General features: G+C 59.8%; 47 protein-coding genes and 1 other RNA gene (1 of these 48 running past the window's edge). 33 read left to right on the top strand and 15 right to left on the bottom strand.

The features are described from left to right. Positions 1 to 2,743, top strand: the 3' portion of a protein-coding gene (gene dnaE / locus AC1ATL_RS07650; RefSeq protein ID WP_476569769.1) for a DNA polymerase III subunit alpha. 848 nt of this gene lie to the left of the window's left edge; only the last 2,743 of its 3,591 coding nucleotides appear in the window; its start codon lies off the left edge, out of view; it ends in the stop codon at positions 2,741 to 2,743. 116 nt (positions 2,744 to 2,859) lie between these two features. On the opposite strand, the gene AC1ATL_RS07645 is transcribed toward dnaE, so the two are convergent. After that, positions 2,860 to 4,266, bottom strand: a complete 1,407-nt coding sequence (locus tag AC1ATL_RS07645) for an MFS transporter (RefSeq protein WP_476569768.1) — start codon at positions 4,264 to 4,266, stop codon at positions 2,860 to 2,862. Positions 4,267 to 4,535: 269 nt separating this feature from the next. On the opposite strand from AC1ATL_RS07645, the gene hisD reads away from it, so the two are divergent. The 7 genes from hisD to glnA all read left to right on the top strand — a co-directional run bounded on the left by hisD (position 4,536) and on the right by glnA (position 11,657). Continuing rightward, the gene (hisD, locus tag AC1ATL_RS07640) at positions 4,536 to 5,918 is read left to right on the top strand and encodes a histidinol dehydrogenase (RefSeq protein WP_172620202.1); all 1,383 of its coding nucleotides are present in this window, start codon (positions 4,536 to 4,538) and stop codon (positions 5,916 to 5,918) included. Further along, a complete protein-coding gene (locus AC1ATL_RS07635) occupies positions 5,915 to 7,099 on the top strand; it encodes a histidinol-phosphate transaminase (protein WP_476569767.1) in 1,185 nt (394 codons plus the stop codon). The genes hisD and AC1ATL_RS07635 overlap by 4 nt, the downstream gene beginning before the upstream one ends. 50 nt (positions 7,100 to 7,149) lie before the next feature. Next, positions 7,150 to 7,749, top strand: a complete 600-nt coding sequence (gene hisB / locus AC1ATL_RS07630; protein WP_026646224.1) for an imidazoleglycerol-phosphate dehydratase HisB — start codon at positions 7,150 to 7,152, stop codon at positions 7,747 to 7,749. Further along, entirely contained in the window at positions 7,749 to 8,525 is a 777-nt protein-coding gene (locus AC1ATL_RS07625; RefSeq protein ID WP_476569766.1) for a hypothetical protein, read from the top strand. Before hisB ends, AC1ATL_RS07625 begins: the two co-directional genes overlap by 1 nt. Positions 8,526 to 8,581: 56 nt before the next feature. Continuing rightward, positions 8,582 to 9,229 (top strand): imidazole glycerol phosphate synthase subunit HisH, encoded by a 648-nt coding sequence (gene hisH / locus AC1ATL_RS07620; RefSeq protein WP_476569765.1) that lies wholly within the window; start codon positions 8,582 to 8,584, stop codon positions 9,227 to 9,229. Positions 9,230 to 9,331: 102 nt separating this feature from the next. Next, positions 9,332 to 10,057: a bifunctional 1-(5-phosphoribosyl)-5-((5-phosphoribosylamino)methylideneamino)imidazole-4-carboxamide isomerase/phosphoribosylanthranilate isomerase PriA gene (gene priA / locus AC1ATL_RS07615; RefSeq protein WP_476569764.1), complete on the top strand. Its 726-nt coding sequence runs from the start codon at positions 9,332 to 9,334 to the stop codon at positions 10,055 to 10,057. A gap of 262 nt (positions 10,058 to 10,319) precedes the next feature. Next, on the top strand, positions 10,320 to 11,657 hold the full coding sequence (glnA, locus tag AC1ATL_RS07610; protein WP_026646220.1) for a type I glutamate--ammonia ligase: 1,338 nt from the start codon (positions 10,320 to 10,322) through the stop codon (positions 11,655 to 11,657). Between the two features lie 77 nt (positions 11,658 to 11,734). On the opposite strand, the gene AC1ATL_RS07605 is transcribed toward glnA, so the two are convergent. After that, a complete protein-coding gene (locus tag AC1ATL_RS07605) occupies positions 11,735 to 12,721 on the bottom strand; it encodes a hemagglutinin (RefSeq protein ID WP_476569808.1) in 987 nt (328 codons plus the stop codon). A gap of 130 nt (positions 12,722 to 12,851) precedes the next feature. Here AC1ATL_RS07605 and AC1ATL_RS07600 point away from each other — a divergent pair, with 130 nt between their 5' ends. After that, positions 12,852 to 14,090, top strand: coding sequence for an MFS transporter (locus AC1ATL_RS07600; RefSeq protein WP_432624756.1), 1,239 nt, complete (start codon positions 12,852 to 12,854; stop codon positions 14,088 to 14,090). Between the two features lie 74 nt (positions 14,091 to 14,164). Here the strand turns inward: AC1ATL_RS07600 and AC1ATL_RS07595 are convergent, their stop codons facing one another. Continuing rightward, positions 14,165 to 14,908 carry a hypothetical protein gene (locus AC1ATL_RS07595; RefSeq protein ID WP_476569763.1) on the bottom strand — a complete coding sequence of 248 codons (744 nt, stop codon included), beginning with the start codon at positions 14,906 to 14,908 and terminating at the stop codon, positions 14,165 to 14,167. Positions 14,909 to 14,973: 65 nt separating this feature from the next. Further along, complete coding sequence (locus AC1ATL_RS07590; protein WP_151913115.1) at positions 14,974 to 15,657, bottom strand: hypothetical protein; 684 nt, start codon at positions 15,655 to 15,657, stop codon at positions 14,974 to 14,976. 594 nt (positions 15,658 to 16,251) lie between these two features. Between AC1ATL_RS07590 and AC1ATL_RS07585 the strand changes: the two genes are divergently transcribed. The 6 genes from AC1ATL_RS07585 (at position 16,252) to AC1ATL_RS07560 (ending at position 21,230) form a co-directional block, all read left to right on the top strand. Beyond that, entirely contained in the window at positions 16,252 to 16,908 is a 657-nt protein-coding gene (locus AC1ATL_RS07585; RefSeq protein WP_421390328.1) for a response regulator transcription factor, read from the top strand. A gap of 236 nt (positions 16,909 to 17,144) precedes the next feature. After that, positions 17,145 to 17,399: a hypothetical protein gene (locus AC1ATL_RS07580; RefSeq protein ID WP_476569762.1), complete on the top strand. Its 255-nt coding sequence runs from the start codon at positions 17,145 to 17,147 to the stop codon at positions 17,397 to 17,399. A gap of 202 nt (positions 17,400 to 17,601) precedes the next feature. Next, positions 17,602 to 18,294: a hypothetical protein gene (locus AC1ATL_RS07575; RefSeq protein WP_476569761.1), complete on the top strand. Its 693-nt coding sequence runs from the start codon at positions 17,602 to 17,604 to the stop codon at positions 18,292 to 18,294. 22 nt (positions 18,295 to 18,316) lie between these two features. Continuing rightward, the gene (locus tag AC1ATL_RS07570) at positions 18,317 to 18,958 is read left to right on the top strand and encodes an ATP-binding cassette domain-containing protein (RefSeq protein WP_034984655.1); all 642 of its coding nucleotides are present in this window, start codon (positions 18,317 to 18,319) and stop codon (positions 18,956 to 18,958) included. 22 nt (positions 18,959 to 18,980) lie between these two features. Further along, positions 18,981 to 20,072, top strand: coding sequence for a hypothetical protein (locus AC1ATL_RS07565; protein WP_476569760.1), 1,092 nt, complete (start codon positions 18,981 to 18,983; stop codon positions 20,070 to 20,072). Positions 20,073 to 20,153: 81 nt separating this feature from the next. Then, a complete protein-coding gene (locus tag AC1ATL_RS07560; RefSeq protein ID WP_476569759.1) occupies positions 20,154 to 21,230 on the top strand; it encodes a hypothetical protein in 1,077 nt (358 codons plus the stop codon). Between the two features lie 45 nt (positions 21,231 to 21,275). Here AC1ATL_RS07560 and AC1ATL_RS07555 read toward each other — a convergent pair whose 3' ends face one another. Together AC1ATL_RS07555 and AC1ATL_RS07550 are read right to left on the bottom strand one after the other, a co-directional pair. Continuing rightward, on the bottom strand, positions 21,276 to 25,385 hold the full coding sequence (locus tag AC1ATL_RS07555; RefSeq protein WP_476569758.1) for a DUF3418 domain-containing protein: 4,110 nt from the start codon (positions 25,383 to 25,385) through the stop codon (positions 21,276 to 21,278). Continuing rightward, positions 25,382 to 25,993 (bottom strand): class I SAM-dependent methyltransferase, encoded by a 612-nt coding sequence (locus AC1ATL_RS07550; RefSeq protein ID WP_432623661.1) that lies wholly within the window; start codon positions 25,991 to 25,993, stop codon positions 25,382 to 25,384. The genes AC1ATL_RS07555 and AC1ATL_RS07550 overlap by 4 nt, the downstream gene beginning before the upstream one ends. Positions 25,994 to 26,172: 179 nt before the next feature. Here AC1ATL_RS07550 and hflX point away from each other — a divergent pair, with 179 nt between their 5' ends. The 3 genes from hflX (at position 26,173) to AC1ATL_RS07535 (ending at position 30,176) form a co-directional block, all read left to right on the top strand. Beyond that, positions 26,173 to 27,633: a GTPase HflX gene (hflX, locus tag AC1ATL_RS07545; RefSeq protein WP_432623669.1), complete on the top strand. Its 1,461-nt coding sequence runs from the start codon at positions 26,173 to 26,175 to the stop codon at positions 27,631 to 27,633. A 261-nt stretch (positions 27,634 to 27,894) separates the two neighbouring features. Beyond that, the gene (locus tag AC1ATL_RS07540; protein WP_432623659.1) at positions 27,895 to 28,857 is read left to right on the top strand and encodes an L-lactate dehydrogenase; all 963 of its coding nucleotides are present in this window, start codon (positions 27,895 to 27,897) and stop codon (positions 28,855 to 28,857) included. A gap of 377 nt (positions 28,858 to 29,234) precedes the next feature. Continuing rightward, positions 29,235 to 30,176, top strand: coding sequence for a cation diffusion facilitator family transporter (locus AC1ATL_RS07535; RefSeq protein WP_476569757.1), 942 nt, complete (start codon positions 29,235 to 29,237; stop codon positions 30,174 to 30,176). 165 nt (positions 30,177 to 30,341) lie between these two features. Here AC1ATL_RS07535 and lexA read toward each other — a convergent pair whose 3' ends face one another. After that, positions 30,342 to 31,055 (bottom strand): transcriptional repressor LexA, encoded by a 714-nt coding sequence (gene lexA / locus AC1ATL_RS07530; protein ID WP_432623655.1) that lies wholly within the window; start codon positions 31,053 to 31,055, stop codon positions 30,342 to 30,344. 15 nt (positions 31,056 to 31,070) lie between these two features. Here lexA and AC1ATL_RS07525 point away from each other — a divergent pair, with 15 nt between their 5' ends. Further along, the gene (locus AC1ATL_RS07525) at positions 31,071 to 31,508 is read left to right on the top strand and encodes a LysM peptidoglycan-binding domain-containing protein (RefSeq protein WP_432623653.1); all 438 of its coding nucleotides are present in this window, start codon (positions 31,071 to 31,073) and stop codon (positions 31,506 to 31,508) included. A 46-nt stretch (positions 31,509 to 31,554) separates the two neighbouring features. Then, complete coding sequence (gene nrdR, locus AC1ATL_RS07520) at positions 31,555 to 32,019, top strand: transcriptional regulator NrdR (RefSeq protein ID WP_432623651.1); 465 nt, start codon at positions 31,555 to 31,557, stop codon at positions 32,017 to 32,019. A 114-nt stretch (positions 32,020 to 32,133) separates the two neighbouring features. Here the strand turns inward: nrdR and serA are convergent, their stop codons facing one another. Together serA and AC1ATL_RS07510 are read right to left on the bottom strand one after the other, a co-directional pair. After that, positions 32,134 to 33,333, bottom strand: coding sequence for a phosphoglycerate dehydrogenase (gene serA, locus AC1ATL_RS07515; RefSeq protein WP_476569754.1), 1,200 nt, complete (start codon positions 33,331 to 33,333; stop codon positions 32,134 to 32,136). 10 nt (positions 33,334 to 33,343) lie between these two features. After that, entirely contained in the window at positions 33,344 to 35,623 is a 2,280-nt protein-coding gene (locus tag AC1ATL_RS07510) for a HelD family protein (RefSeq protein WP_432623647.1), read from the bottom strand. A gap of 250 nt (positions 35,624 to 35,873) precedes the next feature. Between AC1ATL_RS07510 and mraZ the strand changes: the two genes are divergently transcribed. From mraZ to AC1ATL_RS07450, 12 genes are all read left to right on the top strand, one after another. After that, entirely contained in the window at positions 35,874 to 36,389 is a 516-nt protein-coding gene (mraZ, locus tag AC1ATL_RS07505; protein ID WP_476569752.1) for a division/cell wall cluster transcriptional repressor MraZ, read from the top strand. Further along, the gene (rsmH, locus tag AC1ATL_RS07500) at positions 36,389 to 37,420 is read left to right on the top strand and encodes a 16S rRNA (cytosine(1402)-N(4))-methyltransferase RsmH (protein ID WP_476569750.1); all 1,032 of its coding nucleotides are present in this window, start codon (positions 36,389 to 36,391) and stop codon (positions 37,418 to 37,420) included. Before mraZ ends, rsmH begins: the two co-directional genes overlap by 1 nt. A gap of 1 nt (position 37,421) precedes the next feature. Next, positions 37,422 to 37,883 (top strand): cell division protein FtsL, encoded by a 462-nt coding sequence (ftsL, locus tag AC1ATL_RS07495; RefSeq protein WP_476569748.1) that lies wholly within the window; start codon positions 37,422 to 37,424, stop codon positions 37,881 to 37,883. After that, positions 37,880 to 39,682 (top strand): peptidoglycan D,D-transpeptidase FtsI family protein, encoded by a 1,803-nt coding sequence (locus tag AC1ATL_RS07490; RefSeq protein WP_476569746.1) that lies wholly within the window; start codon positions 37,880 to 37,882, stop codon positions 39,680 to 39,682. Before ftsL ends, AC1ATL_RS07490 begins: the two co-directional genes overlap by 4 nt. Positions 39,683 to 39,718: 36 nt before the next feature. After that, positions 39,719 to 40,597, top strand: coding sequence for a UDP-N-acetylmuramyl peptide synthase (locus AC1ATL_RS07485; RefSeq protein ID WP_476569744.1), 879 nt, complete (start codon positions 39,719 to 39,721; stop codon positions 40,595 to 40,597). A 79-nt stretch (positions 40,598 to 40,676) separates the two neighbouring features. Continuing rightward, positions 40,677 to 42,146, top strand: coding sequence for a UDP-N-acetylmuramoyl-tripeptide--D-alanyl-D-alanine ligase (locus AC1ATL_RS07480; RefSeq protein WP_476569807.1), 1,470 nt, complete (start codon positions 40,677 to 40,679; stop codon positions 42,144 to 42,146). A gap of 58 nt (positions 42,147 to 42,204) precedes the next feature. After that, positions 42,205 to 43,302 (top strand): phospho-N-acetylmuramoyl-pentapeptide-transferase, encoded by a 1,098-nt coding sequence (gene mraY, locus AC1ATL_RS07475; RefSeq protein ID WP_432623635.1) that lies wholly within the window; start codon positions 42,205 to 42,207, stop codon positions 43,300 to 43,302. A 77-nt stretch (positions 43,303 to 43,379) separates the two neighbouring features. Further along, positions 43,380 to 44,819 (top strand): UDP-N-acetylmuramoyl-L-alanine--D-glutamate ligase, encoded by a 1,440-nt coding sequence (gene murD / locus AC1ATL_RS07470; protein WP_476569741.1) that lies wholly within the window; start codon positions 43,380 to 43,382, stop codon positions 44,817 to 44,819. After that, complete coding sequence (locus AC1ATL_RS07465; RefSeq protein WP_476569739.1) at positions 44,806 to 46,050, top strand: peptidoglycan glycosyltransferase FtsW; 1,245 nt, start codon at positions 44,806 to 44,808, stop codon at positions 46,048 to 46,050. The genes murD and AC1ATL_RS07465 overlap by 14 nt, the downstream gene beginning before the upstream one ends. Before the next feature lie 126 nt (positions 46,051 to 46,176). After that, entirely contained in the window at positions 46,177 to 47,358 is a 1,182-nt protein-coding gene (locus AC1ATL_RS07460; RefSeq protein ID WP_476569737.1) for a UDP-N-acetylglucosamine--N-acetylmuramyl-(pentapeptide) pyrophosphoryl-undecaprenol N-acetylglucosamine transferase, read from the top strand. A gap of 42 nt (positions 47,359 to 47,400) precedes the next feature. Further along, positions 47,401 to 49,002: a UDP-N-acetylmuramate--L-alanine ligase gene (gene murC / locus AC1ATL_RS07455; protein WP_476569806.1), complete on the top strand. Its 1,602-nt coding sequence runs from the start codon at positions 47,401 to 47,403 to the stop codon at positions 49,000 to 49,002. Continuing rightward, positions 49,002 to 50,039 (top strand): cell division protein FtsQ/DivIB, encoded by a 1,038-nt coding sequence (locus AC1ATL_RS07450; protein ID WP_476569735.1) that lies wholly within the window; start codon positions 49,002 to 49,004, stop codon positions 50,037 to 50,039. Before murC ends, AC1ATL_RS07450 begins: the two co-directional genes overlap by 1 nt. 90 nt (positions 50,040 to 50,129) lie before the next feature. Here the strand turns inward: AC1ATL_RS07450 and AC1ATL_RS07445 are convergent, their stop codons facing one another. The 6 genes from AC1ATL_RS07445 to AC1ATL_RS07420 all read right to left on the bottom strand — a co-directional run bounded on the left by AC1ATL_RS07445 (position 50,130) and on the right by AC1ATL_RS07420 (position 55,745). Continuing rightward, on the bottom strand, positions 50,130 to 50,534 hold the full coding sequence (locus tag AC1ATL_RS07445) for a pyridoxamine 5'-phosphate oxidase family protein (protein ID WP_476569733.1): 405 nt from the start codon (positions 50,532 to 50,534) through the stop codon (positions 50,130 to 50,132). Positions 50,535 to 50,694: 160 nt separating this feature from the next. Beyond that, positions 50,695 to 51,091, bottom strand: a transfer-messenger RNA (tmRNA) gene (gene ssrA, locus AC1ATL_RS07440). Positions 51,092 to 51,302: 211 nt separating this feature from the next. Then, entirely contained in the window at positions 51,303 to 52,199 is an 897-nt protein-coding gene (locus AC1ATL_RS07435; RefSeq protein ID WP_476569731.1) for a carbohydrate kinase family protein, read from the bottom strand. 28 nt (positions 52,200 to 52,227) lie between these two features. After that, positions 52,228 to 53,430 carry an ROK family transcriptional regulator gene (locus tag AC1ATL_RS07430; RefSeq protein WP_476569729.1) on the bottom strand — a complete coding sequence of 401 codons (1,203 nt, stop codon included), beginning with the start codon at positions 53,428 to 53,430 and terminating at the stop codon, positions 52,228 to 52,230. Between the two features lie 182 nt (positions 53,431 to 53,612). Beyond that, entirely contained in the window at positions 53,613 to 54,134 is a 522-nt protein-coding gene (locus AC1ATL_RS07425) for an NUDIX hydrolase (protein ID WP_476569727.1), read from the bottom strand. 9 nt (positions 54,135 to 54,143) lie between these two features. Next, the gene (locus AC1ATL_RS07420; protein WP_476569725.1) at positions 54,144 to 55,745 is read right to left on the bottom strand and encodes an aminopeptidase P family protein; all 1,602 of its coding nucleotides are present in this window, start codon (positions 55,743 to 55,745) and stop codon (positions 54,144 to 54,146) included. Positions 55,746 to 55,900: 155 nt separating this feature from the next. Between AC1ATL_RS07420 and AC1ATL_RS07415 the strand changes: the two genes are divergently transcribed. Continuing rightward, on the top strand, positions 55,901 to 57,499 hold the full coding sequence (locus AC1ATL_RS07415; protein ID WP_476569723.1) for a bifunctional folylpolyglutamate synthase/dihydrofolate synthase: 1,599 nt from the start codon (positions 55,901 to 55,903) through the stop codon (positions 57,497 to 57,499). Positions 57,500 to 57,671 lie beyond the last annotated feature (172 nt).

Below are 57,671 nucleotides of genomic sequence, written 5' to 3'. Positions count from 1 at the left end.
CAAGGACCTTCCCGAAGCGTGCGACAACACGTTGGAGATCGCCGAACGCTGCAACGTCATGTTCGACGACCATGAGGACGGCGCGTTCATGCCACGTTTCGATTGCCCGGAAGGATGGGATGAGACGTCCCTGTTCCTCAAGAAGGTCGAGGAAGGCCTGGAACGACGTTACGACGGTCATCCACCGATCGAAGTGCTGCGTCAGGCCGACTACGAATGCGGCGTGATCTGCCAGATGCAGTTCTGCGGCTACTTCCTCGTCGTCGCCGACTACATCAACTGGGCGAAAGCGCACGGCGTGATGGTGGGACCCGGCCGTGGATCCGCCGCAGGCGCCATGGTGGCGTATGCCATGGGCATCACCGAACTCGACCCGCTCAAACACGGTCTGATCTTCGAACGATTCCTCAACCCGGAACGTGTCTCCTTGCCTGATATCGACGTCGATTTCGACCCGGATGGCCGCGGCCGCGTGCTCGATTATGTGGGCGAGAAATACGGCCGTGACAAAGTGGCGCAGTGCGTGATCTACGGCACCATCAAAACCAAGCAGGCGCTGAAGGATTCCGCCCGCATCATGGGATACGACTTCTCGGTGGGCGAGAAGATCACCAAGGCGCTGCCACCCGCGCAGACCGGCGGTAAGGATATTCCGCTGCACGACATCTTCGATCCAAGCGCGAAACGATACGCCGAGGCGCGCGAATTCCGCGAACTGTACGACTCCGACCCGGATGCGAAACGCATCACGGACGAGGCGATGGGCATCGAAGGCCTGATACGACAGACCGGTGTGCACGCCTGCGCCACCATCATGGGTAGCGAGCCGATCACCAACACGTCGCCATTGCTGGAACGCACCGACGGCACCATCACCACCACGCTCGAATACCACACGTGCGAAACGCTTGGCCTGGTCAAAATGGATTTCCTTGGCCTGTCCAACTTGACGGTGATCCGAGACACCCTGAACAACATCGAGGCCAACGGCAAGGAACGCATCGACCACACGAAGATCCCGCTGGACGACCGCGCCACCTACGACCTGCTGTCCCGAGGCGACACGCTGGGCGTGTTCCAGCTCGATTCCGACGGCATGCGCTCGCTGCTGAAAACATTGAAGCCGAACAACTTCAACGACATCTCCGCACTGATCGCGCTATACCGTCCAGGCCCGATGGATATGGACTCGCACACCAACTATGCGAAGCGCAAGAACGGCTTGCAGGAGATCACGCCAATTCACCCCGAAGTGGCCGAGCCGCTCAAGGAGGTGCTGGACGAGACCTACGGTCTGATCGTCTACCAGGAGCAGGTGCAGTCCGCAGCACGAATCCTCGCAGGCTATTCGCTGGGCAAGGCCGATGTGCTGCGTCGAGCGATGGGCAAGAAGAAGCCGGAAGTGCTGGCCAAGGAACAGATCCCGTTCTTCGCCGGCATGAGGGAGCACGGATATTCCAAAGAGGCCGCACAGGCCGTGTGGGACATCCTCGTGCCGTTCTCCGGTTACGCGTTCAACAAGGCGCATTCCGCCGCATACGGCTTGATCTCCTATTGGACCGCATACCTGAAGACCCACTACCCGGTGGAGTTCATGGCCGCCCTGCTGCAGGGCGCCAGCACGAACAAGGACAAGACCGCGTTGTATCTGGGCGAGGCACGGCGTATGGGCATCCAGGTGCTGTCGCCGGACGTGAACGAATCGGTGTACGAATATTCGGCCGTCGGCGATGTCGTTCGATTCGGCCTCGGTGCAATCCGCAACGTCGGCAAGAACGCCGTGGATGCGATCATCGCGGAACGTGAGAACGGCCACGGCAAGTATGTGAACTTCACCGACTTCATCAAGCGCGTGCCATTGGAGGCGCTGAACCGGCGTCTGGTGGAATCGTTGATCAAGGCGGGCGCGTTCGATTCGATCGATCCGAACCGCAGGGCCCTGTTCACCATCCATGAGACGGCCATCAATTCCGTGGTCGGGCTGAAACGCAAGCAGGCGGAAGGCCAGTTCGACCTGTTCGCGGACTTGGACGATTCCAGCGAGGACGATTCCGCGATGGGCGACGCCATGGTCCAGGTGCCCGATGTGGAGGAGTGGGATAAGAAGACCAAACTGAACTTCGAACGCGAGATGCTTGGTCTGTATGTATCCGACCATCCGTTGAGCGGCATGCAGTCGGTGCTGGTGTCGTTGCGCGAAATGTCCATCGCGCATCTGATCGACCGTGCGGGAAGCATGCCGGATGGACAGCAGGTGACGATCGCGGGACTCATCACGAACGTGGACCGACGTGTGTCGAAGAAAGGAAACCCCTGGGCAATCGTCACCGTCGAGGATCTGGAAAGCTCCATCCAATGCATGTTCTTTGGCAAAGTGTATGAGGCCGCGGCGCCCGAACTGGCAGTCGATACCGTGGTACAGATACGCGGCCAGGTGGAGAAACGCGACGAGACGGTGAGCATGCGCGCCACCGAATTCACCGTGCCGACACTGGAGGCACAGGATGAACGTCCGCTGACGATCGTTCTGCCGCCGATTGCGCTTGACCAGTCGCATGCGCGGCGTTTGGGCGAGATTCTGGCCAGCCATCCCGGACCATGCGAGGTGAAACTGGCGCTGATGGATGACAAGGGCAATGCCAAGGTGCTGACGTTCGGAGACCGCTTCCGCGTTAGGCGTGACACGTCCCTGTTCGCCGAAATCAAGATCCTGTTCGGCCCCAGCTCGTTGCCGCTGTCCTGACCAGCCGGACGCTCAGCGGAAAGCAGTGGCAAAGTGACGAAACGGGCCGTGGAAATCCGGAATCGATGGATTTCCACGGCCCGTTCCATATCTCACGATCGCGCACGATACTGCAATCAGACCGACTGCTCTTCCGCCTGAGTTTCTTCGATGATATTGCCTTCGGCGTCAATCTTCGGAGCGCCGTCGGCAATGCACTTGGCCACCACGTTCTTGGACATGGCCGCGGAAGCGGACAACGATACCGCCATCAGCACCGAACAGACGATGCCGATGATCCAAGCCGGCGTGAATGACAAAGCTTTGTCGAACGCAAGACCGGACACAATCGCGCCGATGATGCCGCCAAGCGCGGTGGCGGACACCGCGAAACCGGTCAGCTTGCCGACGTCTCGGCGGCCGTATTCGTGCGTGATCATGATCGACGGGCCAATCGTGGCGGTACAGGTTCCGATGCCGTAGAAAACCGCGGCGAGAATCGGGCCCCAATCCGTGGTCGGGAAACACAGGAACAGGCAGGCGAGCAAGCAGGACGCGGATCCGACGAGCACGCCGCCGTACATGCCGAAACGGTCGAAAATCCAGCCAAGAGCCACCTTTGCCACCAGTACGACGCCCATGTACAACGACATGATGGTTCCGGCCCACACCACGCTGTGGCCTCCCGTCACCACCTCGGTGCCGTTGTTGTTGACGGACGTCATGTTGGACACCATGTTTACGGAGACCGCGCCGTTGATGACACCGACGAACAAGAATCCCAACACCAGCAGCCAGAAGCCGGCGTGCCTGCGCAGCACCTTCCAGCCGACCGCGACGTTCACCTCGGACAGCGAATGGCCGCTTTTGCGTTCGGCCTCCTTGATCTCCTCGTCGCTCAGTTCGGCGCCCAGCGGCAGCAGTCCCTTCTCGCTCGGCTTGGTGCGGAAGAAGATCACCGGAATCGGCAGCGCCGCCACCAGACAGATGACGCCGAGCGCCACATAGGCGGTGCGCCAGCCGTAGTTGGCGATGATGGCGCTGGCCACGGGGGAGAGGATCATGCCTCCGAAACCGGAACCGCACAGCGCCGCGGAAACGGCGAGTCCACGCTTGAGATTGAACCAGTTGGTCACCACCACGGAGATGAACAGACGTACGCCGGATGTGATCAGCGTGCCGGAGACCGCGGCGAGCAGGTAGATATGCCAGGGAGCGGTGGCTGCGGAATAGCCGAACAGCAGCACTGCGGAAAGTATCACCAGACAGGATGCGATCTGACGCGCGCCCAGCCGGTCGATCAGAGTGCCCATGAACAGTGTGGCGACGATCGAAATCAGAGACGCGAGCGAAGTGCCGGTGTTGTACTGGCCGATGGTCATGTGTAGATCCGAGACGATATGCGCCTGGAACAGCGACGAACAGTTGACGAACGTCGTATAGCAGGTGGCCATCATCAGGAAACCGCCGATGACTATCCACCATCCGTAGAAGAATTTCGGTTTTGCTGCCGTCTTTGGAATTTCCGGCGATTGCTGTGACATGGGCGGTGTCCTCCTTGGCCATCGTGGTTGCCTGATTGGCAGCAACCTAACACCGTCATGTAACGGCTGTCATGTAACACATCGGGGTGTGGACACCCTATTCCCGGGGTGCGGGTGGAAGGTGGGTATGGGCGCGCGCAGCCGCGTGACGCCACGTGCGAAACCCTCGATATTCCGCAGCGTCTCACAATGCGGTTGAATGTGAGACGTCAGGGCGTTCTCGTGACTTGACGTTGTTACCATGGTGCGTTATGAGCGAAGAAAACTATATGCGAATCATTGACCTGCGAGGCAAGAAGCTGACCCGAGCCGAAATGCTGGAAGCCATGCCCCGCGCTGAGATGGGCACCAACGAGGCCACCGAACTCGTGCAGCCGATTCTTGACGACGTGAAGGCCCGCGGCGCTGCGGCCTTGCGTGATTTCGCGGAGAAGTTCGACCATATTCGCCCTGAGAACCTGCGTGTGCCGGCCGAGGCCATGAAGGCCGCGCTCGACGAGCTTGATCCGGAAGTGCGCGCCGCCATCGAGGAGTCCGTGCGCCGTTGCCGCGCCGTCTCCGCGTCCCAGGTGCCCGCGCCGTTCCACACCGATCTGGCCGAAGGCGCACGTGTCGCCGAACGTTGGATTCCGGTGCAGCGCGTCGGACTGTACGTGCCTGGCGGCAAGGCCGTCTACCCGAGCTCCGTCATCATGAACGTGGTGCCGGCCCAGGCCGCGGGCGTCGAATCCCTGGCGATCGCGACCCCGCCGAGCCGCAACAACTCCGACGGTCTGCCGGACAAGACCATCCTCGCCACCTGCGCCATCCTCGGCGTGGATGAGGTGTACGCGGTCGGCGGCGCGCAGGCCATCGCCATGTTCGCTTACGGCGCCAAGGGCTCCGAACCGCAGGACGGCGAGATCCTGTGCGACCCGGTCGACAAGATCACCGGCCCGGGCAACATCTTCGTCGCCACCGCCAAGCGCATGGTGTCCGGCATCGTCGGCATCGACGCGGTCGCCGGCCCGACCGAAATCGCCATCATCGCCGACAAGGGTGCTAACCCGAGCTGGCTCGCCGCTGATCTGATCGGCCAGGCCGAGCATGACGAGCTCGCCGGTTCCGTGCTCATCACCGACAGTGAGGAGCTTGCCGACAAGGTCCAGGAAAGCCTCCGATACCGTGTGCCGCGTACCGAGCATGCAGAACGAGTCAACACGTCGCTGCGTGGTCGCCAGTCCGGCATCATCCTCACGGACGGCATCGAACAGTCCATCGACGCGGCCAACGCATACGCCGCCGAACACCTCGAAGTGCAGACCGCCGATCCGGATGCGGTCATCGCCAAGATTCGCAACGCAGGCGCCATCTTCCGTGGCCCGTACTCCCCGGTCCCGCTGGGCGATTACATGTCCGGCTCCAACCACGTGCTGCCGACCTCTGGAACCGCCCGTTTTGCCGCCGGCCTCGGCGTGCACACCTTCATGAAGCCCGTCGAAGTCATCGAATATGACGAGCAGGGCCTGAAGACACTCGCCGCTCGCGTGAATGCCTTCGCGGTTTCCGAAGATTTGCCGGCACATGGCGAGTGCGTGCTGAGCCGCTTCATCGACGACCCGTACGACAAGGCGACCATCAAGGAACAGGAAGAGCAGGCTGGGCTTCGATGAGCGCAACTTCCGCAGCTGAAAACAACGCGATTCCGGCATATCTGCCGCTTCGCAACGATTTGATCGGCGAGGAGCCGTACGGTGCGCCGCAGCTCGACGTGCCGGTATGCCTCAACGTCAACGAGAACCCGTACGCGCCGGAACCGGCGGTGGTGGAAACCATCGCCCAGCGTGTCAAGGAGATCGCGCCGACGCTCAACCGGTATCCGGACCGCGAGCACATCGAACTGCGCAAGGCGTTCTCGAAGTATTTGGAACGCGAATCCGGCGTGAAACTGAACGTCGACCAGCTGTGGGGCGCCAACGGTTCCAACGAGATCATGCTGCAGCTGTTCCAGGCCTTCGGCGGTCCGGGACGAACCGCCCTCGGTTGTGATCCGACGTACTCCATGTATCCGGAGTATGCGCGCGACACGTTCACCACCTGGAAGCTCGCGCATCGCAACGCCGACTTCACTCTTGACGTGGATGCCACCATCAGGGCCATCGAAGAGGTCAAGCCGGCCATGATCGTGCTCACCAGCCCGAACAACCCGACCGGCACCCCACTCAAGCCCGAGGACCTCAAGCGTGTTCTGGAAGCCGCGCGAAACGCCGAAGTGGCGGGCGCGGCCGAAGGCGTTCACCCGGTGGTCGTGGTGGACGAGGCCTACATCGAATTCCGCGATCCGGGCACACCCACCGCGCTGGAGCTCATCGGCGAATACGAGAACCTCGCCGTGAGCCGCACCATGAGCAAGGCCTTCGCCTTCGCCGGAGCGCGCGTCGGCTATCTGGCCGCCAACAAGGGCATCATCGACTGCGTGCGCATCGTCCGCATGCCGTACCATCTGTCCGCGGTCACCCAGGCCGCCGCCCTCGCCGCGTTCGAACACACCGACGAGCAGCTGAGCCGCGTGAACCACCTGCGTGAGACCCGCAACGCCACCGTCACCTGGCTCAAGCAGCAGACCTACAAGGGTCAGCCGCTGGAAGTGGCCGAAACGCAATCGAACTTCATCCTCTTCGGCGGCCACTTCGATGACCGCGACCGCATCTTCGACGAACTGCTCAAGCGGGGCGTGCTCATCCGCGTGGTCGGTCCGGAAGGCTGGATGCGCGTGTGCATGGGCACTGACGAGGAGATGGCGCGATTCCGCGAGGCACTCGTCGAAACGCTGCGTATCGTGGAAAAAGGCTGAAACAAGCCGACGCAACAGAATCGCAATCATCGTAAAAAGGAGTCGCAATCATGGCACGCACCGCAACCATCGTTCGTGAAACCAGCGAATCCAAGGTGGAGCTGAGCCTCAACCTCGACGGCACGGGCAAAACCGACATCGACACGTCCGTGCCCTTCTACAACCATATGATGACGGCGCTCGGCAAGCATTCGCTGATCGACCTGAGAATCAAGGCCACCGGAGACACTGACATCGACGCGCACCACACCGTGGAGGACATCGCCATCGTGTTCGGCGAAGCGTTGAAGCAGGCCCTCGGGGACAAGCGTGGCATCCGCCGTTTCGCCGATGCTACCGTGCCGCTTGACGAGGCGCTCGCCAAGGCCGTCGTGGACATCTCCGGACGCCCGTACTGCGTGTGCACCGGTGAGCCGGAAGGTTTCGAATACTGCATGATCGGCGGGCACTTCACCGGCTCGCTCGTTCGGCATGTCATGGAATCCATCGCCATGCACGCCGGCATCTGCCTGCATCTGCACGTGATCTCCGGACGCGATCCGCACCATATTGCCGAAGCCGAGTTCAAGGCCTTGGCGCGTGCGCTGCGCTTCGCCATCGAACCGGATCCGCGCGTTGATGGCATTCCGAGCACGAAAGGCGCCCTGTGATGTCCGACGACAAGGACGATTTGGACGATTTTCCGAACGATTCCGCGGACGGCTTCGGCAAAGCCGGCGACGATGGCATGCATTTCAGCGAGGAAGAGCTGGAAGCGGCCATGGCCGGTTTCGAGAAGGAGTTCCAGGACGAGGAGGCGGCCAAACAGGCCGATAACAAGTCCGGAACGCAGGATACGCCCGATGCTTCGAATTTCGACGCTTCGTCCGATTCGGACGCTTCGGACGAGGTACGGGAGACCGATGCGGTGCTTTCCGAAGCTGAGACGTCGCTTTCGTTCGATGACGAGCTGCAGGGACTTCTGGGCAATCGCGCGAAATCCGCGGTGATCATCACCCGGGTCACGTCAGCCCAACTGCTTGCAGCCTTCTGCCAGCTGTCCGACATCTCCGCTCAATGCGTCGGCTCGCCGCAAGGCGCGGTCGCCGTGTTGCGCAACCTCGATGGCGACGGGCCGGAATCGGCCATCAAGGATCTGACCATCGTGGTCTCCGGCATGCCGGCGATTCTTGCGGTCAATCGAGCCGACAAGCTCGAGGCGACCATGTACATGCAGGGCAAGGCCGGGCAGACCTTCGCCCCGCCGGTGCTGTTCGCATCCGTCGCATCGTTCGTCGAGGATCTCATGCTTGGCATCACCGATATGGAGGGTGTGCGCGCATCCGGAACCGAAATCATCGATTCCGCAAGCCTGAGTCGAGACGATGCCATGCGGATCCTGGCCGAGCATACGAAATTCGGTCGCGGATCGTCGCGCATCGAATAAGCTTTTCGCCGTGGCCGTCACCGTGCTTCGGCGAACATACAAGAAGGAGGACTTCCATGACTTCCGTGGTGGTGTTCGATTACGGTTTCGGCAATGTGCGCTCCATGGTGCGCGCGTTGGCCAATCTCGGTCTTGATGTGACCCTCACATCCGACCATCATCAGGCGTTGGAGGCCGACGGACTTGTGGTGCCGGGCGTCGGCGCGTTCGGGGCCTGCATGGAGGGTCTGAAGAAGGTCGGGGGAGACACGGTCATCAAGGATCGTCTGCGTGCCGGGCGCCCGGTGCTGGGCGTGTGCGTCGGCGAACAGATCATGTTCGAACGTGGCATGGAGCATGGCGACGGCACACCCGGCCTTGGTCTGATCAAGGGCAGCGTCGAACTGCTCGACGCCGATGTGGTGCCGCATATGGGTTGGGATACCGTCGAGGCGCCGGAAGACTCCGTGCTGCTCAAAGGCGTTGAGGATGAGCGGTTCTACTTCGTGCACTCCTTCGCCGCGATGGGCGCCACATCTGCCGATACGTCCGCCGATCAGATCGATTTCGGCGACGCGCAGGAGCATGTGACGTGGTGCACGTACGGACGCAGCCGTTTTGTCGCCGCATACGAACGCGGCCCGCTGTTCGCCACGCAGTTCCATCCGGAGAAATCCGCCGAAGCCGGCGCCCAGCTGCTGCGCAACTGGGTCGCGACGTTCTGACCGCATGATGACGGACGCCGCAATCCGCAAAACAAACCGTAGAATCGCAAGAATCGTCGGACGGACGAAAAACCGTCCGGCATATGGAACGAAAGGTAAGACATGTCTTTGACGCTGCTTCCCGCCGTCGATGTCCGTGATGGCAAGGCTGTGCGCCTGCGTCAGGGCGAATCCGGCTCCGAAACCGATTATGGTTCCCCGCTGGAGGCCGCCCGCACGTGGATGGAATCGGGTGCCGAATGGATTCACCTGGTCGATCTCGACGCCGCGTTCGGCACCGGGAACAACCGTGACCAGCTGCGCGCCATCGTCAAGGAGCTGGGCGACAAGGTCAACATCGAGATGTCCGGCGGCGTGCGCGACGATGCATCGCTGGACGCGGCTTTGGAAGCTGGCGCGGCCCGTGTGAACATTGGCACCGCGGCTCTGGAGAATCCCGACTGGACCGCCTCCGTCATCAAAAAGTATGGTGACCGCGTGGCCGTCGGCCTCGACGTGCGCGGACACACCCTTGCTGCCCGTGGCTGGGTGAAGGAAGGCGGCGACCTGTTCGAGACCATGAAGTTCCTTGATTCCGTCGGCTGCTCCCGTTACGTGGTCACCGACGTGGCCCGCGACGGCATGATGAGCGGTCCGAACATCGAGCTGCTGCGCGAAGTGGCCTCCCGTACCGATGCGAAGGTCACCGCGTCCGGCGGCATCTCCAAGCTCGATGATCTGCGGAACATCAAGGAGCTCGCCGAGTTGGGCGTGGACTCCGCGATTCTCGGCAAGTCGCTGTACGCGCGCGCCTTCACGCTGGAGGAAGCGCTCGAAGTCGCACGCTGATAGCGTGTGATGTATTCCGATCGCCGCAAATGTGTCACGATTCGGTTTTTAGACCGAAATTTCGAATCGTGACACAGTCGATTCCATATTAATACCCCCTAACTCTCAAAATCCATGCGAAAACGGCGTGGAGAGGAAGGTAAGGGGGTATTTCTATATCGGCTGATGTGTCACGATTCGAAATTTCGCCTTGAAAACGGAATCGTGCGACACGACGCGTGTTAACGATGTTCGTAACATGCGCATGGAACGATTGGGCACTATGGATAAACAGCAAGAGTTTGCTTTGCGCACGGTCGAGGAACGCGACGTGCGTTTCATTCGTCTATGGTTCACGGATGTGTTGGGAACGCTGAAGTCCGTGGCCATCGCCCCGGCGGAATTGGAAGCGGCATTCGAGGAAGGTCTCGGATTCGACGGTTCCGCGGTGGAAGGCCTTACCCGTGTGTCCGAAGACGACATGATCGTCAAACCCGATCCGTCGACGTTCCAGATTCTTCCCTGGCGAGGTGGCCCGCAAGGCACCGCGCGTATGTTCTGCGACGTGCTCACGCCTGATGGCGAACCGTCCTTGGGTGATCCGCGCCACGTGCTCAAGCAGGCGCTGGCCAAAGCCAAGGAGAAGGGCTTCACCTTCTACGTGCATCCGGAGATCGAATTCTATCTGTTCGAAAAGCAGGACGATTGGGCGCAGACTCCGAAGCCGATCGATGAGGGCGGCTACTTCGACCATGTGCCGCGCAGCCCCGGCATGGACTTCCGCCGTGCCACCGTCAACATGCTCGAACAGATGGGCATTTCGGTGGAGTACTCGCATCACGAGGCGGGGCCAGGCCAGAACGAGATCGATCTGCGGTATGCGGATGCGCTCACCACGGCCGACAACATCATGACGTTCCGCACCGTCGTCAAGGAGATTTCGCTGGAGCGAGGCATCCATGCCAGCTTCATGCCGAAACCTCTCGCCGACGCTCCGGGCTCCGGCATGCACACGCACCTGAGCCTGTTCGAAGGCGACGCCAATGCATTCTACGAGGCCGGACAGGAATTCAACATGTCCGTCACCGCGCGGCAGTTCGCGGCCGGCATCCTGCATCACGCGGCTGAGATCTGCGCTGTCACCGATCAGTACGTCAACTCCTACAAGCGTCTGTGGGGCGGTGCCGAAGCGCCGAGCTACATCTGCTGGGGTCACAACAATCGTTCCGCGTTGCTGCGTATCCCGCAGTACAAGCCGGGCAAGGGCAATTCCGCACGTATGGAATTCCGTGCGCTCGACCCGGTCGCTAACCCGTATCTCGCGTATTCCGTGCTGCTCGCCGCCGGTCTCGATGGTATCGACAAGCAGATGCAGCTGGGCGAGCCCACCAGCGACGACGTGTGGGAGCTTACCGACGCCGAACGTCAGGCCATGGGCATCCAGCCGCTGCCGGAATCGCTTGATGAGGCGCTGAAGATCATGGAGAAGTCCGATTTCGTCGCGAGTGTCCTCGGCGAGCACGCGTTCGAATACTTCCTGCGCAACAAGCGTCAGGAATGGAACGAGTATCGTCGACAGGTCACGCCGTTCGAGCTGAAGAAGTATCTGCCGAAGCTGTGATCGCGCAATCGATATGATGAAGGGCCGTTGTCCGGAACATCAATCCGGATGACGGCCCTTCGTTTGCTTTCGGGATATCAGCCGCGCGGATTGCCGAACATCGAATTGTAGATGATCACAAAATTGCGATTGCCGTACGTCGAACACTCGTCGCCCTCGCCGGCGCCGGCCTTCAGCGCGGCCTCGTTCGGCTGGTAGGGCGTGTAGATGTACAGCAGCGCGGTCGCCTTGTTCTCGATGTAGACGTCGCTGCCGCCGCAGCCTGCGTTCGGATTGTATCGTACGTAGTTGAGAGCGCCGGCATGGTACGCGTATTGCGATTCGTGGCGCACGTAGTACTGGTATCGCTTCGCCGCCCCGTACACCTGGCTGAAGAATCCGGCGTATTTCGCATCGCAGTTCGCGTCGTCCGGACAGCTCAGGCCCATTGCTGATTTGAATTGAAAATCGCTTGGATCGGTGGAGGTGAGCAGGTGCTGCTCCTTCTGCAGTACGGTGAGCAGCACCTTCTGGCTGATGCCGCATGCGTTGCCCGCCTTGTAGATAATCGCGGCGGCGCTTTCGTTCTCCTTGCCCTCGTAGGTCCGGCAGTATTCGTCCGCCGCCTGCGATTGCGTGGTGAACGTCATGGTCTTCAGACACTTGGCTCCGGTGCATGCCGCGCCCTGCTGATCGAGGATGGTCTGCACCTGCCGCTCGCTCAGTGCGTTGCCGTTGAAGAACGCGCCGTCGGATATGATGTTGCCCGGGTTGAAATCGTACAGCGATTGCATCTCGCTCTGTGCCGCCTTCGCCTCGCTGATCTGCACGCGCCAGCCGACGAAGCGGATCAGGCCTGCGATGATGGCTATCGCCGCGACCGTCGCCACCAGTGTCGTGGCGATCATGCCGATGCGTTGTTTGAGACTCGCCTTGTTCCATGTTTTACGCAGTTTTCTGCGAAGATTCTTTGGAATAAGGGATTTGCGATTGCCTGTCTTACGATTGCTGTTTTTGCGGTTGCTGGACTGGCTTCCGCCGGTTTTGCCTCCGCTGTTTCCGCTCCGATTGGTTTTGCGTGTCATCTTGCGTGTCATCGGTACCGTATTGTATCGCGCGCGGTTTATCCTTTCCTGAAGAAAGTAAATCGTCAATCGATTGACGTAAGCGATGCCAAGCAAATCGAAATATCGGGAAACGAATAACGGAATGCGAATGGAAGCGGAGAGCGGAAAAGTGCGGATCGACAAGGAACGGTTCTTCAATCTGCCGGTGGTGATGCTCATCGCGTCAAGCTTCATGCTCGGCATGAGCGAATTCATCATGGTCGGCATCCTGCCCGACATCGCCGCCGATCTGAAGGTGTCGGAGGTGACGGTCGGCAATCTGGTGTCCCTGTTCGCCTTCGTGTACGCGCCCGTCACGCCGCTCGGATCCGCGCTGTCGGCAAGGTTCCCGCGATTCGCCACGCATCTGACGCTGATCGGTGTGTTCCTCGCGGGCAATATCCTGTGTGCGTTCGCGCCGAACTATGCGGTGCTGGTGGTGGCGCGCATCATGATCGCCCTGGTGTCCGGAACGTTGGTGGCCGTGGCCATGACATACGCGCCCGACGTGACCGCCGACAGATTCCGTACGAAATTCATCGCATGGGTGTTTTCCGGATTCTCCATCGCATCCGTGGTCGGCGTGCCGGTTGGCACGTGGGTGGCTAACACGTTCGGCTGGCGTTGGGCGTTTCATATGATCAACGTGCTCACCATCGTGCTCATCTTTGGCATGATCGTGACGCTGCCACGAAACAGCCACATCGTGAAGATCGGATTCCTGCCGCAGTTCCGCCTGTTCTTCGACCGGCGCATCCAGCTCGGCGTGCTCACCGTGGTGTGCGGCGCGGCCGCAAGCTACGTCTTTTACACGTATCTGACGCCGATCATGCGCGACGAAGTGCATGTGCCGGAACAGTACCTGAGCGTCGGACTGGTGATCTTCGGTGCGGCCTGCCTATGGAGCAATCTGTATGGCGGCAAGTTGGCCGACCACGGCAGGGGAGTGGAACCGCTGACGCACATCCGTCCCATCTACTGCGCCCATGCGGTGCTCATGGCATCGCTCGTCGTGGCGCATTGGGTGCCGGTGTACGGTGCGTTGCTGCTCGTGGTGCTGGGCATGTTCATGTACCTGCAGAATTCCGCTTCCCAAGTGCTGTATATGGACGTCGCCTCGCAGTCGCACCCTGGCTCGTTGAACCTAGCCGCGTCGCTTAATTCCATGTCGTTCAACATCGGCATCGCAATCGGGTCGGCGGTCGGTGGCCTGGTCAACGGACATTTCGGGCTGACGTGGCTTGGTCCGGTAGGCGCGCTGTTCCTGCTATGCGCGATTGCCGCCACCACGATGCTGCGTCCGTTCGTGGCGCAGGAACTCAAGTTCTATGCCACCCAACGCGCATGACGTTTCCGTTCCGCACGAGTCCAAATCATGCAGGGTTTACGGTCGTCTGCCGATGCATGACGGGAACGCGGCGGTCAGCCGAGCGGCTTCCACTGATCGGTATCATTGACGTCTCCGAACGACGCGCCGTTCGCCACCCAGCAGCTCTGCATTTCGGCATTCGAGAAATCCACAGTGGTGGGTTGGTTTTTGGCGTGCGCGTCCAGATCCTTCTTGTACGCTTCCTTATCGTAGCTTTTCGGCACGATACCGGCCTTATGCAGGCAATCGACCATGGCTTGGTCGGCATCGGAAAGCATGCCGGGATTGCCGATCTGCATCTGGTATACACCGGTCACCGCAATGACTTCAGTGTTATAGCATTTGTTCTCATCCTCGTTGAACTTCTTGCGCTGTTGGTCGCTCATGCCGGTGGTATCCCGCATGGCGATCATGTACAGGCCATTGGAGAACTGCCTGAGCACCGGTGTCGTATACCCATAGCTGGTCACGCACTGCTTGTAATTCGACCAGGCAAGCTCGTAATCCGGTTTCGATACGCTTCCCGACTTTCTGGAACGCTTCAGAATCGTTTTCTGTGCGTCACTCATGGGATATTTGGTATCGGGTTTGGCGTCCAAATCAAGAAGGAAATCGATGTAATCCGGTATCGAATTCGCGATTTTGGTCTTGGAAGCGTCACTGCCGGCACTTTCGGTCTGCTGTTGCGTATCCTGCCGATCGCCGCCCGTCCCGCAACCCGTGCAGCCGATAAGCATGGCGAGGAAGCATACGATGGCTACGCTTCCTCGCCATGTACCCATATTCAGTTGCATCATCGCCATCTCCTTTCTCGTGATAGACGAGCCTTGATGGGGTTTCGTTGTTTGTTTTTTGTATTGCCTTAGCTGGAAGTTTTCGCAGGTCTCCACACCTTATCGCTTTCCATAGTGGTGATGCCGAGCGCGGCCAGACAGCTTTGGACTTTGGGATCCGAGTAATTCAGCTCAGTGTGCTCGTCCTGCAAGCGGTTTTTCTCGTCTTGCTCGAACAGTTTCTTCGTATAGCCTTTCGGTGCCACATTCTCCCTCTTCAAGCAATTGACGGCCGCTTGATTGACATCGTTGATCATTTGCGGATTGCCCAATTGGAGGGCATATGTGTCATTGACGTAGATCACTTCCGTGTTGAAACAAACGCCATCGTCCTTGTTGAATTTGTTTCGCTGTTCGTCGGTCATGCCCTCGGCGTTTATTCTGGCGACGAAATACAGGCCATTGGGATAACGGTCAAGTACTGGGGTTGAATACCCTTTGTCGACCACGCATTGTTTGTAATGGGACCAAGCGAGTTCGTAATCGGTAGAGGACACGCCTCCAGCCGCTTCCGAACGTTTGAGAATCTCCCGTTGGGCTTTGGTCATCGGATACGTCGCGCGAGGATCGTCATTGTCTTTGATCACCGATGCTATATATTGCTTGATCGGTTCGGAAGAAGTAGTTCCACCGCCTTCGGGAGATGATGCCGTATCGGAGACTTGTCTTGAGCATCCGGACAAAAGTGATACTACCGTCAGACCGATGGCCATGCAGCGGCAACTCATTGAAAAGTTTGTCATATACCTCTGCTTTGTTTGTATCTTTGACAATCTAGGAGAGCCTCACGAGTATTGGTAGTATTCTACGTAATCATATCTGGTATCAGTTGAGTTGCCCTTAACGCTTGCGGTGCATGTGCGACCTTTACCAACATAAACCCTCTGATAATTTTGTGAACTATCTTGTTGCGCGTAGCAGTACTGGTCGTGGTAATCAGTGTACGTTTTTACGTACGAGCTTTTTGGCTGCACGCTCCATTCAACATGATAAGTGCCTTCGCTATACGAGCCTCCGCTGACAGGGTATTGGCATGTGGCACTCGCTACGGCAGTGGTGCCAAAGCAGATGCCGACAGCCAGTACTGATGCGGAGATCGTTTTCACCAATTTATTCTGTTTCATCCAGGACATCATCGTCCACCTTTCATCATCATATCGAACCGCCTTGGCCCGGTGATTCATATGATATGAGTTGTTTTACGGGGTTATTGCGAACGATGTACTCAATATGAGTAAGGGGCGGTGATGAAATGATGTATTGTATTGCGGTAGGGGGATGTTTCTCAGGGGAAGGAGCGTTGTACCATGACGGGGAAAACGGTTGGTGGTCCGAAGATATTGCTTGTTGACGATGACAAAATTGTCATCGAGGCGCTGACTGACCTATTCAAGCGGATTCTTCCGGCGGTGGGTATCGTCGATTCGGCTACCAGCGGCGTTGAGGCTTTGGAATTGTTTGCATCAAATGCCGACCAATATGCTCTTGTGCTGCTTGATATGTCGTTGGAAGGCATGCAAGGCCCGGAAGTCTGCCGTCGCATGCGGTTGATGGACTGTTCCACGCCGATTCTCGGCATGACCAGCTTCAGTCTGAACCGGTATCGCGTGCCGCTGGCGGCGGCTGGCGCGCAGGGGCTTGTCGGTAAAGGTGACGAGACGCAGCTCGAACAAGCCGTCTCCCGTGTCCTTTCAGGATGTTTCCTGCCCGGTTTTGAAACTCCGATGGCGGCTTATGCGAAGCTGAAATGCGATACTCAAGCGGAGTCCACGCTCACCAACACGCAAGAAACCATCATGAACCTGTGCACGAACGAATATCTGACGGATGGCGAGATAGCCGAACGACTCGGCATATCCATCGCCACCGTGCGCAAGCACATGCAGAACATCGTCAAACGACTGAACTGCCGTACGCAACGGCAAGCCATCATCACATGGTTGAAACATGGGAACGAGCGCTGACATGACCGGAAAGAACAAAGAGCTCCGGTGGCCGGATATGCCGCGAATCAAACATCCGTTCCGTGTTGCGGCCATCATGACGTGCGAACTTCTGATGGTTTATGAGGCGGTGTGCCACCCCGGTTCGCCAATGGCATTGATGTTTACCGCCATACAGATTATGCTGACCGGTCTCGCATATTTCTGGCCCCGTGCGTGCGCGTCCGTATGCCTATCATAAGGATGTGATCGGCCGGTTGATTGGCGAGGTGTACGCGAACATTTCGCGTCATGCATCTTCCGGAGGCAAGTACGAGGTGTCGGTTCTGGTGAAGACGCATTCCTTGGAAATCACCGAAGTGAATGATATGGGTGCCCGGCATTCCGGCAGCCTGCCCGGCGGCCATGGCCTCAGACAGTTCGCGGCTGAAATCGAGCATATCGGAGGAAGTCTTTCCACCGATTGCGAGAACGGCATATGGATGTTCCACGCGCGCATTCCGTTTGACTGATGGCTTTCCGGCGCGGAGAACGGGGTAAATGCAAAGAGCCGGTGGATGATGCTGGGGAACACCTGGTTTCACATACCCATATTGGGTATGCCGCGCATGGAGGCAAGTCTTGGGGGTGTAGAATAGGGGCAAAGCGGGCCATGGCGGCCTGACGGCTGCGTCATTTGTGAGGGGGTTGATGACGATGTCGAGGAAAACGGGCATGCGTGGCAAAGCTATTGCCGTCATATGCTGTCTCGCTTTGCTTGTCGGCTGCACGGGCTGCGGGGCACTGAAAGAAGACTCGCGACGGGAGCGTCAATCCCAGCAGGGTCAATCATCGCAACAGGGTGAACGAATCGCGTCGTCGCTGAAGGATTATGCGCGATCGTTGTTGGATTCCGACGGCGGCAAAATATCCGATCAGCAGAAGTCCGCGCTGGAGAAGGCCGCTTCAGGCGGAAAAGTCAGCCAGGCCGACTACGAACGCGCATGGGCGGATTACAAGCAGTGCATCATAGACAAAGGCTATGCCGAGCCGACGTTCGACAAGTACGACAACGGCATTTACGCTCTGCCCTCGTACAACACCGATGACGCCAGCAAAGAGGCGATCCGCAAACTCAATGACGATCTGACATCCTGCAGTATGCTGCATGTCACGGATATCAACACCGTGTACAGGCTCCAGTTGGGCAATCCGAAGCTGCTGCTCGACGACAAGGGGGTTGCGGCCGACTGCCTGCGCAAGGAAGGCATAAAGCCCAAAGACTACACCGCCGATAAGCTGGAGAAGGATTTGGAATCCGGAGAAAGCGCAGGACTGCACGATAACAGGAAGGCGCTGACCTGCTTGGTGACGGCCGGAGTGAACGTGACCGCCTCGGATGAGACGGTCTGGTATCCGCTGAAGTAGTCTGATGTGCGAAGGGGCTCATATGCGAGTGGTTGTGGAAGGGCTGGCCCACCGGTTCCCGGGGACAGACCTGCTGTTCGAGCATCTTGATTTCGTGGCGGAACCTGGCTCCACCATCGCGGTATGCGGACCATCCGGTTGTGGTAAATCGACATTGCTGTCGATTCTCGCCGGTTGGGAGAAACCATATGCCGGAACCGTAACCCGTGAAGGCGTGAACCGTGTGGGATGGGTGTTTCAAAACCCGTACGGTGTGGCGGAACGCACCGCGCTCGACCACGTGGTGTTCCCGCTGCTCGCCAAAGGCATGCGGCGCAAGGAAGCGGAGCTCAAAGCCTTGGAAGCCATGGGGCTGTTCGACCTCGAATACGCGGCCGACCGCCGGTTCTCCGACCTCTCCGGCGGCGAGGCGCAACGTCTCATGCTGGCACGCGCCGTCTGCTCCAAACCCGACATGCTGCTCGTGGACGAGCCGACCGCTCAATTGGATACGCGCACCGCGCATTCCGTCAGCCATGTGCTGAACAACCTTTCCGGCCAAGGCATGATCGTGCTCGTGGCCACACACGATCCCGACACCCGCGACGCCTGCGACCGTGTGCTCGACCTCGCCGACTACGCGCCAGGCGGCAGCAAATCGCAGGAACCGGAATTGGAAGAATAGACGAATAGAAAGGCATCGACTCATGGGAAAGAAGCAACGGGGCACTAAAGTCATGAACAACGGTGCCAGACGCGGACGACTCGCATGGGCTTGGAGCCTGCTCGCCGTGGCAACCGCCATATGCGTGTCCGTGGGAGCATGCGCGCTGCTCCTGCCAGACCGCGCGCCGGCATTGCTCGGCTCGGCAGGGGAGACGACCACCGCGCCAGCCAGCGTGCAGGAATACTCCGGTAGCCAGCAAGTGACGGTTGTGCCCACCATCTCCACCGAACGTAATCTTCTCGGCAACGCCAACGGCACCGTCACCGCCGACTGGTCCGCAGACGGACTCGCCTCCGGCAAAGGCGCATACAAAGTCAACGACCGCGTGGTCGTGGCCTTGAACACCGCCACACCCCTATACCGTGACCTCAAAACCGGAGACAAGGGCGACGACGTGCTCGCACTGAACAACGAGCTGAGCCGACTCGGATACAACAGCTTGGCCGGTTCCGACACCTACTGGTGGGCCACATCCGACGGCTGGCGGCAACTCATGAACGACAATGGCAACCCCTCCGACGGCACGCTTGCGCTTGCCGACACCATGTGGATCCCTGAAAACGCAGTCGTAGTCGACGAGTGGACGGCCACCACCGGTTCCATGGTGACGGGCGGTACGGCAATCGGAAAAATACCGGGAGCGTTGACGAAACTCACCGTGAAAAACGGCGCGGCGGTAGGACAGGATCGCACCATAAGCATGTATGGCGTCAATGGAATATTGCCGGCCGATAGCACGGAAATCACCGACGCCGAATTCCTGCGTAATGTGTCGGCAAACGAAACGTTCCAGTCCATGGACATGCAGACCAAAAAGGCCGGTCTCGATGCCACCGTGGCATTGAAAGAACCATTGCAGGTGCTGCGTGTGCCGGCGGGAGCGGTGTTTGGCATCGACGGCAGCAGCGGCTGCATCGTACCAAAATCCCACAATGCGTCCAATACGCCGGTGAAGGTGACCATCGTGGGCAGCGAGCTGGGCGTGAGTCTGGTGCAGACGCAGGATGCCGACGTGTCCGCGATCGCCAACGTCGAAATCGGCAGCGGGCTCAACGGGCTGGTTTGCAAATAGTCGGCGGACGAATCGCAAGAAACCGTTGAGCTTCGCCAAACAGTGTGAAAACCGCATGAAACCGCCAATAAGGGAGCGTATATGAGACTTGGATCGGTGCTTTCCGAAGCGCTGCGCAACATCGGTTCGGGCGTGAGCCGCGCGTTCGCCATGTTCCTCGCAGTACTGCTCTCCGGAACGCTGCTGGGCGGATATGAGGCGATGACCGTGATTGACTTGGAATCGCAGGCCGTGCAGCGCATCAACGCGTACGCTGACGTCAACGCCATCGTCGGTGGAACGGTGGATGGCACCGCATGCGACCGGTTGTCCGACGCCGGCGATGGAATGACGGGCACCTTGGCTGGTGCGATGCGTGCCGGCGAACAGGTCGTGCCACTCGCGACACCCGGCAAGGACATCTCATCGTATGACGTGACGCCTGGTATGATCCGGCTGATCGCCGGCAATGCCAAGGCCGACGTGTCCGGCGTATGGGTGCCGCGCGACGTGGCCAAGGACTTCGGGCTCGCCGTGGGCAGCGCATTGCAGACACGCGAAGGCACCACACGTGTGGCTGGTGTGTTCGACTGGCCGAACGATGGGCGTGACACGCGTTTCGCCTACGCGTTCATCGTGCCGTTGTCGGCGAGCGCTTCGACGTTTGACGAATGCTGGGTCAAGCAGTGGCCGGCTGATGGGCAGACGGAGAATCTGCTGTATGCCACGTTGGTGGCGGGTTCCGGCTCGTCGAATGCGGGTGTGACGCAGGTGAATAAGGGGTTTGATGCGCATTATGACGCGCGTGCGTCGTATGTGAATCGTTCGACGCGGTGGATGCCGTGGGTGGGGTTGGCGATTGGCGTGTTGGTTGGTGTGTTTGGTGTGCGCCGGCGTAGGTTGGAGTATGCGGGTGCATTGCATTCGGGGCAGTCGAAGGGTGCGCAGTTGCTGGGTATTGGTGTGGAGACCGGTGTTTGGGCCGGGCTGGCTACGTTTGCTTCGTGTGCGTTGTTGCTGGCGTATGCGGTGCGGATGAGCCGGTCCGATTGGGTGGCGGTGTTGGCGGCTGCGGTGCGTACGCCGTTGGCTGTGTTCGCCGGTGTCATGGTGGCGAGTCTATTGGTGGGGTTGTTGATTCGTGAATCGCAGTTGTTCCGTTTCTTCAAGAAGCGTTGACGGGTTTGAAGAAACGGAACAATCCGTTGGGGTTTTGGCTGGTGTCTAGGCGATCGCCTTTTTGATGCGTTGCAGGCTGATCGGTTTCGGCGTGCCGAGTTCCTGTGCCCACAGGGACACGTAGAATTCCTCCAGCATCCAACGTACGGTTTCCGCCTGCTTCATCAGCGTTTCGTGGCGTGGGCCGGCTGGTTCACGTTGTGCTTTCGCCACGGCCTTGTCGGCAAGTTGTTTGGCTTCGTCGGCTTCCCAAGCCCATCGCACGTCGCGGTTCTTGTCGTTTTTCGCCTTGGTGAGGCGCAGCAGGTCGGCGTGCAGGTATCGTTCGATGGACGGCAATGCCTCTGGCGGCGTCTTGCCGATGAAACCGGGGTATACGAGTGTGGCGATGTGCTCGCGGATCGACTGCAGCACGCTCAGCAGTGGCAGGTCCGCTTTGCCGGATACGGCTTTGTCGACTTCCGCATACCGTTTCAGTATGGCGATCACGTCATGCGCCACCGCGTACACGGTGTCCTCGTACACTTCGCGCACATCGAGCACTGCGTCGGCGAGCGCTTCGTCGTCGGGCAGCTGGTCGATGTTGGGCAGGAGCCGTTTGACGGCTGCCAGCTGCAGGTCTTCGGTGAGCTCCTTCGTGGACTTGTAGGGGGCAGAGGCGAGCATGAGCGCTTCCGTGCCGAGCCAGCGTGAGGAGATGCGTTCACCGGGCAGGCGCAGCGTGTCGAGCGCGCCTTGCCAGAGCATGGTGGCGCGTGCTTCGGTGGTCGCTCCCGCTTTGTTGAGCAGGTTGGCTTGTTCGACGAACTTGCCTTGGTCTCCTGCGTTTCGGGCTTGTTTTTCGACCATGTGGCGTGCGGAGGCTTTGGCTTGTTCGGCGAATCTGCGTTGCAGTTCGACGAGTGATTTGCCGGTGCCGAGCGTTTTGACGGATCCTCGCGCGTGTCGTCGGCCGTGCTGGTTCTTGCGGTTGGGCGGCAGCTGCTGTTCCACGGCGAAGGTCATGCGCAGGTATGGCGCGAGCTTGTTCCATAGTTCGCCGGTGAGGACTTCCGGGTGGATTTGCGCGCCGACGATACTGATGGCCGCCTGCGTGAACACGTGCGGCAGGTCGGGCCATGCGGCCATGCCATCCTCGTTTTCGGGGGCGATGTTAGGCTTCTGCTGGCTGCCGGAGCCCGGCAGGTCGGGATAGCGTTCGTCGATCCAGGCGCGGATTTTGCGTGCCGTGTCCGGAGCGGGCACGAACTGCACGCGCAACGTTTTCGGCAGCGACTTGATCATGCCGACGATTAGCTCGTCCAACAATCCCGGCACATTCCACGAGAACTGTTCCGGAGTCAGTCGAGACAATGCTTTCAACGGCACATGCACGGTGACGCCGTCGTTTGGGTCGTGCGGGTCGTAGATGTAGCTCAACCTTAGATCGATGGGGGAGCCGTCGGTGCCGAGCGTATGCCAATGGTCGGGATAGTCGTCCAGGGACACCGAATCGGAGCCGGCGAGACGCTCCACCTTGTCCGGATTGAAATCCAGCAGATCGGGCTGCTCGTCGTGCTTCGTCTTCCACCATTTCGCCAAATCGGCCACGCTGGTGACGGTGTTGGGGATGATGGCGTTGTAGAAGTCGAACAGATCCTCGTCACCGACGGTCTGCGCCACCTGGCGGGTGCGGCTCGCATCATCGGCTGCATCCTCGAGGATGTCCCGGTTCCTGGTGACGAAATCATCATAGGAGAACCGTTGCTGGATGTCGCCCTCCACCAGACCCTGCCGGATGAGGAAATCGCGCGCCTCAAGCGGATTGATGCGCCCCCACTGCACGGTGCGGTCCTGCACGATCGGCAGGCCGTACAGGAGCACCTTCGCGCTCGCCACGGCCGAGCCGCGCGAACCGGACCAGTGCGGATCCGCGTACGTGGTACGGGTGAGTGCTCCGGCGAGCGGCTCCGCCCATGCGGGATCAATCTGCGCGGAATACCGCGCCCACAGTCGACTTGTCTCCACCAGTTCGGTGCTCATCACCCATTGCGGTGTCGATTTGGCTACGGCGGAGGCGGGGAACAGGGCGAAATGCGTGCCGCGCGCGCCCTGATAGTCGTTCTTCGCCATCTTCTGCGCGCGTTTCATCGCACGAGCGCGTGCCGCACCCTTCAAACCAGCGAAATCGGATGCCTTCGGCTCGCGCGTGACCTGCATGCCCATCATGGACAGCAGGCCGGAAAGCATGGACGTGTGGATGCCCTGCGCGTCCCATGAGCAGCACAGTGAATGCGCTGCCTGCTGGTTAAGCGGCAGCTGGCGGATCTCCAACGGTGGACGGGACACGGGAATCGGCTCGCCAAGCTTGAATTTGAACTCCTGGCACATTTCGCGCAGCTGGGCGACCAAATCCTTCCATTGGCGCATGCGCAGCCAACTCAAGTACTCGGTCTTGCAGATGCGGCGCAGCGCGGAATTGCTCGGCTCGCCATCCGCTTGGAACACGCGGTCCCACAGGTTCAACGCGGTCAGAAAGTCACTGGTCGGGTCCGCATACCGGTTGTGGATCCGATCCGCCTCCTCACGGTTCTCGTCGGGACGTTCGCGCGGATCCTGCAGGCTGAGGAACGCGACTACTACCAGCACCGCCGCCAGAGTGTTCGGCGTGGTCGACTTCGCGGCTTCGATGACCATGCGTCCCAGACGCACGTCGATCGGTATACGCGCCAGCATGCGGCCGGTATGCGTCAACACCACCTCGCCGTGTCTGCGCGCCACCGCCTTCAATTCGGTCAGCTCGTTGAAGCCATCCGACACGGCCTTCATGTCCGGAGGGTCGATGAAACCGAAATCCGTCACATCCTTCGCGGTGCGCGCCACGCCCACCGACAGCATGTGCAGGACGACCGCGCCCAGGGACGTGCGCAGGATCTCAGGCTCCGTGAATTCGGGACGTGTCTCGAAATCCTCACGTGAATACAGACGGATCGCGATGCCGTCGGCGATACGGCCGCAGCGGCCCGAACGCTGGTTCGCGCTCGCCTGGCTGATCGGCTCGATCGGCAGACGCTGCACCTTCGCCGTCTTCGAATAGCGGGAGATGCGTGCCGTGCCTGGATCGACCACATAGCGGATGCCCGGCACCGTCAGCGACGTTTCGGCCACGTTCGTGGCGATCACGATGCGCTGATGCGTGTGCGGTTCGAACACCTTATGCTGCTCCTTCGAGGACAGCCTGGCGAACAGGGGCACGATCTCGATCGCATCGGGACGGCGCATATCCGCCGCGCGCGGACCATAGTGGCGGCGCAACGCGTTCTCGAAATCATGGATGTCGCGCTCGCCGGAGGCGAACACGAGAATATCGCGCGGTCCACGCTCATGGCTCGAATGGATCACCAGTTCGGCGCAGGCGCGCGCCACCGCGGTGGGCATGTCCACGTTCGTGTCGCGCGAATCGCGGCCATCCCTGCCATCGGGCACGGCCGACAGCGCCTCGTAGTCGGCGTCTCCCGGCATCGCGCCCGTTTCGAAACCCGGCACGGAACGCATCAGCGCCGGCGCGGTGCCCAACGGCTCATACACGATCTGCACCGGATACGTGCGTCCCGACACCTCGATTACCGGCACCTTCGTGTGCAGCGCGTGTTCGAAATGCTCCTGGAACTTCACCGAATCGATCGTCGCGGACGTGATGACCAGCTTCAGATCGCGCCGTTTCGGCAGCAATGCCGTCAGATAGCCAAGCAGGAAATCGATGTTCAGACTGCGCTCATGCGCCTCGTCGATGATGATCGTGTCGTACTGCATGAGCTTCGGATCGCGTTGGATCTGCGCCAGCAGAATACCGTCCGTCACCACGCGCAGACGCGTCTTCGGCGAGCTTTCGTCGGTGAACCGAACCTGATAGCCGACCTCTTCGCCCAGCTTTACGCCCATCTCACTTGCGATGCGTTCGGCGACGGTGCGCGCGGCGAGCCGACGCGGCTGCGTGTGCACGATCTGCCTGCCATGCGAGCCACGGCCCAGCTCAAGCAGAATCTTCGGCAGCTGCGTGGTCTTGCCGGAACCCGTCTGCCCGGAGACGATCACCACCTGGCTTGACTTGACGGCTTCCGCGATCTCGTCGCGTGCCGCGGAAACCGGCAGTTCGGAAGGATATTCGAATCTCATGCCCTCACAACCTCGATGACGCGGAAGCCCTTCGAGCTCGCGTACTTGCCTACCTCATATCCGTCGCCCAGTTGCGCGGCCAGCCAAGGAATCAACGAATCGGAACCCAGATTCTTCTGCACCACCAGATAGGCGGATCCGCCCACGTTCAACCGCGGCAGCCACGTCATGAGCAGCTCGTGCAGCACCTCCTTGCCGACGCGGATCGGAGGATTCGACCAGATCAGGTCGAACGTGACATCGTCCGGAATCTGTTCGGCCGTGACCGCGTGGATATTTTCCATACCGTTCAACTCGGCATTGCGGCGGGTCAATTCCAACGCACGCTCGTTCACGTCCAAAGCCCAGATGTCCGCCTTCGGGGATTCGAAACCCAACGTCAACGCGATGGGACCCCAGCCACAGCCCAAATCAAGGAACGTGCCCTTTTCAGGCGGCTCCGGCGCCTGACGCAGCAGCACCGACGTGCCCAAATCGACGCGATTGCCGGAAAACACGCCGTTCGACACCTCCACATCCGCTTCATTGCCACGCAATGTGACGTGCAGTTTCCTGCGAACATCCTTCGATCGCGGTTCCGCCGCGAAATACTGCTCGGCCTGCGCCATGCTCTCTCCTTGCCAACATTCGTTCCGGCATCCGCGTGGAAAACGCGCCGCAATCGCACGCACACGTCCACGTGGCGAAAACGGTGATGCCCATGTCTCTAGACAATGATGATAATAAAGACACCATAGTTCAACCGTGAGAGGTGCCATTGAGCCAAGACAACGATATCGAGCAGAGCATGACCGCAGGCGAAGTCGGGGGAGTGCTCGCCGACCAATCCGAAGTGCTGCTTGATACCGACGGCGGGGAGCGTATCCGGGAGGCCCACGACGAGCAATGGCAGGAGCGCGAGTCCCGCAACGCGCTGAAGCACGTCGCCGGTCTCGGCGAGATCCAAGACGTCACCGAAGTCGAATACCGCAAGGTCAGACTCGAACGCGTGGTGCTCGTCGGCGTATGGTCCAGCCGAGAGACCACGCAGGGCGCCGCCGAGGAATCGCTCAGGGAGCTCGCCGCACTCGCCGAAACCGCGGGCGCCGTGGTGTGCGACGGTCTGTTGCAGCATCGCATCAAGCCGGATGCGGCCACCTACGTCGGCTCCGGCAAGGCGCGCGAACTGGCCGGCATCGTGGCGCAGAACGAGGCCGACACCATCATCGTCGACGATGATTTGCCGCCGAGCCAGCGTCGCGCGCTGGAGGATGCCACCAAAGTGAAGGTCGTCGATCGTACCGCCGTCATCCTTGACATCTTCGCCCAGCATGCCACCTCGCGGGAAGGCAAGGCGCAGGTCGAGCTGGCGCAGCTCGAATACATGCTGCCGCGACTGCGCGGTTGGGGCGGATCGCTGTCTCGTCAGGCGGGCGGCCGTGCGGCGGGCGACGCCGGCATCGGCTCCCGTGGTCCGGGTGAGACGAAGATCGAGATGGACCGTCGCGTGATCCGCAGCAGGATTGCGAAACTGCGCCGGCAGATCGCCGACATGGCGCCGGCCCGCGACGTCAAACGCGGAGCCCGACGTCGGTTCGGACTGCCGACGGTGGCCGTGGTCGGCTACACGAACGCGGGCAAATCGTCATTGACCAACCGGCTGACCGGTTCCACGGAATTGGTGGAGAACGCGCTCTTCGCGACCTTGGACACCGCCGTGCGCCGGGCGAAGGCCAAGGATGGACGACTGTACGCGTACGTGGACACCGTCGGCTTCGTGCGCCGGTTACCCACGCAATTGATCGAGGCGTTCAAATCCACGCTGGAGGAGGTCGCCGACGCGGATCTCATCGTGCATGTGGTCGACGGATCGCATCCCGACCCGTTCTCGCAGATCGACGCGGTGGACGACGTGCTTGCCGACATAGACGGCGTCGAGACGATTCCCACGATTGTGGTGTTCAACAAGGCCGACCGTATGGACGAGGCTGTGCGTGAGCGTATCGGGGCTCTGATGCCGGAGGCGCATATCGTGTCCGCGTTCTCAGGGGAAGGCATCGACGCGTTGCGCGAGCATGTCGAATCGATGCTGCCGACGCCGAACGTGCATGTCGAGGCGTTGCTGCCGTATGCGGCCGGGGCGCTCATGTCGCGCGTGCGCGAATATGGCAAGGTGATCAACGTCGAATACCGCGATGACGGCATGATGCTCGAGGCGGAGGTCGACGACCAGCTGGCCGCGAAGATCGTGGAGCAGGCCATCGGGTGAGTCTCCCGCCTGGACCTTCTCTGAGGATTGCCATCGGGAATTTCTGCAAACAATGCAACAGACTGCAAATGTTGGAATCCAACGGGCACAGCGTATGTGAGCGCTCACAAAAGTTGTGATGCAAATCACGTTTCATCGTTTGTGATTCATATGAATCCATGGCGAAACGTCATGCTGTATGGATAAAGTAAAGGTGAAATCGATAAGAGAAATACCTGCCACACGCGGGAAGTTCTTCTTGCTCAAAGAGAGGTAAAGCACATGGTGGATTCACCTATCAAGCCCACGAAGCTCGCTATCATCGGTGCCGGCGCAGTCGGCTCCACTCTCGCTTTCGCTGCTGCTCAGCGTGGCGTCGCACGTGAGATCGTGCTCGAAGACATCGCCAAGGAACGCGTCGAGGCCGAAGTCCTCGACATGCAGCACGGCTCCAGCTTCTATCCGACCGTGACCATCGACGGCTCCGACGATCCGGAGATCTGCCGCGACGCCGACATGATCGTCATCACCGCAGGCCCGCGCCAGAAGCCGGGACAGTCCCGCCTCGAGCTGGTCGGCGCCACCATCAACATCCTCAAGGCCATCATTCCGGGTCTTGTCAAGGTTGCCCCGAACGCCATCTACATGCTTATCACCAACCCGGTCGACATCGCGACCCATGTCGCCCAGAAGATCTCCGGTCTGCCGGCGAACCAGGTCTTCGGTTCCGGCACCAATCTGGATTCCGCTCGTCTGCGCTTCCTGATCGCCCAGCAGACCGGCGTCAACGTCAAGAACGTTCACGCCTACATCGCCGGCGAACACGGTGATTCCGAGGTTCCGCTGTGGGCTTCCGCCACCATCGGTGGCGTCCCGATGTGCGACTGGACCCCGCTGCCGGGCCACGATCCGCTGGACGCCGACGTGCGTGAGCAGATTCACCAGGAAGTCAAGAACGCCGCATACAAGATCATCAACGGCAAGGGCGCCACCAACTACGCCATCGGCATGTCCGGAGTGGACATCATCGAAGCTGTCATGCGCGATTCCAACCGCATTCTGCCGGTCAGCTCCATGCTGCACGACTTCCACGGCATCTCCGACGTGTGCATGTCCGTGCCGACCCTGCTCAACCGCTCCGGTGTCAACACCGCCATCAACACCCCGGTGTCCGACCGCGAGCTCGCCGCTCTGAAGCGCTCCGCGGAGACCCTGAGGGAGACCGCCGCCCAGTTCGGCTTCTGATGCAAAACGCGGCAACGGAGTGTCAGCTGCGTTGCCCAGAACTCGACGTACCTTCGTACGCCTTCGTTCTGGGCGTCTTGCTGACACACGCGTTGCCGCGTTTTTCTTATTTCTGTTTGCGGCAACGGAGCGGTTCCTGCGTTGCCCAGAACTCGACGTACCTTCGTACGCCTTCGTTCTGGGCGTCTTGCTGACACACGCGTTGCCGCGTTTTTGTTGTGATGATTGACAGCAGGCCGATGAGTCGTTAAACTGTCAACGGACTTCGGAAACCCCAGCCTTCGGGCTGGGGTTTCCTGCGTTTTAAGCCGAATGAAAATGGTATTGAGAAGCGGTTTCAATAACTGCGGATCGGGCCGCGGACGAAAGGGAATCCCATGGCGCATAATCATGCCGGTGTGGACGCCGCGATGGCGAAAGGTGGAGCCGAACATCAAAAAAGACTCATGATGTCGTTGGGGCTGACCTCCACGGTGTTCGTCGCCGAAGTGGCCAGCGCCGTCATCACCGGATCGCTGGCGTTGCTGGTCGATGCAGGTCACATGCTCACCGACATGTCGGTGCTGGTCGCCTCCACCGTTACGGCGGTGCTGATGCAACGCAAGCCGAGCAGCAGACGTACCTGGGGGTGGGCGCGTCTTGAGGTACTTACCGCTGCGGTGGGGGCGCTCGTGCTGCTCATCGTCGGCATCTACGCGCTCGTCGAAGCGGGCATGCGTCTCTTCGGTGGAGCGGGTGACGAAGTGCATGATGTCCGGCTGCTGCTTTTCATGGGCATTCTCGGCCTCGCCGCGAACATAGGATCCATTTTCATCCTCGCTGGTCAAAGCGAAGACAACATGAACATGAAGGCCGCTTTTCTTGAGGTCATGAACGATGCTTTGGGCTCCGTGGCGGTGATCGTATCTGCCATCGTGCTGATTTCGACGGGATGGGCCGGTTTTGACGCGGTCGCCGGTGGCATCATCGCGTTGATGATGATTCCACGCGCATTCGTACTGCTTCGCAATGCCGTGCGTGTGCTGTTGGAGGAGACCCCGCAGGATCTGGACTTGGACAAGGTGCGCGAACATCTTGAACGGGTGCCGCATGTGGTCGCGGTGCATGACCTGCACGCCATCACCGTTTCCACGGGCATGCCCGTCGTCATGGCCCATGTGGTGGTGGAGCGCGGACTCACCATGGATGATGCCGCGGATATTCTCAACCAGTTGCAGAGCTGTCTGCGTGAGCATTTCCCGGTGTCGGTGCCCCACACCACCTTCCAGCTGGAGCCGGAAGGGTATGATTCAGACAGCAGAAAAGGTCTTCATTTGTGATTTTGCGCGGTGCGCTTGGATGGCTCCCTGCGGTGTCGGTATATCGAAAACTGTTTCGGAAATGCAATCGTCGAGCAGACTGATTCCGACAGGGCGGTTTTGATTCCATGGGGAAATCCTGATTCCCATACCGACCTGTCTTGTGCGACGAATCCGTCTCGTGCCTCAAATCTTGCGCAACACGGTGACGACCTTGCCCATGATCTCCGCATGGGTGCCGTCGATGGGGGAGTATGCCGGATTGTGCGGAATGAGCCAGACGTGGCCATGATCCTTGCGGAATGTTTTGACGGTGGCTTCATCGTCCAGCAGGGCGGCGACGATATCGCCGTTTTCCGCGCTGTTCTGCTCGCGGACGACGACGAAATCACCATCGCAGATGGCCGCGTCGATCATGGAATCGCCATGCACTTCCAGCATGAACAGATTGCCGGTCCCCGTCAGGCGTTCCGGAAGCCGCATCACGTCGTCGATATGCTGTTCGGCCGTGATGGGAACGCCTGCGGCGATGCGCCCTACCAGAGGGACATCATGTGACGCCATGATGGAGCCGTTTTCGTCTTCCCGGGACGGGAAGGGGATGACTTGGGCGATTCCGCCATTGGAAGGCTCATCGTCGTATTCCACCACCTCGATGGCCCTGCCTTTATTGGCGTTCATGTGAATGAAGCCTTTTTCGTCAAGGACCTGAAGCTGATGCTTGACGGATGAGGGGCTTTTCAATCCCGCGGCTTCGCCGATTTCGCGGAATGAGGGAGCGAAGCCCTGTGTGGCCAGATGCGTTTTGATGGCATCGAGCACTTTGCGCTGACGGTCGGTCAACGTGTTCTCATCCGGACGTTCCGCTGCTGTTCTGGGCGTGAATGGGATGGTGCTCACAGTGGGCTCCTTTCGATGTGTTCTCAGAAGCATAGCGCGAAACGCCGTGAAAATCAAACATCTGTTCGAGGTGTGTTTGCAATATTCGAACATTTGTGCCATACTTTGGACAAGCGTTCGATAGAACATGTGTTCGAAAGGGGTGTTGTGATGGGCGAGGCGATGGGACATGGGTGGATGAAAAGCGCATTCCGTATGGTCGTTCTGGCGTCCATTGCGTTCTGGTGCGCCGTGGAGGCAGTTCCCATTCTTCAGACGCGGCCGGCTTCGGAACCCGCTTCGGTCACCGTATACACCGTTCAACCGGGGGATACATTGTGGAAGTACGCTTCGGGAATCACGCATGAAGGCGGCAATGTCGGAGATGCAGTGGATGAGCTGATGCGTTTGAACGATTTGGATACGGCATCTCTGCATGCCGGACAGCGGCTTATCGTCCCTGATGGGGCATAGGCCCGTGGTCGGGCTTATTTCAAGGGCTCGGGCTATTGTGTAAGACATGCACTGCCCGTTTTGCCAGAATCCAGACACCAAGGTTGTCGATACGCGTATCAGCGATGACGGCCATTCCATCCGCCGTAGGCGCGAATGCCCGAAATGCTCCAAACGGTTCACCACTTTGGAGACGACCATGCTATTGGTGGTGAAGCGTTCCGGAAACGTCGAGCAATTCGATCGCAACAAGGTGATTGCCGGCGTGCGCAAAGCATGCCAAGGCCGTCCCATCAACGAGGATGACCTGAAGATGCTGGGGCAGAAAGTGGAGGAGGACCTTCGTTCCCGCGGACTGGCGCAGGTCAAATCGGAAGAGGTCGGGAAAGCCATTCTGAAGCCGCTGCGCGACCTTGATATGGTAGCGTACCTGCGTTTCGCGAGCGTCTATCAGAATTTCGAGAATCTGGATGATTTCCAGCGTGCCATCGATGAATTGAATGGCACGGAATCGAGCGATACGGACGAATGATGATGACTCACATGGGCGTGTGATGTCGATATCTCTTATGAATCTTATGAAGAAGTCCTCCGACCGATAAGGCCGGAGGACTTCTTCATAAGAGAACTGTGCATCGCGGGCTCGTCAGCTGATCACGCGCATGCGAATCGTGCCCTCGATGGATGCGAGCTGATCAAGCGCCTTCTGGTCCGGACGCTGGGCCACGTCGGTGACCACATATCCGAGCTCGCCCTCGGTGCCAAGGGCCTGCGCCGCGATGTTGATGCCATCCTCACCCAGCACCCGGTTGACGCGCGCCAGCACGCCGGGCAGATTGGCGTGCAGATGGGCGATGCGGAAGTTCGACTTGATGTCGGACAATGTGATCTGTGGCAGATTCACCGACAGCATGGTGGATCCCTTGAACCAGTAGTCCTCAAGACGCTGGGATACGAACTGTCCGATGGACTTCTGCGCCTCAAGGGTGGAACCGCCGATATGCGGAGTGAGGATCATGTTGTCTTCGTTCGCGAGGTCGGTGAGGAACTCGTCGCCGGTCTTCTTCGGCTCGACGGGGAAGACATCCACCGCGGCGCCGGACAGATGGCCGGAATCCAAATGCTTCTTCAACGCATCCAGATCGGCCACGAAGCCGCGGGACAGGTTGATGAAGATGGCGTCCTGCTTCATGTGCTCGAACTGGTCTTCGCCGAAGAAGCCCGTGTTCGACTTTCGTCCATCGACATGCAGGGTGACCACGTCGGACTGCTCCAACAGCTCGTTCAACGTGGAGCAACGATGGGCGTTACCCATGGCGAGCTTCTCCTCGATGTCGTAGAACACCACGCGCATGCCGAGCGCCTCGGCGATGACGGAAAGCTGTGAGCCGATATTGCCATAGCCGATGATGCCGAGAGTCTTGCCACGGACTTCATGGGAGCCGGAGGCGGACTTGTCCCACAAACCGTGCTTCATATGATGCGTATGCGCCGGAATGCGGCGCATCAAGCAGATGATGTCTCCGATGACAAGCTCCACCACGGAGCGGGTGTTCGAGTATGGGGCGTTGAAGACGGCGATTCCGTTCTTGCCCGCGTATTCGAGATCGACCTGGTTGGTGCCGATGCAGAAGCAACCGACTGCGGTGAGTGTGGGACGGGCGTCGATGACCTTGCGGGTCACGGCGGTCTTGGAGCGGATGCCAAGCAGGTCGACGCCTTCCAGCGCGTCGATCAGCTCGTCCTCGCTGAGGGCTCCTTTAAGGCACTTCACCTCGAAGCCATGGTCACGCAGCGACTGCGCCGCGTCGGGATGGATGTTTTCAAGTAATAATGCTTTGGGCATGATTCCTACCTTATAACTTGAGCAGATTCTCGTCGTCTTTTGTCCGCACTATAAGCAGGCGCTGTGTGGGCCTCGTCATGGCGACATACAGGTCGGAAGCCGCGACGATGCGCGACGGCGCGTCCTGTTCGATCCGTCCCGGCTGGACCACCATCACGGCATCGTATTCCAGACCCTTCACGGTCTGCGTGGAGCATACGGTGACCTGTTCGTCCCAGGAACTTTGTTCCTCAAGACGGGAGAACTCCTTCGCGGTGAGCTCCTCCTGAAGTTGGGTGTAGACGCGTTTCCGCAACGTTTTGAGCATTCCGTCGGGAGCGATGATCGCCACGCGTCCGGTGCCGTCGGACGCGACGTATTCGCGTACCAGATCGATGGTCTGCTGGGCGACCGCGTCCTCGAGCAGTCCGTCATCGCGGACAACGAGACGTTTGACGGAATCGGGCACGCCACGCACGGCGTTCACGGTGGAGATGTACAGGCCTTCGGCGGAGGCGAAATCGCCGGCGAGCTGCGACACCTCCTTCGGATTGCGGTAGTTGATGGTCAATTCGTTGAGCTGCCAGTTCCTCTCGCCAAACAACGGATCCATCATGCGGCGCCAGGAACGCGTGCCGCCCAAGGCGGACGTCTGCGCCACATCGCCCACAATCGTGAACGAGCGTGACGGGCATCGGCGGATCAGCATGCGCCAATCCATCGCCGTCAATTCCTGCGCCTCATCCACCACGATATGCCCATAGGTCCATTCGCGGTCGGCGGCCGCGCGCTGTGCCGTCAGTTCGGCATCCATGCCGTTGATGTTGTCCACCAGCATCTGCGAGGTGACGATGCCGTTGCCGATGCCGTTCTGCGCCAGAGTGTCCTTGGCGAACTGTTCCTCTTCGGCGCGCTTGGCGTCCAAAGCCTTCTGCTTGGCCACGGCCTTCGGATCGGGGCCAAGCAATTCCATGGCCTCGTCCAGCAGCGGTACGTCGCTGACGGTGAACGGCGAGCCCTTCGGCCGTGTCAGCGACGCTATATCGCGTTCCTCCAGCCAAGGCGCGAACCGGCGCAATTGCTCCGGCTTCGCGAACAACTGGTCCACAAGCCATTCGCCAGTCATCGGCAGCCATGCGAGGTTCAGTGTCTTTCGCAGGTCGTCGCTCATGCGCAGCTGCTGCGTCACATCGTTGAGTTCGGCCTGTTCCGGTTCGTAATCAAGCTGTTCGACATACCGGTTGCGCATCGAGGAAAGCATGTCGCGCACGAAGGTCTCGCGCGCCTTGTTGTGCGGTTGACGGGTGCGTTTGGCGTCGGTGAGGGCCTGCTCGACATCCGTGCGCAGCATCGGCACGTTGAAGCCGTTGATTCGAATGGTTGGCAGATGCGAGGGGACGCGTTCGCGCGATGCCACGGCGTTGGCTATCGCCTTGGCCATGCGGCGTTCGCCTTTGAGCTTCGCCGCATGCGGCTCATCGTGGGCGGTGGCGATGACGCCGGGAATCAGGTCCGCGATGGTGCGGCTGACCACACCCGTCTCGCCCAGCGAGGGGAGCACCTGGTCGATGTAATGCAGGAACGTCGAGCTGGGGCCGACCACCAGCACGCCGGAGCGTTGCAGCGCCCGTCGGTGGGTGTACAGCAGATATGCGGCACGATGCAGGGCGACTGCGGTCTTGCCCGTGCCCGGACCTCCCTGCACCACCACGGCCTGGTTGAGATCGGCTCGGATGATGCGGTCCTGCTCGCCCTGGATGGTGGCCACGATATCGGTCATCTTCCCGGTGCGCTTCGCGTTGAGCGAGGCAAGCAGCGCGCCTTCGCCGGTCAATGTCCCGTTAGAGGAGGCTTCGCCGACTTGGTCGGAATGCACGTCGAGCACCTCGTCTTCGACGCCGACTACTTCCCTGAAGCTGAGGGTGATGTGCCGGCGCATCACGATGTCGCCATGATTCGAAGGAGTCGCCTCGTAGAACGGGCGTGCGGCATCGGCGCGCCAGTCGGTGAGGATTGGTTCATGGTCCTCGTCGGACAGGCCGATGCGTCCGATGTATCGGTGGGCGCCGTGCACGTCGTCGAGTCTGCCGAACACCAGACGGTCCTCCACGGCGCGCAGCTGGGTGAGACGATCCTCGTACATGGTGGCGAAGGAATCGCGCTCGGTGCGTTGCGTGGGCGAGCCATGCGATCCCGCGGCACGGACCGTGTCGAGGCGTGATCGTGCCTGGGCCCTCAACGCGTCCAGACGGTCGTATGCGCGGTTGACGGCCTGTTGCTCTTCCTGCAATTGGGCGGAATAACTCGACATTGCTGTCCCTTCATCTGAAACTCAAGGCATTCCAATGTACCCCAAGGCTTCTACGAATGTTACGGAAGACCCGACTTGTATGTCCGGACGGTCGCGTGTGGAGCGGCGGCCGATTCGGAATATGGGGAAACTTGGTGTTAATCGCTGTGTTTTTGTTTTTTTGTGGGGAAAAGTGGTGAGCGGTGGGGTAGAGTGGTGAAAGTGCTTGGGATTGGTGTGCCCGGGCGACAGTGAAAAAGGAGGTGCGGCGATGGTCCAAAACGTTGGAACTGAGCCCACCTCTGAAGATGATTCCACACAATCCGCCGGATTGATGGACGATTTGCCGCCACTGCTGCTGGGTACCTACACTCCGAAGATCGACGCCAAGGGACGCATGGCATTACCCGCGAAATTCCGTGCCCAGCTGGGCTCCGGCATGGTGATGGCGCGCGGCCAGGAGCGATGCGTTTATCTGTTGCCGCAATCCGAGTTCAGACGGATCGCGGTGCGGATACAGCGTACGTCCATGGGCAACAAGGCGGCGCGCGACTATCTGCGTGTGTTCCTGTCCGGCGCAGTCGATCAGGATCCCGACAAGCAAGGACGTGTTCTCGTGCCTCAGATGTTGCGCGATTACGCGAACCTGGGTGACGACATCGTGGTGATCGGTGTGGGCACCAGGGCTGAGATTTGGAATAGACAGGCATGGGAGGATTACTTGGCTGACAAGGAGCAGGGATATTCCGACATTGCCGATGACGTATTGCCGGCGATGGGATTCTGATGACTGACGTGACGACTATTCACCAACCGGTGCTGCTTCATGATTGCGTGGATCTGGTGGCGCCCGCTTTGACGAAGCCGGGTTCCATTGCCGTGGATTGCACGCTTGGCTTGGCCGGACATTCCACGGCGTTTCTCAAGGCGAGTCCCAAGGCTCGTCTTATCGGCATCGACAGGGATTCCGAGGCACTCGCGCTCGCCACGAAACGTATGGAAACGGAAGGTCTGGCTGATCGTTTCATCCCCGTGCACGCGGCGTTCGATGATTTCTCCCAAGTGCTGGACGATCAGGGCGTTGACAAGGTCAACGCCGTATTCATGGATCTTGGACTGTCCAGTCTGCAGATCGACGAGACGGACAGGGGATTCTCCTATTCCCACGATGCGCCACTCGACATGCGTATGGATGTGGCCCAGTCGCTGACCGCCGAACAGGTGCTTGCGGAATATTCGTTCGCCGACCTGACACGTATCTTCCGTACGTATGGCGAGGAACGCTTCTCCAAGCAGATTGCCAGGGAAATCGTGCGTCGCCGTGAAACCGAGCCATTGACCACGTCCGGCCAGCTCAATCGTCTGGTGGACGAGGTTGTTCCGCAGGCGCATCGTCCTGCCGGCAACCCCGCCAAACGCGTGTTCCAGGCGCTGCGCATCGAAGTCAACGGAGAGCTGGACAAGCTGGCCGGAACGTTGCCGCAGATAGCCAACCATCTTGCTGTGGGTGGGCGTCTGGTGGTGGAGTCGTACCACTCGTTGGAGGACAAGACCGTCAAAACCTTCATGAGCCAAGGCCTTAAGATCGACGCGCCTGCGGATATGCCGGTGGTTCCGCCGGATATGATGCCGTTCTTCAAGGAGCTGACGCGAGGCGCCATCAAGGCGGATGCGGATGAGATCGCCGACAATCCAAGGTCGGCGTCCGTCCGATTGCGCGCGGTGGAACTGATCAGACCAATTCCCGGTCGATGGCGGAAGCGGTTCGACCAAAGCACTGATTACTCGACTATGACCAGACAAGGAAGAAGGGGCTGAAGTGGCAGCACCAAGAACGATCGCATCGAATGCGGCTCCCGCCGGACGCAAGCGCCCGACGGAAGGCATCGGCACCACGCGTCCCGAACTGCACGTCGTCAAGGGGACCCAGAGCGGAAGCAACGGCGTCCGCCGTGGATTCGAACAGCTCATCACATGGACCCGTACCCGCAGCACACCCCTGCTGCATCTGGTCATCGCCGCGGTGTTCCTGGGCGTCTGCCTGCTCGGATCGCTGATGCTGCGCACCCAGATGGTGCAGAATTCCTTCGAGGCAAGCCAGATCGAATCAAGCATCACCAAACTGACCCAGGACGTCGAAGACGACCAGGCCAAGCTTGACGAGCTCGACGCTTCGCTTCCGAGCAAGGCCGAGGACATGGGCATGGTGCCGCAGAAAGGCGCGTTGACCATCGATTTGAACGGTTATCAGGCAAGCGCGAGCGGAGACAGCGCCAAGTGAATCTCGTCCGCCGTATTTACGCGTTCTTCCATAAGAATCTGCTGACAAAGACCATGGCCATCGGCGTCATCCTGGCATTGATGGGCACAACCTGTCTTGTCAGGCTCGCCGATATCCAATTGGTGAATGGCAAAAGCATGGCGCAGGCCGCGGCGCAGAGCCGAACCACCACGGTGACTCTGAAGGCTCGGAGGGGCAAGATACTGGACACCAACGGCGCCATTCTCGCGCAAAGCGTCGAACGTTACACCATCATTGGCAACCCGGAGCAGGCTCAGGACTTTGTGCCGACCACCTGCACCAAGCAGACGGGGGAGAACTGCCATCAGATCGACGGCAAACCGGTAGGAGCCACCGGAGCTGCCGCCGTGGCGCGTCTCGTGGCGCCGGTGCTCGGCATGGACGCCACGGAATTGGGTGCCATGCTGTCGATCAGCGGACAATACGTGGTGCTCAAGAAGGACGTGACTCCGGCTGTAAAACGCAAGATCTCGAAACTGAATCTTGGAGGCATCGTGTATGCGGAGCTCAGCAACGAGCGTCTGTATTCCAACGGTTCGCTGATGGGTTCGCTGCTCGGCGGCGTCGATGCCGAAGGCAAGGGGGTCGCCGGCGTCGAACAGATGGAAAACAGGACATTGACCGGTCAGGACGGCTATCAGGTCTATCAGCAGGGCAATAGCGGCGTTGAGATTCCGGGAACCATGACCGAGTCCAAGGAGGCGGTCAACGGGTCCGATGTGACGTTGACCATCGATCGTGATGTGCAATGGTATGCCGAAAAGGTGCTGCATGACAGCGAAAGCAAGTACCAGGCCGCATGGGGCATCGCCATGGTCCAGGACGTGCGTTCGGGCGATATCCTCGCCTTGGCCGACAGCGATACGGTCGAGGCTGGAAGCGACCAAGCGAAGATGGGGGCTTCCCGGGCGGTGAGCGAGACTTTCGAGCCCGGTTCCATCGGCAAGGTGCTGGCGATGTCGGGCATGCTGCAGTCGGGTTTGCATAAGATCGATGACAAGTTCACGGTTCCAGACACGATTACGGTGGACGGGCAATCCTATAAGGATGCGGAGACGCATGGCGCCGAGCATTGGACGCTCGCCGGCATCCTCCAGCAGTCGTCGAACGTCGGCATGATCCTCGCCGGAGACAAAATGACCAACGAGCAGCGATACGATTTCATCAGGAAGTTCGGCGTCGGACAGGATACAGGACTGAACCTGCCCGGTGAATCCGAAGGCGTGCTGTATCCGGCGGACAGTTGGGACGCCCGAACCAGGAACACGGTGCTCTTCGGCCAAGGATACACGGTGAATGTCATGCAATTGACCAATGCGGTCGCGGTGATCGCCAACAAAGGCGTGAGAAAGCCGCAACGCATCATCAAATCCATCACAGATGCCGACGGCCATGTCGAGGAACAGAACCCGAAGGGCGAAGCCACACGGGTCATCGACGAGTCCGTGGCGAGCCAGATCCTCAACGCCATGGAATCGGTTTCGGATTACTATAGCAAGTTCGTGAAAGTCGATGGATACCGTATAGCGGCGAAATCGGGTACGGCCGAGGTCGCGGGCGCTGATGGCCAGCTGAGCTCCATAATCAGCGATTATTCGGCAATCATCCCCGCCGACGATCCACGATTCGTCATCACCGTGGTGCTCAAGGATCCGCAAGGCAGCTTCGGTGGTCTGACGGCCGGTCCGGTCACCGCGCAGATTGGTGAATTCCTTATGCAGAAGTACGAAGTGCCGGCTTCCGCGCCACGTACGGATGCTATTCCGGTAACTTGGTGAGTGAGTACGCAACGCGATGGACGGAGGAATGGAAAGGTGAGCTCGGTCAGCGAATCCATGAACAGGCGAATGACTTTGGGGTTGCTTGCCAACCAATACGGCTTCGACCTCGATCCCGCATCGGCGACCGAAGTGACGGTGACGTCCGTCGCTGATGACGTCGAATCGGTACGTCCCGGCGCATTGTTCGTGCCGTCCGCGGACGTGGACGCGCGTCAGCTGGAACAGGTCCAGGCACTCGGCGCGTATGGCGCGATCGTGCCCCACACGTTGCGGGGACAGGTCGACGACATTCATATTCCGTTAATCTACGCCGAACCCACCATGCGGCAGCTGGGCAAGCTGGTGGCCGAAATGGCCGGCAACCCATCCGATTCGTTGGCGGTGTTCGCCATCACGGGGAGAAACAAGGAGACGGTAGAATCCGCAGTGAGCAATCTTGCGGACTTCCTGCATATGCTGGGCAACCCGGTCGGCGTGATCAGCTCGTCCGATTCGCAATCCTTGGAACGGTTCCTCGCCTTGGAATATCCGTTGTCGATCATCGACGTGCAACGTACGATGGCCGTATGTGCCGAAGACGGCGCCGCCGCCGTGATACTCGCGTTGGATGAGGAGACGTTGCGCGAGGACGCGTTGCAGTCGGTCAACATTGATGTGCTCGCGTGCTACGACAATGGCTTGAGCAACGCTGAGGTGACGAAATTCGTTTCCCGCTTCGGATGCTTCGTCGGCAAGCAGACCCGCATCGCGGGACGGACCCAGGAATCTGACTTGCTCGCCACGCAGGCGTCATCGGCATACGGCGATACGGATGGTCGGCTGTTGTCCCTGTCCATCGCCATGGTGCTGGCCGCCGGTGTGCGGAAGGCCAACATCAAAAGCGCGTTGCGAGTGTCGCGCGACCTGAACTGAACATATGGGCATGGATGGCGTGTCCATGCCGAACGCACAACCCGATAAGAGGAGAGTAACGACAGTGAGCAGTCCGACCATGATGCCGATGAGCCTGAAGGAGATCGCGCAGGCGGTATCAGGATGTTTGATACCAGCGGAGACCGCGGTCGAAGAGCCCATCGCGACCAGTGCGTTCACCGATTCACGGCAGATCGTCGAAGGCTCGGTATTCGTGGCGATAGCCGGCGAACGTGTCGACGGGCACGATTTCGTGCCTAAGGTCGGCGCCCATGGCGCCGTGGCCGCCATCGTCGACCATGAGGTCGCGGGCGCGCAGGTGCCGCAGATTGTTGTCGAGAATACCGTCAAGGCACTGGGCATGCTTGCCAAGCACAACATCGAACGCCGTCGCGCGCTGGAATCGCCGTTCACCGTCATCGGCATCACCGGATCGGTCGGTAAAACCACCACCAAGGACCTGCTGAAATCGTTGTTGTCCAAGCTGGGAGACACCGTCGCCCCGGTCGGGTCGTTCAACAACGAGATCGGTCTGCCTCTGACATCGCTCAAGGTGAACGCCGACACGCGTTTCCTCGTGGCGGAGATGGGCGCGAACCACGTGGGAGAAATAGCCAATCTCACCTCCTTGGTGCCACCCAACATCGCGGTGGTGCTTAAGGTCGGCGTGGCCCATCTGGGCGAATTCGGCTCGGTGGAGCGCATCGCCCAGGCCAAATCGGAAATCGTCCGAGGATTGGTGCCCGACGGCCTGACCATCCTCAACGCCAATGACGAACATGTCGCCGCGATGAGCGCCATCGCGCCGGGCGATGTGCTGTGGTTCGGCTTGCCTCGGGAAGATGGAGCGCGATTGGATTCCACCGCCCATGACGTCGCCTGTGATGAACTCGATCATCCATCGTTCGTCCTGGAAAACAAATCGGGAGAGCGTGCTGACGTCACGCTCGGCATCTGTGGACAGCACAATGTCATGAACGCCCTCGCCGCGGCCACGGTCGCGATGACGCTTGGCATGCCGATCGCCGACGTGGCCGCCGGCCTGTCCGACGTGAAGAGCATCAGTCCGCATCGTATGGCGGTTTCCACCGTTGTCAAGCCGGAGACCTCGTTCACGCTCATCGATGATTCGTTCAACGCCAATCCGGATTCCATGAAAGCCGGACTCGACGGTTTGCTGAAATGGCGTTCCGGAGCCGAAAAACAGCCATACCGCATCGCGGTGTTGGGCGCGATGCTGGAACTGGGGCCGGATGAGCGTCAGCTGCATGAAGGAATCGGCCGGTACGCCGTCGAAAACGGGGTGGACGCGGTGGTGGCCGTCGGCAGCACGACCGACAAATCGCTGGATGCGCTCGCCGAGGACATGGCGAAAGGCGGGAAATCCGCCGGGGCTGGATCCGTCACCGTCCAATGGGCGCATGACGCCGATGAGGCGGACCGTATGGTCACCGGACTCGCGGCCAGCCACACGGATGCGGTCGTGCTGTTGAAAGGATCCCATGCATCGGGATTGAGCGCGCTGGCGGAACGCTGGACGCGGAATTGATCGAATCGGCGTTTGCCGGAAACCTATCTGAAGATCTGATTGGAATGGAGAACATCAGGTGATTTCACTCATCATCGGCATTGTGGTGTCACTAGGCGTGACGATTGTGGGAACTCCGCTGTTGATCAAATTGGTGCACAAGCTCAACTACGGACAGTACATCCGTCAGGATGGTCCGAAGTCCCATCTGGTCAAGCGCGGCACGCCGACGCTTGGCGGTGTGGTCATCAATCTCGCCGTAGTGCTCGGCTGGGGCTCATCGGCGTTGTACCGTTATTTCACCAGAGGCGATGTGCCGTCGTGGTCGGCCGTGCTGGTGCTGTTCGCCATGCTGTCGATGGGCTTCCTGGGCTTCATCGACGACTTCGCGAAGGTCCGCAAAAAGCAGAGCGAGGGACTGACGGTCAAGGGCAAATTTATCGGACAGTTCATCCTTGCCACCATATATGCGGTACTGTCGCTGATACTGCCGACCAAATCCGGATTCCCCAGTGCTCAGGCCGGAATGAGTTTCATCGAGAAGCCGTTCTTCAGCTTCGATTTCGCCGGCCGCGCCGTAGCCATCATCCTGTTTGTGATCTGGGTGAATTTCCTGATGACCGCGTGGACCAACGCCATCAATCTGACCGATGGTCTGGATGGTCTGGCGGCGGGATCCTCCATGATCGCCTTCATCGGATATGCGATTATCGCGTTCTGGGAATTCTACCATCTCAAGGGTTCCGGCCATCCCGGCTTCACCTATGCGGTGTCCGATCCGCTTGACCTGACCATCATCGCGGCATGCGCGGCGGTGGCATGCTTCGGATTCCTGTGGTACAACTCCAATCCAGCCTCCATCTTCATGGGCGACACCGGCTCTTTGGCCTTGGGTGGTCTGTTCGCCGCGCTGTCCATCGCCACGCACACCGAATTCCTAGCCATCATCCTCGGTGGTCTGTTCGTCATCGAGACCATGAGCGACATCATCCAGGTCGGCTATTTCAAGATGACCCACAAGAGGGTGTTCAAGATGGCACCGATTCACCATCATTTCGAATTGAAGGGATGGCCGGAAGTGAAGGTCGTCATCCGCTTCTGGATGATCGAGATGCTGTTCGTGCTGTTGGGACTGGTGGTCTTCTACGGCGATTGGGTGGCGCGTTCCGGCTTGTGACATGATTCCATGACGCGGTTTGATACCTGCGACATGGATGTGCTATCACGGCAAATGATGTTTCCGATTGAAGGGTGATGGATATGGATATGAATGGCAAGACCGTAATCGTGGCTGGCCTTGGTGTTTCCGGACAGAGCATGATGCAGGTGCTGGGACCCCGTGCAGGCAGGGTGCTGGGCGTGGACGAGAGAAAACCGGATGCGGATCTGCATTCCTTCGACCAAATCGATTGGGATGATACCGACATGGTGATGACCTCACCGGTCTTCAACCCTCGCACGCCGTTCATTCTTGAGGCGCAGAAGCGTGGCATCCCCGTCATGAGCGAGGTTGAACTGGCTTGGCAGCTGCGTGTGAACAACGACTCCACCGGCAAGCCCGCGCCATGGATTGGCATTACCGGCACCAACGGCAAGACTTCGACCACGGAAATGACCTCGGAGATGCTGTCCGCATGCGGTCTGACCGCTCCGGCCGTCGGTAATATCGGCAAGGCGGTGTCGCATGCGGCGGTCGATTCCGCGAACGATGTGCTGTGCGTCGAATTGAGCTCCTTCCAGCTGCATTTCACCTACTCTCTGGAACTTGATTGCGCCACGATCACCAATATCGCCGACGACCATCTCGACTGGCATGGCGGCATTGAAAACTATGCGGCGGACAAAGCCAAGGTGTTCCGCAACGTCAAGAAGGCCTTGGTCTACAACGCTGACGACGACCGTGTCACCAAGCTGGCTTTCGCAGCGCAGACCGCGCCTGGATGCCGCAGGATCGGATTCACGCTGAACGAACCGGAAAGTGGCCAGATCGGTGTGAAGGACGGATGGATCGTCGACATGTCGGGTGTCGCCGGCGGAAAACCGGGCGAGCCGGAACAAGTCGCGAAGATCGCCGACTTCACTCATCTGACCGAACCGGACGGCACGGTCTATCCGCACCTGCTCGCCGATGCGTTGACGGCGTTGGCACTGGTGCTGGGCCTCGGCGCGGACAGGGAGAAGTCGTTGGCCGCGCTCAAGCAGTTCACTCCGGGAGGCCATCGCATCCAGACCGTCGCCGTCGCCCGTACCGCTGATGGCGGGACCATCCGTTTCGTGGACGATTCCAAGGCCACCAACGCCCACGCGGCCAAGGCCTCGCTCAACAGCTTCGCAGATAAGTCCGTGGTGTGGATCGCCGGCGGGCTCGCCAAGGGAAGCCGATTCGAACGGCTCGTCGCCGAACAGGCCCACACCATCAAGGCGGCCGTCATCATCGGCAGGGATCAGCAGCCGATGCTGGATGCATTCAAGGAAAGCGCTCCCGACATTCCGCTGTCCATCATCGACCCGACGGACAACGATACCGTCATGTCGCGCGCCATCGACGCCGCGGGCGCATATGTGCAGGCTGGTGACGTGGTGCTTATGGCTCCGGCCTGCGCGTCCATGGACCAGTTCAAGTCATACGCCGATCGCGGAAACCAGTTCGCGCAGGAGGCTCAGCGTTGGGTGAATGAGCATGGGGAAGCCTAAGGCTGGCCGCAGCATCTCATCCGTCACTGATCAGCGGCGCACGTCGGATGGGTCCGGCACGCAGATCCGACGTCCGAGGGGAAACGCCGCCCGCGGATTCGCCAACCCCCTGTGGTGTTTCCATGGTTTCCGTCTATGCGTGATCATCCTGACCATTTTCGGTGTGATCATGGTGTTCTCCAGTTCGTCGGTGACCATGATCGCCAATGGGCAGTCGCCATGGGCTCAGGCGTTGAAACAGGGGTTCTATTGCGTGCTGGGATTGGGTGTGGCGTTCTTCACGATGATGCTTCCGGCCGGCCTGTACCGTAGAATCAGTTTCTGGTTTCTGGTGGCCGCCGCGTTGCTGCAGGCGGCCACGTTGACCCCATTAGGCGTCGAGGTCAACGGCAACAAGGGATGGATCGGCATTCCGGGCGTGTTCACCATGCAGCCTGCGGAAATCGTCAAACTGGCGTTATGCGTATGGATGCCGAACGAGTTGCTCAATGCGCGCAAACAGGTGAAGGCGGTTGGCGCGCTCAAGGCGTACCGCTGGCTGATTGGTGGATTCCTCGTCGCCTTCCTCTTGGTCATGTCGGGTAAGGATCTCGGCACCGGATTGATCATCCTCGCCATCGGCGGCGTCGCATTGCTGCTTGGAGAATTTCCAGGCAAATGGCTGGCGGGCGCCGTGTTGTTCGGTGCGTGCGGCATCGTCGCATTCGTGCTGACCAGCCCGAACCGTCTCGGCCGCATCATGGCGGCCTATCAGACCTGTTCGCCATCCGATTTGCAGGGAGTCTGCTATCAGGCGATCCATGGCAAGTACGCCATAGCCTCCGGCGGACTCTTGGGCGTCGGCATCGGCAATTCCGGCGAGAAATGGGGATATCTTCCCGAAGCGCACAACGATTTCATCTTCGCCATCATCGGTGAGGAGACAGGCTTCGTGGGAGCGGCCATGGTCATCCTGCTGTTCATCGTTCTGGCATGGTGCATGCTGGTGGTGGCCTTGCAGGCCCAAAACCGCTACATCACCATGGTTCTGGTGTGCATCGCGGTTTGGGTCGTGGGACAGGCGTTCATCAATATCGGCGTCGTCATCGGCCTGCTGCCGGTCATGGGCGTGCCAATGCCGTTCGTATCGGCCGGCGGTTCCTCGTTGGTCATGTGTTTGGGCGCTGCGGGCGTGGCGGTCAGCATGATGAAGGAGCAGCCTGAGATCAAAGCCGAGAATCGTATACTGTGACCGTCTCGGCCGAACGTCTGTGGCATGTTCCCGCGGCGAGGAAAAAGTAGACGAAATGTAAGTATCTTGGTCTGCCACGGTATGCCGTGCGATGCGCTGGCACACCGTGGGCTAAGCTCGGGGACTATGAGCAGTCAAAAGCATATCGTTCTTTCCGGTGGCGGTACGGCGGGTCATGTCAACCCGTTGCTCGCCGTGGCGCATGTGATTCGTGATCTTGAACCGGATGCGGACATCGCGGTGGTGGGCACCGCCGTCGGGCTGGAGCATGATCTCGTTCCACAGGCGGGCTTCGAACTGGAGACCATCGAGAAGGTGCCATTCCCGCGCAGACCCAACAAGGCCGTGTTGCAGTTCCCCGCAAAATGGAAGGCCGAAACCGCCAAGGTTCGTGACATTCTCACGCGGCATCAGGCGCAGGTTGTCGTCGGATTCGGCGGATACACATCCGCTCCCGTATATGCGGCGGCACACAAAATGGGTATTCCGATCGCCATTCACGAGCAGAACGCCCGTGCCGGCATGGCCAACAAGTTGGGAGCGCGTTGGGCGTCCATGATCGGCGCAGCCTACGCGCAACCTGGTCTGAAGCCGCGCAAGGGCGTCGAGGTGGAGCGTGTGGGATTGCCTTTGCGCCCTGCTATCGCGCAATTGGCATCCGATTTGGAACATGATCGCATCGCCACGCGCAAAACGGCCGCGGCCCAGCTTGGCGTCGATCCGGATCGTCCGCTGGTCGTTGTCACCGGCGGCTCCCTGGGGGCGGTGAACGTGAACCGCGCCGTGGCGGCTTCCGCCAAGGAACTGCTCTCGCGTGCCCAGGTGATTCATCTGACGGGCAAAGGCAAGGATGACGAGGTGCGTTCCCTTGTGTCGGTGAACGCGGGGGAGCAGGTGCTCGGCGAGCTTGGTCCCGACCACGCGTCGGATGGCGATTATCGCGTCGCGCCGTATCTGGAACGCATCGATCTGGCATTCGCCTGCGCCGATTTGATTATCTGCCGGTCCGGAGCCGGTACGGTAAGTGAATTGACGGCGTTGGGATTGCCTGCGATTTACGTGCCGTTGCCGATCGGCAACGGCGAGCAGCGTTTCAATGCGCAACCGGTGGTCGACGCGCAAGGCGGACTGATGGTGGCGGATGCCGATTTCACTCCGGAATGGGTACGCAACCACGTGCCGAAGCTGCTTGCCGACCCACATACCCTGTCGGATTATGGGGCCAACGCCTGGAAGTACGGTATCCGCGACGCCGCCGAAGTCATGGCGAGACGCGTTCTCGCGTTGATTGGACAACCAGACGAATGACCGTGGATTCTATCCGTGGGAGAGACCATGGGTGAGACCATAATGGAACACGTTGAAAACAATTCAAGAGGAGCAATCGTGTCTGACAACCAGCGTGAAGCCGGTACCATCGTCCTTGACCCCACCCATGCGTCGTTCGCGCCCGATGAAGGCGTGAACGATTTGGGATCGACCCATTTCATCGGCATTGGCGGAGCCGGTATGAGCGTGCTTGCCGAGATGCTGCACGAGCAAGGTGTCGAAGTCGACGGTTCGGATCGTGAGCCGAGTGCCAAAACCGAACGGTTGCAGGGGCTGGGCATCACCGTCGAATTTGGCCAGCGGGCGCAGAACGTCGAAGGCAAGAGCACTGTCGTGTATTCCAGCGCAATCAAACCGGATAATCCGGAGATTGTTGCAGCGCATGAGGCCGGGGAACGCATTGTGCATCGTAGTGACATCCTCGCGTTGTTGATGAATGCGAAGCGTGCGGTGACGGTCGCCGGCGCCCACGGCAAGACGACGACTAGCTCCATGCTGTCGCACATTCTTGTGAACGCCGGCGAAGGCGGGCTCGCCGATCCGAGCTACGCCATCGGAGGCTCCATCCAAGGCAAGGATGGAGCCACGCTGGACGGCGGCCATGCGGGCACGGGCGCCGTGCTTGTGGCCGAGGCGGATGAATCGGACGGTAGCTTCGCCAAGTACCATCCGCAGATTGCCATCATCACCAATTCCGAAGCGGACCATCTCGACCACTACGGCACGCAGGACAACTATCGCGCGGCGTTTGTGGACCATGCCGGACACGCCACCAAGGCCGTGGTCATGTGCGGTGACGATGAGGGCAATATCGCCGTGCTGCGCGCGCTTGATCCACAGGTCGCAGGCCATACGATCGTATATTCCACGCAGACCGCTGACGAATTGGGAGATATGAACGGCGCCACATTGGTGCGTATCGAATCGGAAAGCGAAACCGCGGAAAGCGGTATGGAGCATTTCACCTTGCATATCCCCGCAGGACTGCTCGACGATGATGAACGACGGGTTCCGGTGACACTCACCGTTCCGGGCATCCACAATGCGCGCAACGCTTCGGCCGCCATCATCGCGGCCGCATTGCTGGGCATGGATGTCGAACGTGCCGCCGCCGCTGTGACGTCGTTCCTCGGCGCGGCACGGAGGTTCCAGGTGCGCGGCACCATCAGCCAGGTGACGTTGGTGGACGATTACGCGCATCATCCCACTGAGATCGCGGCGTTGCTGGATGCAGCCCGTCGCCGCTATCCACAGTCCGGAATCCGTGTGATCTTCCAACCGCATCTGTTCTCCCGGACGAAGTTCTTCGCACGGCAATTCGCCGAGGCGTTGGCCAAGGCGGATGATGTGATCGTCACCGGAATATTCCCCGCACGTGAAAAGCAGGAGGATTTTCCGGATGTCACTCCGGCGACCATCGTGGATGAGGCGAAGAAACTTGCGCATGACCCGTCCGACGATTGGATCCGCGGCGTTGAGGACATGCAGATGGCGGCTCAGATGATGGTGATGCGCGCCCACCATGGCGATGTCATCTTCACCGTGGGTGCAGGCGACATCACGCGTATGGACGAGGTGATTCTGCACGCGCTCGAAGCGCACCGTTGGGATTGCGAGGGCTGATGGCTCGACGGGTCATCAGCTCCGGCAAGGATTCGAAAGGAACGAAACCTCAGTCCGGCAAGCGGGCCGGACGGTCGGTTTCGTCGGAGCGCGTCGGAGGGCATTCAACGGGACAGCGCTCCGTCGTCGGACATTCCGCTGCCGGCGGATCCACCGTGACCGACGCTGTGAACCATTCGAAGGCCGAAGGCTTTGTGGATGCGCGTCGTTTGCGAAGCGAGGATTTGGTTTCCAAGACATTGCAGGAGACCACCGGTACGATTGGCGTCATGACGCGTCCTAAAGTGGTCGATTTCAATGCACGTCTCAAGGAACGCCGCAAAGCGGGCGCTCGCGTCATCGCCATGCGCGCGCTTGTGGGAATCGCCGTTGCAGCGGTTCTGGGCGCTGTCATCTGGCTGCTGTTCTTCTCTTCCGTGTTCCGTTTGGAACCGGGCGATATCAGTGTGACCGGAGCCAATGAATGGGTCAGCGAATCGCAGGTGCTCGACATCGCCAGACAGCAATCAGGCAAGTCGCTGTTCCTTGTGTCGGACAGCGCCGTGGAAAAACAGATCAAATCGATTCCCGGCGTGACGTCGGCCGAGTCGAAAAAGCATCTGCCGAATTCGCTTGAGGTGACCATCAAAGCGCAGAAGCCGGCGGCCATGCTGAAAACCGGCGAGAACCACATGACGGCGGTCGACAGCAAGGGGCGTGTGCTCAATTCCGTCAGCGGCGTTTCCGTGGAGGGGATTCCCGTCATCGAGGTGCAGGACGTTGATGTGAGCCTGTCGAAAAGGCCCATCAAGGAGGCGTTGAGGATTCTGAGCTCGTTGCCGGAATCGATGCGTGGCTCCATTACCAAAGTCACCGCCGCGACGCAGGATTCCATCACGACGGAACTCAATGGGGGAGACAAGGTCATCGTGTGGGGCGATTCCTCTGAACTGAAGTTGAAGAAGGCCGTAGTGGACAAGATCATCAATGATCCGAATGTGATCGGAGACAAGCACAATGTCGACGTGTCCGCTCCGTTGAGACCGATCATCAAGTAGATTCGTCCGGGGAATTGCAAGAATACGCAAAGGGCATCATCCTATATGAAGGATGATGCCCTTTGCGAAAAGAACGCTGCGGTCTTCCGCTCAGTCCTTGACGATGGTTTTGCCGGCCGTGGCTCCTGGAGTCAGATCCTGGATCTCCGTGATTTCCAGCACGGGAATGGTCATGGGCTTCTTCGTGCCTTTGCTTTCCGCCACTGCGACCTGCTCCTCGTAGATCGCATCATCGGAGTGCAGGGTGACGTTCCCGCGGAAGCGGTAGCCCTTCCTCTGTTCAAGATTGGCCACGGCGATGACCAGTTCGCTGCCATCGAGCAGATTGCGGTACGTCTGTCCCGCGGTGCGTTCATGGTAGCCGATGTGGTTGTCGTCGATGATGAAGGTGCTCATCTTCGGTCCGAGGTCCACATGTCCGTCCTTGCTGATGGTGGATACCCAGGCAAGGTTGTCGTTGATGAATTCCTTCATTTCCGTGGTGAGATTCGCCATGATGCCGCTCCTTCTCGTGGTTGCCGGACGACGCCTGCGATATTGGAGACGTCACATGTTATTTCGATGATACGGAGGCGATGATTGCGGCACGCGTCGTTTCGCCGAACGTGAAAGGCTGAAAATACAAGGAAAGCCACCATTTCTGGCGGCTTTCCACTGGTGGAGATGCGGGGAATCGAACCCCGGTCCGATGGCCGAACCCTCAGTCTTCTACGTGCGTAGTCTGCTGGCCGTACGGCGGTTTTTCTGCCCCCATCGATGTCGCAGACAACTGATGGCGAGCATATCTACAGTAAAAGTCCTTCACCGGCCCTGTGGCTCAACCGGCGGAGCAAGTCTTCTAAACGACGCTCAGCATCCTCCCAAAGACGAGGAGGAGTGAACGGAGCGGCTGCTCACTGGTTAATCCTGGCGCGAAGCTCAGGCAGCGAGAGCGAACTCAGTGCGGTTAGATTTAGCACTTATTCTTTTGTAGGGGGCATCCACGAGTGGACCCTACGTTCTCGGCACGCTTCCCTGCGACGAACAGGTCACCGTCGAAACCGATCATCCCCAAATATTGAATTATCAAACTTCTGATTTTTCAACCAGACATTTCAAGATACCACGATTCGCTTGTCGGCACAAATTTACGCTGATGGCGATTCGTGGTGGCGACATCCAGCATAGTGGCACCACGAATCGTCGGTAGGAAAAGAAAAATTCCGCGTGTCATCCGATGACGACACGCGGAGTCGATGATGAGAAGGAGAGAAAGTCTTTTGCTTACTTGGCGGAGGCGAGATAATCCGGAACGCCTTCGGCCGGATAGACCGGCCAGCCGCCTTCCTTGGTGCACACATAGGCGGCGGTGTTCACGGCCGCGCGATGCGCTTCCTTAAGGGAGGCGCCGGACAGCAGCTTGCCGGTGAAGGAGCCGGAGAAGGAGTCGCCCGCGCCGACGGTGTCGGCGACCTCGACGTGCGGGGTCAGCAGGGTGGAGGTTTCGCCGTCCTTGGCGATGATGGTGCTGAAGGTTGCGCCGCCGGTCAGGATGATGTACTCAAGACCGAAATGATCCATGAACCACTTGCAGGCGTCCTCATCCTTGCCTTCCGGGATGGAGAACATCTCGCGCATCATGATGAGCTCGTCATCGTTGATCTTGAAGATGTTGGCATAGCCCAGTAGCTCCTCGATCAGCTCCTTGGAGTAGAAGTTGGCGCGCAGGTTGATGTCAAAGAACTTCAGTGCGCCGTCCTTGGCGTGCTTGAGCAGTTCGATGATTGTGTCGTGCGATTCCTTGGAACGCAGTCCCAACGTGCCGAAGCAGATGGCGTCGGCCTTGGATACGGCTTCAGCGAGCTCGTCCGTGTAGCTGATGTGGTCCCAGGCCACGTTCTGCACGATGGTGTATTCCGGGATGCCGTTGGTCAGTGCCACGGCAACGGTGCCGGTCGGATACTCGTTGGTCTGCACCAGCGTGTTGATGCCGGCCTTGTGCGCGTCGTCGAGCAGCTCGGTGCCCAGCTCGTCGTTGCCGACGGCGCTGATGGCGTAGCTTTCCGCGCCGTTCTGGGATGCGTGGTAGGCGAAATTGACGGGTGCGCCGCCGGCGCGCTTGCCGGTGGGGAGCATATCCCACAGGATTTCACCGAGGGCGATGACGATTGGCTTGGACATGGTGGTTCCTTTCTTTGGCTATGGCGTGCTATGCGACGTCAAAGAACATCGAGGGATGTTCCAGAAAATTGGTGATCGCCACAGCGGCGGCACCAGTGACGGTGGCGTCGGTGGGCAGGGTGGACAGGGTAATTCGTGTATCGTGTCCGATTTCGGGAATCGTCCTGTCGAGCACGACACGTTCGACTTCGTCGAGCAGGGGCTGACCGGCTTGTGCGACGATGTCTCCAAGGACGATGCACGTCGGATTGAACGCGTTGATGATGGTGACGGCGCCGTATCCGATGTATCGGGCGATGTCGCGCACCAGCGTCATCGCGGCCGCGTCTCCCGCGTCCGCCTTGGCGAAAAGCGCGGAGCATGCCTGCGCGTGCGTCATTGATTCGCATCCAGGAACGATATCGGGGTTGGCGTTGAGCTTTTCGTGGATGGCGTTGGCGGAGCAGTACCGTTCAAGACAGCCGACGTTGCCGCAATCGCAGGGTTTGCCGTTCACATCGATGGAGACGTGGCCGATTTCCGTGGCCGTGCCGCGTTCCCCGTAGTAGATGGCGCCGTTGTCGATGATGCCGAGGCCGATGCCCTCGCCGAGCAGGTAATAGGCGAGTGTCCCCTTCGACAGCTCCGGGTTGAACAGGAACTGGGCCAAGGCGCCGGCCCGTGCGTCCTGCTCAACGAACACGGGAACGTCGAATGCGTCGTTGAACTCCTCGATGAAGTTGATTTGACGCCATCCCTGCATGGAGGAGACCAGGGCGGTGCGTCCCTCATCCTTCAGATACGGCCCCGGCACGGCCATGCCGACGGCCACGATGCTGGAATCGTCCTTGATAAGGCGTCGCACGGTGTTTCGGATGCATTCCACGGTTTCCGGGATATGCTCCTCGTTGACAGTCGGCAGATCGGTCATGAAGATGCGGTTGCATTTCAGATCGAAAACGGCGATCTGCACCAGGCTGCGGGCGAACTTCACCCCGACGATATGGTATTTGGCGCAATTGAGATTCAGACCGATGGAGCGGCGGTTCTTGTCGCCCTCCATGTCGCCGGTCTCCTCGATGACGTTCTGGGCCAGCAGTTTGGCGGTGATCTTGGTGATGGCGGCGGGTGTCAGGCCGATGGCTTTGGCTATTTGCGCGCGTGAGCAGATGCCATTGTGGTACAGATACTGCAGGACGCGGGAGCGGTTGTTTTCCGAAATCGATGACTGCTGATCGCTGTAACTACTCATCACCCACCTCCTTGCGACGGTGCACGGTTTGCTGAACTATCCGATATATTAACGGCGTTAATTAATTAACGCAACTTGAATCACACGGCGTGTCGCGCATGATAAAAGGCATGGGCCGACGCGCAATGATTTCATGCGCGCCGGCCCATGCCTTGGCTTTTCGCTTTTCGCCGGCGGAGCGTTCAGCGGATCGTTCCTTGGAACGCGAACTGGGCATGGGAGTCACCGGACGCCTTGTGCCGCAGATAGTCGCGTACATAGCCCATACGTTCCACCGTGGTGGCGGCCAATGGCTCGGGCAACGCGTCAAGTGGGAACCATCCCACCTTGAGGCTTTCCTCGTCGCCGACGAACGGTTCCGCATTGCCGTTCGGATCCGGCCGGCAGATGAACAGATGGTCCATGTACATGGTGCTGTCGCCGTTCGCGTAGGTGAGGACCTTCGTGGACGATTTGACCGAAACCAGATCGGTGACGATCACATCCACTCCGGTCTCCTCCTTGACCTCACGGGCCACGGTGTCGGCCGGTTCCTCACCGGGCTCGTTGATGCCATACACCATGGCCCATTCGCCGGTGTCGGAACGCCGTCCCAGCAACACGCGTCCTTGCTCGTCCTCGACATAGCCGGAGACGCCCATGAGCCACAGCAGATCGTGGCCTATTTTCTTGCGCAGGTCGAGTATGAATTCGGGTGTGGGCATGATGCCTCCTCAGTCCTTCTTGCCTTCGGCGGCCATGTCGGCCATCCATTCCTCAACGTCGCCGATCTGCTTCGGAATGCCGGCGGACAGCCATTCCGGACCATCCTCGGTCATCAGCACGTCATCCTCGATGCGGATGCCAATGCCACGGTACTCCGGCGGAATCATCAGATCATCCTCACGGAAGTACAGGCCGGGCTCGATGGTGAAAATCATGCCCGGACGGATCGCGGCACCCTGATACGACTCGTATCGCGCCTGCGCACAGTCATGCACGTCAAGACCCAGATGATGGGCCACGCCACAGGCGAGCCAACGACGATGCTGCTGGCCCTCGGGGGAGAGGGATTCCTCGACATCGACCGGCAGAATGCCCCAGTCGTGCAGACGCTCGGCGATCACGCGCATGCAGGCATGATGGATGTCCGAATACGTGGCGCCCGGCTTGGCCGCTTCGAAACCGGCCTGCTGGGAATCCAGCACGGCCTGGTACAGCTTCTTCTGGAAATCGGTGAATCTGCCGTTGGTTGGGAACGTGCGGGTGATGTCCGCGGTGTAGAGGCTGTTGACTTCCACGCCGGCGTCGATGAGCAGCAGTTCGCCCGGTTCCACGGTGCCCGTGTTGCGCATCCAATGCAGAATCGGCGCATGTGCGCCGGACGCGATGATGGTGTCGTAACCGACTTCATTGCCCTCCTCGCGAGAAATCGCGTTGAACGCGCCTTCCAGCATACGTTCCGAACGCGGCTTACCCAAGGAGGACGGCAACTTGCGCAGAATGTTGTCGAAGCCATGCTTGGTGGCCGCGATCGCCTTGCGCATCTCGCGGACCTCGTACTCGTCCTTGCACATGCGTGCCTCGGCGGCGAATTCATGCAGCTTGTCATCGGCCGCGGCATTGCCGTCCGGATCGGCGAAACCATTCGCCTCACGGATGTCCTCCACCATCGCGGTGATTGTCGGATCGGCCTCGCGGATCACGCGCACGCGCACCGCGCCGGCCTCAGTACCGACGTCCTTGCCCAGCGCGTCGGCCAGCTGGGCGATATCGTTCGTCTCGATGCCGGTCATCGCGGTCATTTCCTTCACTCCGGCACGGGGTCCGACCCAATATTCGCCGTAGTGGGCATCCATGAAGAAGTCCTGCGTGTAATGGTTCGCTCGCGGAGCTACGAACAGTTCGGGCACATGAGTCTTGCCCGCCTTGGCTTCCGGCGAATCCGGGTCGACGGGATTCAGCACCAACACCGCGCCGGCCTCGAAATCCTCTCCCAAACCCGTGTAATAGGAGAAGGTCGTATCCGGGCGGAACGCGTAGTCGCAATCGTTGTTGCGCACCTTCGGCTGGCCCGCGGGAATCACGATGCGTTCTCCGGGGAACGCCTTGCTCAGCGCTTCCAGACGCGCCGGTGTGTACTTGGAGGATTCCAACGGCTTGACCTCCGGCTCGTCATCATCCCAGCCGGTGGCCATGAACTTCTTGAAGGCCTCCGAACGCGGTCGTAGCGAGCGGTTGTTCACACGGTCGGCCATCGCCTGGTCCGGTCCCGGGGCGGACGACTGCTCCATCTTCTCGTATTCCTTGTCCTTTTCGGTAATGACTTCGTTCATCGCATCTCCTGAACATACATTTCGCCGTACGGCGATTGACGCAACCTATCCTATAACCTTCATCGGCGTGCGACGTTCATGTGAGCCTCTACAATCCAATTAGAGCAAAACAGGTCAACGTGCCATCCGAAAAGGTACGGGAGGAACAGGAAAGCATGTCATTCGAACATCCCAATCGCAACAACGAAAGCATGATCGACGTCGAACGCGACATCATGAGCCGTCCATCGGAACGCAACACCACCAATCTCGACCTGCTGCGCATGAAGATGATCCTCGACATCATGGGACACCCCGAACAGTCGTTCCGCGTCATCCACATCACCGGCACCAACGGCAAGGGCTCCACGGCGCGCATGACCGAAGCCATCTGCCGGTCCTACGGCATGCGCACCGGCCTGTACACATCACCCCATCTGGAGCACGTCAACGAACGCATCGCCATCGACGGACAGCAGCTGTCCGATGACGATTTCGTCGATACATGGGACCAGGTGAAGGACCTCGTCGCCATCGTGGATATGAAAATGGACGAACTGGGCAAGCCGAAGATGAGTTTCTTCGAAGTGCTCACCGCCATGGCCATCTGGAAATTCGCCGACGCGCCGGTCGACGTGGCCATCGTGGAGGTCGGCATGGGAGGCCGTTGGGATGCCACCAACGTGCTCGACGCCGATGCGGCCATCATCGGTCCGGTAGACATGGACCATATGGCATGGCTCGGCGACACCGTGGAAAAGATCGCCTCCGAAAAGGTGGGCATCATCAAGCCTGGCTGCACCGCCATAATCGGCCGTCAGCCGCATGAGGAAGAGGTCATGCCTATCATCGAGGCCGCGGCCAAGGAGAACCACGCCAATCTGGTGCGCGACGGCATCGAATCGGAAGTCGTCACCCGCGTTCCCGCGGTCGGCGGACAGGTGGCGACCCTGCGCACGCCGAACGGCACCTACACGGAGGTCCCGATCGACAAATTCGGCGAGCATCAGGCGCATAACGCGCTCGCGGCCCTGTGCGCCGCGGAAGTGGTGATTCCCGTCAACGGCGCGTTGGACGGCGATTTGGTGGCCGAGGCGTTGAGCAGCGTGAAGATTCCGGGACGCATCGAGCAGATTCGTACGTCTCCCACCATCATCCTTGACGGTGGACACAACGTGAACGCGGCCGAATCGCTGCGCGCGGCGATTGAGGAGAACTACGATTTCCAGCAGCTCGTCGGCGTCGTTGCCATGATGGGGGACAAGCAGGTCGAAGAGTATCTCGGCGTGCTCGAGCCGTTGCTGAGCCAGGTGATCGTCACCGAGAACTCGTGGCGCGACCGTGTGATGCCCGCCGAGGACCTGAAGAAAATCGCGGACCGTGTGTTCGGCCCCGAACGAGTCACCTGCATTCCGGAACTGCCGGATGCCATCCAGGAAGCCGTAAACATGGTCGATGCCGATGATGAGCTTGGCGTCGGCTATGGTCATGGCGTGCTCATCTGCGGTAGCTTCACCACCGCAGGAGACGCGCGACTCATGCTGGAGGAGAAGGTTAATCCCGACCTGAAGAAGCCGAAGTCCGAGCGTGTGTTCCAAGAGGCGGTGGAGCCGGAGCCTCGCAAGGACGAGGATGAGGCCGACGTGGATTTCGAATCTGACGCTAATCCCGATTTCAACATCAACGACTTCGGTAGCGTCGGACCGGATGAGGAAACCTTGAAAGACGCCGCGGAATCGGATAAGACAAACGATTCGGACGGCGCGGCGAAGTGACGGCGGTCGTCGGCGATTCCCCGTACGCGTGAGACAGGGCCTCAGCCGCATATGGTTGTGGGCTGGATTCCGAAATCTGAACTGCGCCCCGATTGTTGGACGCTGTTAATTAGGATACAGCCCTAGACCGCGAGGGACATGCCCCGGAACTCCTCCGGGGTGCGTCCCTCGA

This window comes from Bifidobacterium sp. LH_743, assembly GCF_056355775.1.
The sequence above is the reverse complement of the archived record's forward strand: the minus strand, read 5'-3'. Positions and strand labels throughout refer to the sequence as shown.

Coding starts and splice junctions, on each gene's coding strand:
- AC1ATL_RS07560 (WP_476569759.1), top strand. CDS start 20,154: ATGAGACTTGGATCGGTGCTTTCCGAAGCGCTGCGCAACATCGGTTCG.
- AC1ATL_RS07595 (WP_476569763.1), bottom strand. CDS start 14,908: ATGATGCAACTGAATATGGGTACATGGCGAGGAAGCGTAGCCATCGTA.
- nrdR (WP_432623651.1), top strand. CDS start 31,555: ATGCACTGCCCGTTTTGCCAGAATCCAGACACCAAGGTTGTCGATACG.
- hisB (WP_026646224.1), top strand. CDS start 7,150: ATGGCACGCACCGCAACCATCGTTCGTGAAACCAGCGAATCCAAGGTG.
- AC1ATL_RS07425 (WP_476569727.1), bottom strand. CDS start 54,134: ATGCCCACACCCGAATTCATACTCGACCTGCGCAAGAAAATAGGCCAC.
- AC1ATL_RS07645 (WP_476569768.1), bottom strand. CDS start 4,266: ATGTCACAGCAATCGCCGGAAATTCCAAAGACGGCAGCAAAACCGAAA.
- AC1ATL_RS07565 (WP_476569760.1), top strand. CDS start 18,981: ATGGGAAAGAAGCAACGGGGCACTAAAGTCATGAACAACGGTGCCAGA.
- AC1ATL_RS07510 (WP_432623647.1), bottom strand. CDS start 35,623: ATGTCGAGTTATTCCGCCCAATTGCAGGAAGAGCAACAGGCCGTCAAC.
- AC1ATL_RS07435 (WP_476569731.1), bottom strand. CDS start 52,199: ATGTCCAAGCCAATCGTCATCGCCCTCGGTGAAATCCTGTGGGATATG.
- AC1ATL_RS07605 (WP_476569808.1), bottom strand. CDS start 12,721: ATGACACGCAAAACCAATCGGAGCGGAAACAGCGGAGGCAAAACCGGC.
- glnA (WP_026646220.1), top strand. CDS start 10,320: ATGGATAAACAGCAAGAGTTTGCTTTGCGCACGGTCGAGGAACGCGAC.
- AC1ATL_RS07430 (WP_476569729.1), bottom strand. CDS start 53,430: ATGAGTAGTTACAGCGATCAGCAGTCATCGATTTCGGAAAACAACCGC.
- AC1ATL_RS07555 (WP_476569758.1), bottom strand. CDS start 25,385: ATGAGATTCGAATATCCTTCCGAACTGCCGGTTTCCGCGGCACGCGAC.
- hflX (WP_432623669.1), top strand. CDS start 26,173: ATGACCGCAGGCGAAGTCGGGGGAGTGCTCGCCGACCAATCCGAAGTG.
- murD (WP_476569741.1), top strand. CDS start 43,380: ATGGATATGGATATGAATGGCAAGACCGTAATCGTGGCTGGCCTTGGT.
- AC1ATL_RS07525 (WP_432623653.1), top strand. CDS start 31,071: ATGTGTTCTCAGAAGCATAGCGCGAAACGCCGTGAAAATCAAACATCT.
- serA (WP_476569754.1), bottom strand. CDS start 33,333: ATGCCCAAAGCATTATTACTTGAAAACATCCATCCCGACGCGGCGCAG.
- AC1ATL_RS07540 (WP_432623659.1), top strand. CDS start 27,895: ATGGTGGATTCACCTATCAAGCCCACGAAGCTCGCTATCATCGGTGCC.
- AC1ATL_RS07445 (WP_476569733.1), bottom strand. CDS start 50,534: ATGGCGAATCTCACCACGGAAATGAAGGAATTCATCAACGACAACCTT.
- AC1ATL_RS07570 (WP_034984655.1), top strand. CDS start 18,317: ATGCGAGTGGTTGTGGAAGGGCTGGCCCACCGGTTCCCGGGGACAGAC.
- AC1ATL_RS07625 (WP_476569766.1), top strand. CDS start 7,749: ATGTCCGACGACAAGGACGATTTGGACGATTTTCCGAACGATTCCGCG.
- hisH (WP_476569765.1), top strand. CDS start 8,582: ATGACTTCCGTGGTGGTGTTCGATTACGGTTTCGGCAATGTGCGCTCC.
- AC1ATL_RS07635 (WP_476569767.1), top strand. CDS start 5,915: ATGAGCGCAACTTCCGCAGCTGAAAACAACGCGATTCCGGCATATCTG.
- AC1ATL_RS07575 (WP_476569761.1), top strand. CDS start 17,602: ATGCGTGGCAAAGCTATTGCCGTCATATGCTGTCTCGCTTTGCTTGTC.
- rsmH (WP_476569750.1), top strand. CDS start 36,389: ATGACTGACGTGACGACTATTCACCAACCGGTGCTGCTTCATGATTGC.
- AC1ATL_RS07460 (WP_476569737.1), top strand. CDS start 46,177: ATGAGCAGTCAAAAGCATATCGTTCTTTCCGGTGGCGGTACGGCGGGT.
- AC1ATL_RS07450 (WP_476569735.1), top strand. CDS start 49,002: ATGGCTCGACGGGTCATCAGCTCCGGCAAGGATTCGAAAGGAACGAAA.
- hisD (WP_172620202.1), top strand. CDS start 4,536: ATGCGAATCATTGACCTGCGAGGCAAGAAGCTGACCCGAGCCGAAATG.
- AC1ATL_RS07550 (WP_432623661.1), bottom strand. CDS start 25,993: ATGGCGCAGGCCGAGCAGTATTTCGCGGCGGAACCGCGATCGAAGGAT.
- AC1ATL_RS07465 (WP_476569739.1), top strand. CDS start 44,806: ATGGGGAAGCCTAAGGCTGGCCGCAGCATCTCATCCGTCACTGATCAG.
- AC1ATL_RS07600 (WP_432624756.1), top strand. CDS start 12,852: ATGGAAGCGGAGAGCGGAAAAGTGCGGATCGACAAGGAACGGTTCTTC.
- murC (WP_476569806.1), top strand. CDS start 47,401: ATGGAACACGTTGAAAACAATTCAAGAGGAGCAATCGTGTCTGACAAC.
- AC1ATL_RS07535 (WP_476569757.1), top strand. CDS start 29,235: ATGGCGCATAATCATGCCGGTGTGGACGCCGCGATGGCGAAAGGTGGA.
- AC1ATL_RS07480 (WP_476569807.1), top strand. CDS start 40,677: ATGATGCCGATGAGCCTGAAGGAGATCGCGCAGGCGGTATCAGGATGT.
- AC1ATL_RS07415 (WP_476569723.1), top strand. CDS start 55,901: ATGTCATTCGAACATCCCAATCGCAACAACGAAAGCATGATCGACGTC.
- mraZ (WP_476569752.1), top strand. CDS start 35,874: ATGGTCCAAAACGTTGGAACTGAGCCCACCTCTGAAGATGATTCCACA.
- priA (WP_476569764.1), top strand. CDS start 9,332: ATGTCTTTGACGCTGCTTCCCGCCGTCGATGTCCGTGATGGCAAGGCT.
- AC1ATL_RS07420 (WP_476569725.1), bottom strand. CDS start 55,745: ATGAACGAAGTCATTACCGAAAAGGACAAGGAATACGAGAAGATGGAG.
- AC1ATL_RS07590 (WP_151913115.1), bottom strand. CDS start 15,657: ATGGCCATCGGTCTGACGGTAGTATCACTTTTGTCCGGATGCTCAAGA.
- AC1ATL_RS07585 (WP_421390328.1), top strand. CDS start 16,252: ATGACGGGGAAAACGGTTGGTGGTCCGAAGATATTGCTTGTTGACGAT.